61 protein-coding genes and 1 pseudogene (1 of these 62 running past the window's edge) are annotated in these 55,454 nt (G+C 66.8%); 41 read left to right on the top strand and 21 right to left on the bottom strand.

Annotated elements, in window-relative coordinates; all coding sequences use genetic code 11:
- A protein-coding gene (locus LQD00_RS19310) for a PQQ-dependent sugar dehydrogenase (protein WP_232718851.1) crosses the window boundary here: on the bottom strand, positions 1-548 show its 5' portion. The gene continues 541 nt to the left of window position 1, outside the view; only the first 548 of its 1,089 coding nucleotides appear in the window; it begins with the start codon at positions 546-548; the stop codon falls past the left edge of the window.
- Between the two features lie 266 nt (positions 549-814).
- On the opposite strand from LQD00_RS19310, the gene rpsH reads away from it, so the two are divergent.
- The 11 genes from rpsH (at position 815) to LQD00_RS19255 (ending at position 9,830) form a co-directional block, all read left to right on the top strand.
- Positions 815-1,213 (top strand): 30S ribosomal protein S8, encoded by a 399-nt coding sequence (rpsH, locus tag LQD00_RS19305; RefSeq protein WP_006360199.1) that lies wholly within the window; start codon positions 815-817, stop codon positions 1,211-1,213.
- A 13-nt stretch (positions 1,214-1,226) separates the two neighbouring features.
- Positions 1,227-1,763, top strand: a complete 537-nt coding sequence (gene rplF / locus LQD00_RS19300) for a 50S ribosomal protein L6 (RefSeq protein ID WP_232718849.1) — start codon at positions 1,227-1,229, stop codon at positions 1,761-1,763.
- Positions 1,764-1,766: 3 nt separating this feature from the next.
- Positions 1,767-2,171, top strand: a complete 405-nt coding sequence (gene rplR / locus LQD00_RS19295) for a 50S ribosomal protein L18 (protein WP_005197625.1) — start codon at positions 1,767-1,769, stop codon at positions 2,169-2,171.
- Between the two features lie 46 nt (positions 2,172-2,217).
- Positions 2,218-2,865: a 30S ribosomal protein S5 gene (gene rpsE / locus LQD00_RS19290; protein WP_005197623.1), complete on the top strand. Its 648-nt coding sequence runs from the start codon at positions 2,218-2,220 to the stop codon at positions 2,863-2,865.
- Positions 2,866-2,867: 2 nt separating this feature from the next.
- Positions 2,868-3,047, top strand: a complete 180-nt coding sequence (gene rpmD, locus LQD00_RS19285) for a 50S ribosomal protein L30 (RefSeq protein ID WP_005197622.1) — start codon at positions 2,868-2,870, stop codon at positions 3,045-3,047.
- Between the two features lie 2 nt (positions 3,048-3,049).
- Positions 3,050-3,490 carry a 50S ribosomal protein L15 gene (gene rplO / locus LQD00_RS19280; RefSeq protein ID WP_006867008.1) on the top strand — a complete coding sequence of 147 codons (441 nt, stop codon included), beginning with the start codon at positions 3,050-3,052 and terminating at the stop codon, positions 3,488-3,490.
- A 199-nt stretch (positions 3,491-3,689) separates the two neighbouring features.
- Positions 3,690-5,018, top strand: a complete 1,329-nt coding sequence (gene secY / locus LQD00_RS19275) for a preprotein translocase subunit SecY (protein WP_232718848.1) — start codon at positions 3,690-3,692, stop codon at positions 5,016-5,018.
- The gene (locus tag LQD00_RS19270; protein WP_232718847.1) at positions 5,015-5,569 is read left to right on the top strand and encodes an adenylate kinase; all 555 of its coding nucleotides are present in this window, start codon (positions 5,015-5,017) and stop codon (positions 5,567-5,569) included. Before secY ends, LQD00_RS19270 begins: the two co-directional genes overlap by 4 nt.
- Before the next feature lie 19 nt (positions 5,570-5,588).
- The gene (gene map / locus LQD00_RS19265) at positions 5,589-6,383 is read left to right on the top strand and encodes a type I methionyl aminopeptidase (protein ID WP_232718845.1); all 795 of its coding nucleotides are present in this window, start codon (positions 5,589-5,591) and stop codon (positions 6,381-6,383) included.
- 179 nt (positions 6,384-6,562) lie between these two features.
- On the top strand, positions 6,563-7,552 hold the full coding sequence (locus LQD00_RS19260; protein ID WP_232718837.1) for an aldo/keto reductase: 990 nt from the start codon (positions 6,563-6,565) through the stop codon (positions 7,550-7,552).
- 181 nt (positions 7,553-7,733) lie between these two features.
- Positions 7,734-9,830 carry a bifunctional lysylphosphatidylglycerol flippase/synthetase MprF gene (locus LQD00_RS19255; RefSeq protein ID WP_232718834.1) on the top strand — a complete coding sequence of 699 codons (2,097 nt, stop codon included), beginning with the start codon at positions 7,734-7,736 and terminating at the stop codon, positions 9,828-9,830.
- Here the strand turns inward: LQD00_RS19255 and kstD are convergent.
- The gene (kstD, locus tag LQD00_RS19250) at positions 9,799-11,496 is read right to left on the bottom strand and encodes a 3-oxosteroid 1-dehydrogenase (protein ID WP_232718833.1); all 1,698 of its coding nucleotides are present in this window, start codon (positions 11,494-11,496) and stop codon (positions 9,799-9,801) included. The genes LQD00_RS19255 and kstD overlap by 32 nt on opposite strands.
- Before the next feature lie 84 nt (positions 11,497-11,580).
- Here kstD and LQD00_RS19245 point away from each other — a divergent pair, with 84 nt between their 5' ends.
- Entirely contained in the window at positions 11,581-12,162 is a 582-nt protein-coding gene (locus LQD00_RS19245) for a TetR/AcrR family transcriptional regulator (RefSeq protein WP_232718832.1), read from the top strand.
- On the opposite strand, the gene fdhD is transcribed toward LQD00_RS19245, so the two are convergent.
- From fdhD to LQD00_RS19180, 13 genes are all read right to left on the bottom strand, one after another.
- Complete coding sequence (gene fdhD, locus LQD00_RS19240; RefSeq protein ID WP_232718831.1) at positions 12,152-13,012, bottom strand: formate dehydrogenase accessory sulfurtransferase FdhD; 861 nt, start codon at positions 13,010-13,012, stop codon at positions 12,152-12,154. The genes LQD00_RS19245 and fdhD overlap by 11 nt on opposite strands.
- Positions 13,013-13,043: 31 nt before the next feature.
- Positions 13,044-13,493, bottom strand: coding sequence for a D-aminoacyl-tRNA deacylase (dtd, locus tag LQD00_RS19235; protein ID WP_232718830.1), 450 nt, complete (start codon positions 13,491-13,493; stop codon positions 13,044-13,046).
- Entirely contained in the window at positions 13,454-14,719 is a 1,266-nt protein-coding gene (locus LQD00_RS19230) for an MFS transporter (RefSeq protein WP_232718829.1), read from the bottom strand. The genes dtd and LQD00_RS19230 overlap by 40 nt, the downstream gene beginning before the upstream one ends.
- On the bottom strand, positions 14,716-16,074 hold the full coding sequence (locus LQD00_RS19225; protein ID WP_232718828.1) for an LLM class flavin-dependent oxidoreductase: 1,359 nt from the start codon (positions 16,072-16,074) through the stop codon (positions 14,716-14,718). The genes LQD00_RS19230 and LQD00_RS19225 overlap by 4 nt, the downstream gene beginning before the upstream one ends.
- A gap of 53 nt (positions 16,075-16,127) precedes the next feature.
- Positions 16,128-16,904, bottom strand: coding sequence for an ABC transporter ATP-binding protein (locus LQD00_RS19220; RefSeq protein ID WP_232718827.1), 777 nt, complete (start codon positions 16,902-16,904; stop codon positions 16,128-16,130).
- Positions 16,880-17,761, bottom strand: a complete 882-nt coding sequence (locus tag LQD00_RS19215; RefSeq protein ID WP_232718826.1) for an ABC transporter permease — start codon at positions 17,759-17,761, stop codon at positions 16,880-16,882. The genes LQD00_RS19220 and LQD00_RS19215 overlap by 25 nt, the downstream gene beginning before the upstream one ends.
- On the bottom strand, positions 17,758-18,906 hold the full coding sequence (locus LQD00_RS19210; RefSeq protein WP_232718825.1) for an ABC transporter substrate-binding protein: 1,149 nt from the start codon (positions 18,904-18,906) through the stop codon (positions 17,758-17,760). The genes LQD00_RS19215 and LQD00_RS19210 overlap by 4 nt, the downstream gene beginning before the upstream one ends.
- A 142-nt stretch (positions 18,907-19,048) precedes the next feature.
- A complete protein-coding gene (locus LQD00_RS19205) occupies positions 19,049-19,561 on the bottom strand; it encodes a hypothetical protein (protein WP_232718824.1) in 513 nt (170 codons plus the stop codon).
- 179 nt (positions 19,562-19,740) lie between these two features.
- Complete coding sequence (locus LQD00_RS19200; protein WP_232718947.1) at positions 19,741-20,457, bottom strand: SIMPL domain-containing protein; 717 nt, start codon at positions 20,455-20,457, stop codon at positions 19,741-19,743.
- Between the two features lie 11 nt (positions 20,458-20,468).
- Positions 20,469-20,861, bottom strand: coding sequence for a phage holin family protein (locus tag LQD00_RS19195; protein WP_232718823.1), 393 nt, complete (start codon positions 20,859-20,861; stop codon positions 20,469-20,471).
- 217 nt (positions 20,862-21,078) lie between these two features.
- Positions 21,079-22,188, bottom strand: coding sequence for an alpha/beta hydrolase fold domain-containing protein (locus tag LQD00_RS19190; protein ID WP_232718822.1), 1,110 nt, complete (start codon positions 22,186-22,188; stop codon positions 21,079-21,081).
- Between the two features lie 29 nt (positions 22,189-22,217).
- Complete coding sequence (locus tag LQD00_RS19185) at positions 22,218-23,849, bottom strand: flavin-containing monooxygenase (RefSeq protein WP_232718944.1); 1,632 nt, start codon at positions 23,847-23,849, stop codon at positions 22,218-22,220.
- Between the two features lie 11 nt (positions 23,850-23,860).
- Positions 23,861-24,826 (bottom strand): NAD(P)H-dependent flavin oxidoreductase, encoded by a 966-nt coding sequence (locus tag LQD00_RS19180; protein WP_232718821.1) that lies wholly within the window; start codon positions 24,824-24,826, stop codon positions 23,861-23,863.
- Positions 24,827-25,016: 190 nt separating this feature from the next.
- Here LQD00_RS19180 and LQD00_RS19175 point away from each other — a divergent pair, with 190 nt between their 5' ends.
- The 13 genes from LQD00_RS19175 to truA all read left to right on the top strand — a co-directional run bounded on the left by LQD00_RS19175 (position 25,017) and on the right by truA (position 36,955).
- Positions 25,017-26,171, top strand: coding sequence for an acyl-CoA dehydrogenase family protein (locus LQD00_RS19175; RefSeq protein WP_232718820.1), 1,155 nt, complete (start codon positions 25,017-25,019; stop codon positions 26,169-26,171).
- A gap of 8 nt (positions 26,172-26,179) precedes the next feature.
- Positions 26,180-27,094 (top strand): acyl-CoA dehydrogenase family protein, encoded by a 915-nt coding sequence (locus tag LQD00_RS19170; RefSeq protein WP_232718819.1) that lies wholly within the window; start codon positions 26,180-26,182, stop codon positions 27,092-27,094.
- A 40-nt stretch (positions 27,095-27,134) separates the two neighbouring features.
- Positions 27,135-27,884, top strand: coding sequence for an enoyl-CoA hydratase/isomerase family protein (locus LQD00_RS19165; protein WP_232718818.1), 750 nt, complete (start codon positions 27,135-27,137; stop codon positions 27,882-27,884).
- On the top strand, positions 27,871-29,949 hold the full coding sequence (locus tag LQD00_RS19160) for an acetate--CoA ligase family protein (RefSeq protein WP_232718817.1): 2,079 nt from the start codon (positions 27,871-27,873) through the stop codon (positions 29,947-29,949). The genes LQD00_RS19165 and LQD00_RS19160 overlap by 14 nt, the downstream gene beginning before the upstream one ends.
- A gap of 69 nt (positions 29,950-30,018) precedes the next feature.
- Positions 30,019-30,624, top strand: a complete 606-nt coding sequence (locus tag LQD00_RS19155; RefSeq protein WP_232718816.1) for a TetR/AcrR family transcriptional regulator — start codon at positions 30,019-30,021, stop codon at positions 30,622-30,624.
- Between the two features lie 1,571 nt (positions 30,625-32,195).
- The gene (infA, locus tag LQD00_RS19145) at positions 32,196-32,417 is read left to right on the top strand and encodes a translation initiation factor IF-1 (protein ID WP_004023539.1); all 222 of its coding nucleotides are present in this window, start codon (positions 32,196-32,198) and stop codon (positions 32,415-32,417) included.
- 119 nt (positions 32,418-32,536) lie between these two features.
- Positions 32,537-32,650, top strand: coding sequence for a 50S ribosomal protein L36 (gene rpmJ / locus LQD00_RS19140; protein WP_005207978.1), 114 nt, complete (start codon positions 32,537-32,539; stop codon positions 32,648-32,650).
- Between the two features lie 212 nt (positions 32,651-32,862).
- On the top strand, positions 32,863-33,231 hold the full coding sequence (rpsM, locus tag LQD00_RS19135) for a 30S ribosomal protein S13 (RefSeq protein WP_161928744.1): 369 nt from the start codon (positions 32,863-32,865) through the stop codon (positions 33,229-33,231).
- Complete coding sequence (gene rpsK, locus LQD00_RS19130; protein WP_004023536.1) at positions 33,231-33,638, top strand: 30S ribosomal protein S11; 408 nt, start codon at positions 33,231-33,233, stop codon at positions 33,636-33,638. The genes rpsM and rpsK overlap by 1 nt, the downstream gene beginning before the upstream one ends.
- Before the next feature lie 24 nt (positions 33,639-33,662).
- Complete coding sequence (gene rpsD, locus LQD00_RS19125) at positions 33,663-34,268, top strand: 30S ribosomal protein S4 (RefSeq protein ID WP_232718815.1); 606 nt, start codon at positions 33,663-33,665, stop codon at positions 34,266-34,268.
- 89 nt (positions 34,269-34,357) lie between these two features.
- Positions 34,358-35,410, top strand: a complete 1,053-nt coding sequence (locus LQD00_RS19120) for a DNA-directed RNA polymerase subunit alpha (RefSeq protein WP_005197582.1) — start codon at positions 34,358-34,360, stop codon at positions 35,408-35,410.
- 83 nt (positions 35,411-35,493) lie between these two features.
- Positions 35,494-36,060: a 50S ribosomal protein L17 gene (gene rplQ, locus LQD00_RS19115; RefSeq protein WP_232718814.1), complete on the top strand. Its 567-nt coding sequence runs from the start codon at positions 35,494-35,496 to the stop codon at positions 36,058-36,060.
- A gap of 19 nt (positions 36,061-36,079) precedes the next feature.
- Positions 36,080-36,955, top strand: coding sequence for a tRNA pseudouridine(38-40) synthase TruA (gene truA, locus LQD00_RS19110; protein WP_232718943.1), 876 nt, complete (start codon positions 36,080-36,082; stop codon positions 36,953-36,955).
- Here the strand turns inward: truA and LQD00_RS19105 are convergent.
- The 3 genes from LQD00_RS19105 to LQD00_RS19095 form a co-directional block, all read right to left on the bottom strand.
- A complete protein-coding gene (locus LQD00_RS19105) occupies positions 36,952-37,575 on the bottom strand; it encodes a TM2 domain-containing protein (protein WP_232718813.1) in 624 nt (207 codons plus the stop codon). The two genes, truA and LQD00_RS19105, sit on opposite strands and share 4 nt — an antisense overlap.
- A 67-nt stretch (positions 37,576-37,642) precedes the next feature.
- On the bottom strand, positions 37,643-38,143 hold the full coding sequence (locus LQD00_RS19100) for a hypothetical protein (protein WP_232718812.1): 501 nt from the start codon (positions 38,141-38,143) through the stop codon (positions 37,643-37,645).
- Positions 38,144-38,191: 48 nt separating this feature from the next.
- Positions 38,192-39,262 (bottom strand): alpha/beta fold hydrolase, encoded by a 1,071-nt coding sequence (locus tag LQD00_RS19095; protein WP_232718811.1) that lies wholly within the window; start codon positions 39,260-39,262, stop codon positions 38,192-38,194.
- Between the two features lie 190 nt (positions 39,263-39,452).
- On the opposite strand from LQD00_RS19095, the gene LQD00_RS19090 reads away from it, so the two are divergent.
- Complete coding sequence (locus LQD00_RS19090) at positions 39,453-40,124, top strand: DedA family protein (protein WP_232718810.1); 672 nt, start codon at positions 39,453-39,455, stop codon at positions 40,122-40,124.
- Positions 40,125-40,133: 9 nt separating this feature from the next.
- Here LQD00_RS19090 and LQD00_RS19085 read toward each other — a convergent pair whose 3' ends face one another.
- The gene (locus LQD00_RS19085) at positions 40,134-41,687 is read right to left on the bottom strand and encodes a MinD/ParA family ATP-binding protein (RefSeq protein WP_232718809.1); all 1,554 of its coding nucleotides are present in this window, start codon (positions 41,685-41,687) and stop codon (positions 40,134-40,136) included.
- 430 nt (positions 41,688-42,117) lie between these two features.
- Between LQD00_RS19085 and LQD00_RS19080 the strand changes: the two genes are divergently transcribed.
- The 12 genes from LQD00_RS19080 (at position 42,118) to ahcY (ending at position 51,115) form a co-directional block, all read left to right on the top strand.
- Positions 42,118-42,501: a hypothetical protein gene (locus LQD00_RS19080; protein ID WP_232718808.1), complete on the top strand. Its 384-nt coding sequence runs from the start codon at positions 42,118-42,120 to the stop codon at positions 42,499-42,501.
- 8 nt (positions 42,502-42,509) lie between these two features.
- Positions 42,510-42,824, top strand: coding sequence for a YbaB/EbfC family nucleoid-associated protein (locus LQD00_RS19075; RefSeq protein ID WP_232718941.1), 315 nt, complete (start codon positions 42,510-42,512; stop codon positions 42,822-42,824).
- Positions 42,825-42,881: 57 nt separating this feature from the next.
- Positions 42,882-43,190, top strand: a complete 309-nt coding sequence (locus LQD00_RS19070; protein ID WP_006360169.1) for a type VII secretion target — start codon at positions 42,882-42,884, stop codon at positions 43,188-43,190.
- Positions 43,187-44,536, top strand: a complete 1,350-nt coding sequence (locus LQD00_RS19065; RefSeq protein WP_406567064.1) for a hypothetical protein — start codon at positions 43,187-43,189, stop codon at positions 44,534-44,536. Before LQD00_RS19070 ends, LQD00_RS19065 begins: the two co-directional genes overlap by 4 nt.
- On the top strand, positions 44,533-44,844 hold the full coding sequence (locus tag LQD00_RS19060; RefSeq protein WP_232718806.1) for a PE family protein: 312 nt from the start codon (positions 44,533-44,535) through the stop codon (positions 44,842-44,844). The genes LQD00_RS19065 and LQD00_RS19060 overlap by 4 nt, the downstream gene beginning before the upstream one ends.
- Before the next feature lie 87 nt (positions 44,845-44,931).
- Positions 44,932-45,996, top strand: coding sequence for a PPE domain-containing protein (locus LQD00_RS19055; RefSeq protein WP_232718805.1), 1,065 nt, complete (start codon positions 44,932-44,934; stop codon positions 45,994-45,996).
- Positions 45,993-46,799: an ESX secretion-associated protein EspG gene (locus LQD00_RS19050; protein WP_232718804.1), complete on the top strand. Its 807-nt coding sequence runs from the start codon at positions 45,993-45,995 to the stop codon at positions 46,797-46,799. The genes LQD00_RS19055 and LQD00_RS19050 overlap by 4 nt, the downstream gene beginning before the upstream one ends.
- Before the next feature lie 118 nt (positions 46,800-46,917).
- Positions 46,918-47,232 carry a WXG100 family type VII secretion target gene (locus LQD00_RS19045; RefSeq protein ID WP_006360164.1) on the top strand — a complete coding sequence of 105 codons (315 nt, stop codon included), beginning with the start codon at positions 46,918-46,920 and terminating at the stop codon, positions 47,230-47,232.
- A 29-nt stretch (positions 47,233-47,261) separates the two neighbouring features.
- A complete protein-coding gene (locus LQD00_RS19040; protein WP_005197550.1) occupies positions 47,262-47,558 on the top strand; it encodes a WXG100 family type VII secretion target in 297 nt (98 codons plus the stop codon).
- Positions 47,559-47,762: 204 nt separating this feature from the next.
- The gene (locus LQD00_RS19035; RefSeq protein ID WP_232718803.1) at positions 47,763-49,340 is read left to right on the top strand and encodes a sodium-dependent transporter; all 1,578 of its coding nucleotides are present in this window, start codon (positions 47,763-47,765) and stop codon (positions 49,338-49,340) included.
- Positions 49,340-49,519: a methionine/alanine import family NSS transporter small subunit gene (locus tag LQD00_RS19030; protein WP_143932550.1), complete on the top strand. Its 180-nt coding sequence runs from the start codon at positions 49,340-49,342 to the stop codon at positions 49,517-49,519. Before LQD00_RS19035 ends, LQD00_RS19030 begins: the two co-directional genes overlap by 1 nt.
- Before the next feature lie 120 nt (positions 49,520-49,639).
- A complete protein-coding gene (ahcY, locus tag LQD00_RS19025) occupies positions 49,640-51,115 on the top strand; it encodes an adenosylhomocysteinase (RefSeq protein ID WP_232718802.1) in 1,476 nt (491 codons plus the stop codon).
- 98 nt (positions 51,116-51,213) lie between these two features.
- On the opposite strand, the gene LQD00_RS19020 is transcribed toward ahcY, so the two are convergent.
- Together LQD00_RS19020 and LQD00_RS19015 are read right to left on the bottom strand one after the other, a co-directional pair.
- Positions 51,214-51,978, bottom strand: a complete 765-nt coding sequence (locus LQD00_RS19020) for a hypothetical protein (protein ID WP_232718801.1) — start codon at positions 51,976-51,978, stop codon at positions 51,214-51,216.
- Between the two features lie 129 nt (positions 51,979-52,107).
- On the bottom strand, positions 52,108-52,740 hold the full coding sequence (locus LQD00_RS19015; RefSeq protein ID WP_232718800.1) for a dTMP kinase: 633 nt from the start codon (positions 52,738-52,740) through the stop codon (positions 52,108-52,110).
- Between the two features lie 98 nt (positions 52,741-52,838).
- Between LQD00_RS19015 and mtrA the strand changes: the two genes are divergently transcribed.
- The 3 genes and pseudogenes from mtrA to LQD00_RS19000 all read left to right on the top strand — a co-directional run.
- Positions 52,839-53,516, top strand: a complete 678-nt coding sequence (gene mtrA, locus LQD00_RS19010) for an MtrAB system response regulator MtrA (protein WP_004023513.1) — start codon at positions 52,839-52,841, stop codon at positions 53,514-53,516.
- A complete protein-coding gene (gene mtrB / locus LQD00_RS19005) occupies positions 53,513-55,183 on the top strand; it encodes an MtrAB system histidine kinase MtrB (protein ID WP_232718799.1) in 1,671 nt (556 codons plus the stop codon). The genes mtrA and mtrB overlap by 4 nt, the downstream gene beginning before the upstream one ends.
- A pseudogene (locus tag LQD00_RS19000) lies at positions 55,180-55,454 on the top strand (hypothetical protein); the annotation flags it as partial. The gene mtrB and the pseudogene LQD00_RS19000, both read left to right, overlap by 4 nt.

Here is a 55,454-nt window from a genome sequence, read left to right as displayed (position 1 = left end):
GCGACAGCGGGTTCGGCTGCATCGCCGACCGCGACGAAGAGGCTGCCGTCGGCATCGAAGACGAGCGCACCGCCGTGGTGGTTGTAGGCGGCGTCGAGGCCGCGCAGGAGCGTGCGCGGACCGGTGAGTCGCCGGCCGTCGAAGTCCAGCCGGACGAGCCGGTTGTCGGAGTCGGTGGTGTAGTAGACGAACACCGCGTCCTCGGCGCCCGGGGCGATCGCGATGCCCTGCAGCCCACCCTCGCCGCGAGGCGCGGCGTCGCCGATCTCGCCGACGGTCCGGACCTCGCCCGACCCGGACACCCGCACGATCGTGGCGTCGTCGCGTTGGGTGACCAACGCATCGCCGCCGCGGAGGAATCCCATTGCCCACGGCACGTTCAGTCCCGAGGCGATCACCTCGACGGCTGTCCTCCCCGTGTCCTCGGTGTCTCTCTGCCCGTCGCGCGACGGTGAGGGGCGGACGACGTCGGCGCCCGAGCAGCCGGAGGTGAGTACGGCGCCGGTGAACCCGAGCAGCCCGGCGGTGAGAAGCTGGCGGCGATCCATACCCTCGATGGTGCCCGATCTCGGTGGCGCTCCCGGGCCCGATTTGGGTCTGGCCAGCAGATTCCCTACACTAGACCGGTTGCCTGTGCACCTCAGGTGCCCGGGACACAACTGAATAGTCTCCGGTGCCGGCGAAAAGCCAAGGGCACCGGCGACGAGAACCTTGAAGAAACTATCCACTTCGTGGAAGGCCCACCGCAGGTCAGAGGGATTTCCTCTCATCGGCGCTGTATGGGAACCGCCACGAGAAAGGTTGACGGTCAACCATGACCATGACTGACCCGATCGCAGACTTCTTGACGCGTCTGCGCAACGCCAATTCGGCGTACCACGACGAGGTGAAACTCCCGTCGTCGAAGATCAAGGTGAACATCGCCGAGATCCTCAAGCGTGAGGGCTACATCACCGACTACCGCATCGAGGATGCGGAGGTCGGCAAGAGCCTCATCGTCTCCCTGAAGTACGGCCCGAGCCGTGAGCGCTCCATCGCTGGACTGCGCCGCGTGTCGAAGCCGGGCCTCCGGATCTATGCAAAGTCCACCAACCTGCCCAAGGTGCTGGGCGGCCTCGGCGTGGCCATCATCTCCACGTCGTCGGGTCTGCTCACCGACCGCCAGGCAGCCAACCAGGGCGTGGGCGGCGAAGTCCTCGCCTACGTCTGGTAGGGGAGGGAACGACATGTCGCGTATCGGAAAGAACCCCATCGAGATCCCCGCGGGCGTCGACGTCACCGTCGACGGACAGCGTGTGACCGTCAAGGGCCCCAAGGGCGAGCTCGCGCTCACCGTTTCGGAGCCCATCGAGGTCGCCAAGGAAGACAACACCATCGTTGTCACCCGCCCCAACGACGAGCGTCGCAGCCGCGCGCTTCACGGCCTGAGCCGTTCGCTGATCAACAACCTGGTCATCGGCGTCACGCAGGGCTACACCACGAAGATGGAGATCTTCGGTGTCGGCTACCGCGTACAGGCGAAGGGTAAGGACCTCGAGTTCGCCCTCGGTTACAGCCACCCCGTGCCGATCGAGGCCCCCGAAGGCATCACCTTCGCCGTGGAGTCCCCGACCAAGTTCTCGGTCACGGGTATCGACAAGCAGCAAGTCGGCCAGATCTCGGCGAACATCCGCCGCCTGCGTCGTCCGGACCCCTACAAGGGCAAGGGCATTCGTTACGAGGGTGAGCAGATCCGTCGCAAGGTCGGAAAGACGGGTAAGTAAGCCATGAGTGACACAGCTACCAAGACCAGCCGTAAGCCCCTCGGCAAGGACGTGTCGACGCGTCGTCGCAAGGCGACCGTCAACCGGCACTTCCGTCTCCGCAAGAAGGTCAGCGGAACCCCGGCTCGCCCGCGTCTCGCGGTCAAGCGCAGCTCGCGCCACATCCACGTGCAGCTCATCGACGACCTGGCCGGCAAGACGCTGGCCGCCGCGTCGTCGATCGAGGCCGACGTGCGTGCAGCAGGCGGCGACAAGTCGGCCCAGGCCCGCAAGGTCGGCGAGCTCATCGCCGCCCGCGCCAAGGCTGCCGGTGTCGACGCCGTCGTGTTCGACCGTGGTGGCAAGGACTACCACGGCCGTATCGCCGCGCTCGCCGATGCCGCCCGTGAGGGAGGCCTGAGCTTCTGATGACCATCTTCACCAGCTACACCCACATGACCGGAGGGAACCTCTGATGCCCGGACGTCAGCGTGACGGCGGAAACGGACCCGCCGGTAACGACAACAACCAGAACAACGCAGGTGGCGGCAACGACCGTCGCGGCGGTGGCCGCGGAGACCGTCGCGATCGCGGCGGCCGCGACCAGGACCGCAACCAGCTCGAGCGCGTGGTGACCATCAACCGCGTCTCGAAGGTGGTCAAGGGTGGACGTCGTTTCTCGTTCACCGCTCTCGTGGTCGTCGGCGACGGCCAGGGCATGGTCGGCGTCGGCTACGGCAAGGCCAAGGAAGTTCCGGCCGCGATCCAGAAGGGTGTCGAAGAGGCTCGCAAGAACTTCTTCCGCGTCCCGCTGATCGGCGGCACCGTGACCCACCCGGTTCAGGGTGAGGCCGCTGCCGGTGTCGTCATGCTGCGCCCGGCCAGCCCCGGTACCGGTGTCATCGCCGGTGGCGCGGTGCGTGCCGTGCTCGAGTGCGCAGGCGTCCACGACGTCCTGGCCAAGAGCCTCGGCTCGGACAACGCGATCAACGTCGTCCACGCCACCGTGGCGGCACTCAAGATGCTGCAGCGTCCTGAAGAGGTCGCGGCCCGCCGTGGTCTGCCGATCGAGGACGTCGCTCCGGCCGGTATGCTGCGCGCTCGCGCAGGACAGGGAGTCTGATCATGGCAGAGCTGAAGATCACTCAGGTCAAGGGCACCATCGGTACCAAGAAGAACCAGCGTGACAGCCTGCGGACCCTCGGACTGAAGGGCATCCGCCAGACCGTCACCCGCGAGGACACGCCGATCAACCGCGGCCTCATCAACGCGGTTCGTCACCTCGTGACAGTCGAAGAGGTTTAAGCATGACCATCAAACTCCATCACCTTCGCCCCGCACCGGGGTCGAAGACCGACAAGACCCGCGTGGGTCGCGGTGAGGGGTCCAAGGGTAAGACCGCGGGCCGCGGCACCAAGGGCACCAAGGCACGTAAGAACGTGCCTGCCGGCTTCGAGGGTGGCCAGATGCCGATCCACATGCGGCTGCCGAAGCTCAAGGGCTTCACCAACCGCAACCGGATCGAGTACCAGGTCGTCAACGTCGGCGACATCGCGCGTCTCTTCCCGCAGGGCGGCACCATCGGCGTCGACGAGCTCGTCGCAGCCGGCGCGGTGCGCAAGAACAAGCTGGTGAAGGTGCTCGGCGACGGAGAGCTCTCCGTCAAGGTCGACATCACCGCCGACAAGTTCACCGCCTCCGCCAAGGAGAAGATCGCCGCTGCCGGAGGCAGCGTCACCGAACTCTGACGGAACCGACCGCCGGTCGGGCGGCAGCAACGCTGCCGTCCGACCGGCGGTTTCGGCGTCACTGTTAGAGTTTCAGACGTTGTCTGCCGCATCCGCAAGATCGCCGCATCCCGAACATTGTCGATTGCCGAGCACACGGGGATCGGGTCGTGACCGACCCGGAACTGCACCCTCGCGTGGTCGTTCCTAGGAGGAGTTAGTGCTTTCCCCCCTCTTCGCGGCCATACGGACGCCGGACCTGAGGAAGAAGATCCTCTTCGTTCTCGGCATCATCATCCTGTATCGCCTCGGCGCGACCGTGCCGTCGCCCGGTGTGGACTACCAGGCCGTGCAGGCATGTCTGGACGAGGTCTCGGCCGGTGAGTCGAGCTCGGTCTACTCCCTGATCAACCTGTTCTCCGGCGGCGCGCTGCTGCAGCTGTCGGTGTTCGCGATCGGCATCATGCCGTACATCACGGCGTCGATCATCGTCCAGCTGCTCACGGTGGTCATCCCACGGTTCGAGCAGCTGCGCAAGGAAGGCCAGGCCGGCCAGGCCAAGATGACGCAGTACACGCGTTATCTCGCCGTGGCCCTGGCGCTCCTCCAGTCGACCGGCATCGTCGCCCTCGCCGACCGCGGTCAGCTCCTCCCGCAGTCCTGTGCGAGCAGTGGTGAGGTGCTCAACGACTCCAGCATCTTCGGTCTGATGATCATCGTGCTCGTCATGACCGCCGGCGCCTGTGTGGTCATGTGGTTCGGCGAGCTCATCACCGAGCGCGGCATCGGCAACGGCATGTCGCTGCTGATCTTCGCCGGTATCGCAGCTCGCATCCCGGCCGAGGGTCGCACCATCCTCAACACCCGCGGCGGACTCGTCTTCGCCCTGGTGTGTGTCGCCGCGCTGATCATCGTCGCGGGCGTCGTCTTCATCGAGCAGGGCCAGCGCCGCATCCCGGTGCAGTACGCCAAGCGCATGGTCGGCCGCAAGATGTACGGCGGCTCGTCGACCTACCTGCCGCTGAAGGTCAACCAGGCCGGCGTCATCCCGGTCATCTTCGCCTCGTCGCTGCTGTACCTGCCGCAGCTGATCGTCGAACTGACGCGCAGCACCGACGGCACGCAGTCGACGTGGCAGGAGTACGTCACCAAGTACCTGACCGATCCCAGCAACGGGGTCTACATCGCGGTCTACTTCCTGATGATCATCTTCTTCACGTACTTCTACGTGGCGGTGACGTTCAATCCGGAAGAACGTGCCGATGAGATGAAGAAGTACGGTGGCTTCATCCCGGGCATTCGGCCGGGCGCCCCGACCGCGGAGTACCTGGGCTACGTTCTCAGCCGCATCACTCTGCCCGGTTCGATCTACCTCGGTATCATCGCGGTCCTGCCGAACCTGTTCCTCGAGATCGGTAACAGCGGCAACGTCCAGAACCTGCCGTTCGGCGGCACGGCCGTACTGATCATGGTCGGTGTGGGCCTGGACACGATGAAACAGATCAACAGTCAGTTGATGCAACGAAAGTACGAAGGATTCCTCAAGTGAGACTCGTTATTCTCGGCCCGCCCGGAGCAGGCAAAGGCACCCAGGCGGAACTGCTGAGCGAAGCCCTCGGCATCCCGCACATCTCGACCGGTGACCTGTTCCGCGCCAACATCTCCCAGGGCACCCCGGTCGGTATCGAGGCCAAGAAGTACCTCGACGCCGGCAACCTGGTCCCCTCCGAGATCACCGTCGACATGGTTCGTGCCCGTGTGGGCGAGCCGGATGCGGCCAAGGGCTTCATCCTCGACGGCTTCCCGCGTTCGACCGAGCAGGCCGATGCCCTCAAGGACATCCTGGCCAATCTCGACGCCTCGCTTGACGCCGTGCTGTCCTTCGTCGTCGACACCGACGTCGTCGTGGAACGCATGATGGCCCGTGGTCGTGCCGACGACACCGAAGAGGTCATCCGCAACCGGATGGACGTCTACACCAAGGAGACGTCCCCGCTCCTCGCCTACTACGGCGACGAGGTCAAGACCATCGACGCGGTGGGCGACATCCAGGATGTCCACCAGCGCGTGCTGAGCGCCCTCGGCGCCGGCGTCAACTGACACCCGACTGCGTCCGCTGATGGGTTTTCGTAAACGCAAGCGCGTTCCGTTCCGCTCCGCCGGTGAACTGGATGCGATGGCAGCAGCGGGCGCAGTCGTCGGATCGGCCCTCGTGGCCGTCCGTGACGCCGCGAAGGTGGGGGTCAGCACCCTCGAGCTCGACGAGGTCGCGGAGACCGTGATCCGCGAGGCCGGGGCCGTTCCCTCCTTCAAGGGTTACAACGGTTTCCCCGGATCGATCTGCAGCTCGGTCAACGACGTCGTCGTCCACGGAATCCCGTCGGCGGATGTCGTTCTGGCCGAGGGTGATCTCGTGTCGATCGACTGCGGCGCGATCCTCGACGGCTGGCACGGCGACTCGGCCTGGACCTTCGGGGTCGGGGAGCTGTCGCAGGCCGACGCCGAACTGTCCGAGGCCACCCGTCTCTCGATGGAGGCCGGTATCGCGGCCATGGTCGACGGCGCACGCCTCACCGACATCTCCCACGCGATCGAACTCGGTACCCGCGCCGCCGAGAAGAAGTTCAACCGCCCGTTCGGCATCGTCGACGGCTACGGCGGTCACGGTATCGGCCGTGAGATGCACATGGATCCCTTCCTCGCGAACGAGGGCGCGCCCGGCAAGGGCCCGCTACTGGTGATCGGGTCGACCCTCGCGATCGAACCGATGCTGACCCTCGGCACCGTGGACACCACTGTTCTCGAGGACGACTGGACGGTCGTCACCGACGACGGCTCCCGCGCCGCGCACTGGGAACACACCGTCGCGGTCACCGCCGACGGCCCGCGCATCCTCACCCCGCGACCCCGCTAGTCGCGCCGGCTGATCTGCGCGACCGTCTGCGAGTCTGCCGCGTTGTGGAGTTCCGCTTATCGTTCATACAGCGAGCAACGATTGATCGCCGATCCGCTCACCCGTTGAATGGTCATGACCGTGTAGGCGTGACCGGGCGCGGTGGATGACGGGTGTCGAGCAGAGAAGAGTGGGACGAGATGACGACTGTGGAACTCGGCGACGGGCTGCGGGTTTCGGCCCTCGGATTCGGTGGCATGTCGCTGACCGACGTCTACGGCGCGGTGTCGGATGACGACGCCCTGCGCACCCTCACGCATGCGGTCGACAGCGGTGTGACGTTCATCGACACCGCCAACGTCTACGGCAACGGGCGCAGTGAGACGACGATCGGGAAGCTGCTCAAGACCCGCCGCGACGACGTCCAGCTCGCCACCAAGTTCGGCATCGTCGGTCAGGGCGGTGTCGGGCAGCGCGGGGTCCGCGGTGACCGAGAGTACGTTCGCGAGCAGGTCGAACTCAGCCTGGCACGTCTCGGCACCGATCGCATCGACCTGTACTACCAACACCGCGTCGACCCCGTGGTCCCGATCGAGGAGACCATCGGCGCGGTCAAGGAGCTGGTCGAAGAGGGCAAGGTCCTGCACATCGGTCTGTCCGAGGCGACCGGTGACGAGATCCGCCGCGCGGTCAGTGTGCACCCGATCGCCGCCATCCAGTCCGAGTGGAGCGTCGTCTCCCGAGACGTCGAACGCTTCGTGGTACCCGCGGCCCGCGAGCACGGCGTCGGTTTCGTCTCCTACTCGACGCTGGGCCGTAAGTGGCTGGCCGGGCTCCTCGACCACAGCGATCTGGTCGAAGGCGATGTGCGCCTGAGCATCTCGCGTTACACGCCCACCAACCTGGCGTACAACAAGCCGATCCTCGAGGAGTTCTTGCAGATCGCCGACGAGGTCGGTGTGTCCGGTGCGCAACTGGCGCTGGCCTGGTTCTACACCAAGGGTCGCGAGTTCGATCTCCCCGTCGTCTCGATCCCGGGTTCCCGGTTCGCCGAGCGTGTCTCGGAGAACCTGGCGGGCGTCGACGTCGAACTGACCGCGCAGCAGGTCGAGCGACTGGATACGCTGGCCGCCAGGGTTCGCGGTCATCGGTCGGCTCAACCGCAGTTGGTGTCGTCGGCTCGCGAGTGACCTGCGACCGCGCCACTGCGCGTCGCGGCCACTGCCGACGGCCCGCGGACTCTCACCCCGCGCCCGGAGTGAGTGTCCGTCCGACACGGAATCTGTGTCGAAATCTGTTCCCGACGGGTGCATTCGTGCCGGTTCCCGTTGTTGACCGTGTGCTGGGCCACCGGCCGTCGTACCGTTGACCATGCACTTCGACGTGTCGTGGTCCGCCGCTGTCCGCCGGTTGCCGTTCACCGCCGCGCTCACCATCGCGCTGGCGGTCGTGGGCGTCGCGACCGGCTCGCTGTGGGGTCGTGCGAACGACAAGTCCTGGTACCACGAGGTGGCCTTCGGTCTGCCCGCTCTGCGTGAGGGCAAGTGGTGGACACCGATCAGCTCCGCCTTCGTCGAACCCGGGCCCTGGTTGTACGCGCTCGCGTTCGTGATCGTCATCGTCGGAATGGGTTGGGCCGAATGGCAACTCGGAACCGTGAAGGCGATCCTGGTCGGGCTCGGCGGTCACCTCGTCGCGTGCTTCCTGACCGTCGGCCTGTTGTGGCTGCTGTCCACCGAGGTCACGTCGTGGCAGTGGGCGGAGGAGTTGTCCGAGTCACGGGGTACCGGGGTCGGCGCACTGGTCGTGTCGGCGGTCGCGGTGGCCTCGGCGACGGTCCGGTCGCCGTGGCGACTCCGGGTCCGGGTGCTGATGGGTGCCGTCGTCGCGATCGCGTTCCTGTTCCAGGGGACCCTCGCGTCCGTCGAATACGTTCTCGCAGCGCTGATCATGCTCGTGGTCGGGGAGAAGTTCTTCGCCACCAAGGAACGCGGGTACATGCCGCGCACCCGGCGCGAGGTCCGCATGCTGGGCTGTGCGGCGCTGCTCGTGATCGCGGCGGCGAACCTGATGGTCTTCCTGTTCCCCGGGGACGGCCCGCTGGGTCCGACCGATGCCGGCGACGACTCCGTGTTCACCATGCTCATCGGCTTGGTGATCAACGTTCTCATCGCTGATCAGTTGCGCCGCGGTAAGCGGTGGGCCTGGTGGGTCGCAGTCGTCCTCGGCGCGCTGAACGTCGTGCTCACGGTGCTCACCGTGGTCCTGGTGATTTTCACCGACGTCTCCACCGAGGGGGCGGTGACTCTGGGAACGACGCTGCTGTGGGCGGTGTTGCTGGCCATCCTGATACCCGGCCGCTTCGCCTTCGCCGTCCCGTGGCGGGTGCGGCACGTGGGTGCACCTGGTGATGACCCCGACGTCGATCCGGTGGACCGCGTGAAGGCCCTTCTCCGTCAGCACGGCGGCGGCACGATGTCGTGGATGACGACCTGGCCCGGGAACTCCTACCAGTTCACCTCGTCGGACGGTGACCCCACCGGCGAGTCGGTGGTGACCTACCAGAACCATGTCGGAACCTTTCTGGCGCTGGCGGATCCGGTGTGCGCCCCGGACCGTCGTCGGGATGCGGTGAACGCCTTCATCGAACTGGCCGAGCGTTCGGGAGCGACGCCGTGCTGGTTCTCGATCGGGTCGTCGACGTCGGAGATCGTCACCGAACGCGGTTGGCTCAGCGTGCAGATCGCCGAGGACACGATCGTCGACCTGCCCGGGCTGGAGTTCAAGGGCAAGCCGTGGCAGCACGTGCGGTCCGCGCTGAACAAGGCCGGCAAGCAGGACATCACGATGCGCATGGTGACCCTGGCCGACGAATCCTTCGCGGTACGGACCCAGGTCCGTGCCATCTCCGAGGAATGGGTGGGGGACAAGGGCTTACCCGAGATGGGCTTCACGCTCGGCAGCGTGGAGGAAGCGATGGACCCGGCGGTGCGCGTCGCGCTCGCCGTCGATCCCGACGGGAACGTCCACGGTGTGCTGTCGTGGCTGCCGGTGTACGCCGCCGGCGGGGAGGTTGCGGGCTGGACGCTGGACATCATGCGTCGGCGCACCGACGGTTTCGGCCCCGTGGTCGAGTACCTCATCGCCTCGTCGGCGGTGGCCTTCAAGGACGAGGGCGCACAATTCATCTCGCTGTCGGGCGCACCGCTCGCGCGCACCGAGGACTTCGATCCCGAGCCGCTCGACAAACTGCTCGACGCCCTCGGTGCGGCTCTGGAGCCCTACTACGGCTTCCGGTCGTTGCACACGTTCAAGAAGAAGTTCAACCCGCGCTACGAACCGGTGTATCTCGCCTTCCGCGATGAATCCGATCTTCCCCGAATCGGTTTGGCGGTCTCGCGCGCATATCTCCCGGATGCCACCGCGGGTCAGTTGCTCAAACTCGCGGCGTCGGGCAAGGAGGCGTGACGTCGCCTGCTTGGGAGCGGTCCTGCTGATCCGTGGCGTGCAGCGCCGCGAGGTAACCGAAGACGAGCGCCGGTCCGATGGTGGCGCCCGGGCCCGCATAGGTGTGGCCCATCAGCGCGGCGGAGGCGTTGCCGACGGCGTATAGGCCGGGGATGGGGGCACCGTCCGGGGTGAGTGCGCGGGAATGCTCGTCGGTCACGATCCCACCTTTGGTGCCCAGGTCGGCCGGGACGATGCGCGCCGCGTAGAACGGCGGGCGGGTTATCTCACCCAGGCTCGGATTGGGGCGGTTGGTGGGGTCGGCGTAGTAGCGGTCGTAGGCCGACTCGCCACGATGGAACTCCGCGTCGTGACCGGTGCGGGCGGCGTGGTTGAAGGTCGAGATGGTCTCGCTCAGTGCGGCGGCAGGCACACCGATCGTGTCCGCCAGCTCGCCGACCGACCGGGCAGTGGTCAACGCACCCGAGTCGAACCACGAGGACGGCAGTGGGGCACGGGCGGGCTTCCCCGCGAACATGTACCGGTTGCGGTAGGTCTGGTCGAATATCAGCCAGCAGGGGAGGTTCTCGGCCGGGCCGTCGCCGCGTCCGTGGAGGCCGCCGAACATGCGATGGGTGGCCTCGACGTACGGCAGGGACTCGTTCATGAAGCGGCGTCCGTGTGCGTTGACGATGATGCTGCGCGGCAGAGAACGTTCGGCGAGTGCGAACCAGGGTCCCTTCGGCAACGGAATCGACGGAGCCCACCACGCATCGTCCATCAGGGCCGTCGCCGCGCCTACAGCCACCGCTGCGCGGATGCCGTCACCGGTGTTGGAGGGAACCCCCAGGGAGAGCGACGCGCCTGCCGGCGCCCGGTGGTGTTCGCTCCGCATCGATTCGTTGTGGTCGAAACCGCCACTGGCCACGACGACCCCACGGCGCGCTATGAACGACGTTCCGTCGGCGCACCGGACGCCGGTGACGCGGTCTCCGGCGCGGGTCACCTCGATGACCTCCATGTCGAGATGAACGGAAATCCCCGCTTCCCGTACGCCGACCATCAGCGAGGCGGCCAGCGCGCCGCCGAGTCCGACGATCTGAGCTCCCCGGGCCCTGGCCAGGGCGGTGCGGCCGGCGACCCTGAGCGCCCGCATCGGTCCTTGCCAGTGCCGGAGTCCGGTGCTCAGCCAACGGTAATCGGACTGCTGCACAACGACGTTCATCGGTGTTCGGGTGTAGAACGGCTGCATGGTGGCGTGATCGTGACCGAGGCGCCGGAGGTCGAACGGCCGCGGCTCGCAGGACCGGCCTCGGGCCAGGCCCCCGGGCTGTTCCGGTAGGTAGTCGCTGTAGCCGCGAACCCACTGCAGATCGAGTGCGGAGTGTTCGGTCAGGAACCGCAGTGCCTCATCTCCCCGGTCGATGTAGACGTCGATGCGCGGGTCGTCGGAACCGACGATGGCGTGGAGGTAGGTGCGTGCCGACTCGGCGTCGTCGGCGGCCAGGTGGGCGCGCAGGACATCGTTACCTGGAATCCACACCCCGCCTCCGGATCTCGCCGTGGACCCGCCCCAGTGTGAGGACTTCTCCAGCAGCACCACGTCGAACCCCCGGGCGGCCGCGGTGATCGCAGAGGCCATCCCGCCCGCGCCGGACCCGACCACGATCACATCCACTTCGTTCATCGCCGCTCCTCTGATAGTAACTGTCTATGTGACAGTTACTATCACTTTTGGGGCTGGTCCCACAAGGTGGCACGATGGCTCGGTATGGGACCGTCTCTTCGCGAGAAGCAGCGCACGCAGGTGCGCCGTGACATCGATGCCGCGGCGCTGCGGCTCTTCGTCGAACGTGGCTACGACCGGGTGACGACCGACGAGATCGCGGCGGCCGCCGGCGTCTCGCCGAGCACCTACTACCGCTATGTCCCGACCAAGGAGGACCTGCTGCTGCGTCCCCTGCGTGCCAGCAGTGCGGCCATCGTCGCGGGCTTCGCCGCCCAACCCGACGGGCTCACGATCGTCGACGCACTGATCGCGGCGGTCCGTACGCAGACCGCCGATGTCGACGATGAGGAGATGCGGCAGTGGCAGTCGGTGGTTCTCGCCGTACCCGGCGTCGCGGCGAAGATGACGCTCATCGACGACGCCGACAAGGCGCGGCTCATCGAGATGGCCGCGGCGCGTATGGATCTCGACCCCGAAGCGGACTTCCGGCCGGGTGTCACAGTGTGCACGGTGCTCGCGGTGGTCGAGTACGCCTACCGTCGCTGGATGTCGGCAGAGGATCCCGACGCCTCGCTGCTCGGTGTCATCGACGCCGCGATCGCGGCATCGGCGTTCAGCCGCTGACGGCCTGGGAGCGATCAGCCGTCGCGCCGACGACCCGATCCGGCCGCGTGTAGACGACCATCGACTCGCCGCGGGAGAACCCGATCAGGGTGATGCCGAGGTCGTCAGCGAGGTCGGCGGCCAGGGAAGAGGGTGCGGACACCGCGCTCAGCATCGGGACGCCCGCCATCGCCGCTTTCTGTACCAGCTCGAAGCTGGCTCGACCCGAGACCTGAAGGACGTTGCCGCACAACGGAAGTCGGTCGGCGAGGACCGCCCAGCCGATGACCTTGTCGACGGCGTTGTGCCGGCCCACGTCCTCGCGGACGACGAGCAGTTCGCCGTCGGCGTCGAACAGGGCCGCCGCGTGGAGTCCGCCGGTCTTGTCGAAGACGTCCTGTTCGGCGCGGAGACGGTCGGGGAGATCCAGCAGGGTGTCGACGTCGACGGTCAGGGTGTCGGCGGCCGGATCGTGGGCCGAGCGGGTGTGGACGGCCTCGATGCTGTCCTTGCCGCACACACCACACGCACTCGTCATGGTGTTGCGGCGGACGACGCCGGCCGAGGGCGGCGGAACGTGGCCGGCCAGCGAGACGTCGACGACGTTGTAGGTGTTGGCGCCGGTGGAGTCGGTGCCCGCGCAGTAGCGTGCAGTGGAGTAGTCGCTGCCTACGGTGATGACGCCCTCGGAGACGAGGTATCCGGCGACGAGTTCGAAATCGTTGCCCGGGGTGCGCATGGTGACGCTCAGCTGCTGACCGCCGACGCGGATCTCGAGGGGCTCCTCGACGGCCAGGGTGTCGGCGCGTTGCGTCGGGGCCGCATCGCGTCGGATGCGGGTGACACGGCGTCGTGCGGTTATTCGTCCCACGGATTCGACCCTAGTCCTTCGACGCTAGTCATCAGACATCGAGGATCAGCGTCACAGGTCCGTCGTTGACCAGGCTCACCTGCATGTTCGCTCCGAACCGTCCGGTGGCGACCGTGGCACCAGCAGCGCGCAGAGCGTCGACGACCGCATCGACGAGCGGCTCTGCCACCGGGCCCGGGGCGGCGGCGTTCCACGACGGCCGGCGTCCCTTGGCGGTGTTGGCGTACAGGGTGAACTGGCTGATGACCAGGATCGGCGCATCGATGTCGGCGGCTGCCTTCTCGGGGCCTTCCTCGCCGTTGAAGATCCGCAGGCGCCAGATCTTGTCTGCGAGCTTCGCGGCGTGATCGGGAGTGTCGTCGTGGGTGGCGCCGACGAGAGCGACGAGACCGGATCCGCCGTCCGGGATGTCGAGCTCGCCGACGACCTCGCCGTCGACGCTCACGCGGGCTTGACTGACTCGCTGGATGACGGCTCGCACCGATCCAGGATGCCAGGCGGGCGTGGTCCATCCGCGGTGAGGTGGGACGGTTCTCGGCCGGGCGGAGAGTATCTGCCGGGAGCGAGGTTACGACCGAAGAATCCGGCGCCGACGAGCCCCACCACACCCATCGCGATCGCGGCCACGGGGAGACCGGCGACGCCCGCGATCCCGCCCACCGCGCCCGGCGCGCCGGCCACCCCGGCGTCGTGCAGCAGGCGCCACAACGACAGGAACTGTGGACGGGCGTCGGCGGGGGAGATGTCGGCGCCCACGGTCATCACCAGTCCGTTGGTGAGTCCGTTGCCGACACCCATGCCGAGCGCGACGAACCACAGGGCGGCGGGTGTGTGGACCAGCGGCAGCGCCAGCAGGGACGTCCCGAACAATGCGGTGGAGAGTATCGCCATCCCACGTCGACCCCAGCGGTCGAGGGCGACACCCGACGGGTACGACAACACCACGTCGACGGCCCCGGCCACACCGAACAGCAGGGCGGTCGTCGACGCATCCATCCCGACCCGTTCGGCCCACAGCGGCAACAACACCATCCGCGTGGCCCGCAGTGATCCGAGGGCGAAAGCGCCCGGCCCCAACCGCATCAGCGGATCACGATGACGGCGGGCGGTCGCCCAGATCGGTGCCGACGGCGTTCCCGGGGTGCGGCTCTCGGCGTCGGCCATCGTCGACATCAGCACCCCGGCGGCACCGACCGCGATCAACTGGATGACGAACACCCCGACCATGCCGGACGCAGTGGTCAGCATGGCGGCGCCCGCGAACGGCCCGACGAAGAAGCCCAGCCGATGCATGCCCGCCATTGCCGATATCGCCCGGGCCCGTCGTGCCGGATCGACCGCCGCGGTGAGATACGACTGTCTCGCCAGACCCCAGACAGCCTGTGCGAGACCGAGTGACGTCACCCCGGCGGTGAGGGTCAGCAGGGATGCGTCGACGACGCACAGTGCGGCGCCGACGAGTCCGACGACCGCGCCGATCAGCATCGACCGCTGTTCACCCACCTGCGACACGAGACGGCCGGCAGGCAGGTCTGCCATCAGTACACCGAGCCCGCCGGCTGCGACCACGAGCGCGGCGAGCGTGAGCGACGCACCGTGCGCGAGCGCGGCGAGGGGGACGACCGGTGCGGTCGCCCCCGTCGCCAGGCCCAGCAGCGACGTCGGGATGTAGACGTGGAGGACGAGTTGGCTTGTGGTGGCGCTCAACTCGCGTATTGTGCGGCGTCGGCCTCGGCGGTGAACCGGCTGGCCGGTCGCGGCAGACCGAAGTGGTCACGCAATGTGGTGCCCGAGTACTCGGTGCGGAACAGGCCGCCGCGCTGCAGGATCGGTACGACGGTCTCCACGAAGTCGGTCAGTCCGCCCGGGTAGTAGGGCGGCATGATGTTGAATCCGTCTGCGGCGCCGGTGGTGAACCAGTGCTCGATGGTGTCGGCGACCTGCTCGGGGGTGCCGGCGAACACCCGGTGACCGCGCGCGCCGGCGAGCCGGTGGAGCAGAGTGCGCAGCGTCGGCTTCTCCCGTTCGACGATGCCCGCGACCACCTGCTTGCGGCTGCGCTTGTTGCTGGTGACGTCCCCGGCGTCGCCGAAGAGTTCTTGGGGGACGGGGGCGTCGAGGTCATGACCGGACAGGTCGACGCCGATGATGCCGCGCAACTGCTTGATCCCGTAGGCGGGGACGGTGAGTTCGTTGAACTCCTGCTCGAGTGCGCGCGCCTGCGCCTCGGTGCCGCCGATGAACGGGCTGAGGCCCGGCAGGATCACCACGTGGTCGGGGTTGCGGCCGAGCTTCGCCGCACCCGCCTTGATGTCGGAGTAGAACGCGCGCCCGTGCTCGACGAGCTGGTGGGCGGTGAAGATCGCCTCGGCGTGACGGGCGGCGAAGGCCCGGCCGTCGTCGGATGCGCCGGCCTGCACCAGCACGGGATGTCCCTGAGGAGACCGTGGAGCGCTGAAAGCGCCTCGGACACTGAGGTGTTCCCCGACGAACTCAGCCCGATGGATCTTGTCGGTGTCGGCGTAGATGCCCGCCTCACGATCCACGACGACGGCGTCGTCCTCCCACGAATCCCACAGCCGGGTGGCGGCCTCGACGAACTCCGCGGCGCGGCGGTAACGATCAGCCGGATCGGGATGGGCGGCGAGGCCGAAGTTCTCGGCGGCGACCTCGGAGGAGGTGGTGACGATGTTCCACCCCGCGCGACCCTTCGACAGGAAGTCCAGACTCGAGAACAATCGCGCGAGGTTGTAGGGCTCGTAATAGGTCGTCGACGCCGTCGCGATGAGGCCGATGCGTTCGGTGGCCGCGGCGATCGCGGTCAGCAGGGTGATGGGTTCGAGGCGCCCGGCAGCGCTGTACGCGGCCTCGGTGCGCAGGGCGGGACCGTCGGCGAAGAACACCGCGTCGAACTTCGCGGCCTCCGCCTCCCGCGCGATCTGCTGGTAGTAATCCGCGTCGAACAGACGCTCCGGCTGCGTCCGGGGATGACGCCACGCGGCCTCGTGATGCCCAACGGGGTAGATGAAGGCATTGAGGTGGAGCTGACGATCGGTGGTCACAACTGATCCTTTTCGTGTCGGTGTTCGTGAGATGCGTTGTTGTGCGTAGGGTCTCAGGTCGCGTCGGCGTCGACGCCGAGTGCGCGCAGAAGTGCCTCACGGTGGCTGACGAAATCGGGGTCGCGCAGCGAGCGCTGCGGTCCGAGGGCGGTCAGGTCACGATCGGCGACGAACCGTCCCTCGTCGAGGACGAGGACGCGATCGGCCAGCGTGATGGCCTCGTCCACGTCGTGTGTGACCAGCAGGACGCCGGGCCGGTACTTCGCGCACAGGTCGCGCAGCAGGCCGTGCATCCGGATGCGGGTCAGCGCGTCCAGAGCTCCGAAGGGTTCGTCCGCGAGGAGCAGCTGCGGTTGGCGCACCAGCGATCTGGCGAGCGCCACGCGTTGTTGCTCGCCGCCGGACAGCTCGGTGGGCCAGGCGTTCTCGCGGCCGGCGAGCCCGACGTCGGAGAGTGTCCGCCGACCGGCGGCGGTTGCCCCGCGTCCGCCGAGCCCCAGGGTGACATTGGGGAGTACCCGTGCCCACGGGAGGAGCCGGGAGTCCTGGAAGACCACCGAGGTAGAGGGCGCGACATAGAGGTCGCCGGCGCCGGTGACGCCGTTGTCGAGACCCGCGATGGCCCGCAGAAGTGTGGACTTTCCGCTGCCGCTGCGGCCCAGGAGGGCGACGAATTCGCCGGCCCGGATCGTCAGGTCGATGTTGTCGAGTACGGTCCGTTCGCCGAAGCTGCGTGAGACGCCCCGGACGACAAGGACTTCGGGTGCGGATTCAGGTGCATCGGCGGAGGTCTCCGCCCGATCGATCAGCTGCCCAGTGACTTTCGCCATGACAGTGCCCTCCTCTCGACGGTGCGGACGACGGTGTCGCCGACGAGACCGAAGACGGCGTAGACCACGAGCCCCACCACGACGATCTCCAGCTGTCCGTAGAGACGGGCCTGGTTCATCAGGTAGCCGATGCCCTCGGTCGCGTTGACCTGTTCGACGACGACGAGCGCGAGCCACGAGATCGTCACGGCCAGTCGCAATCCGGTGAAGAACCCGGGTACCGCACCCGGGAGGGCGACGCGTCGGATGAACGCGGTCCGGGACAAGCCGACGGTCTGCGCGAGTTCGACGTGGCGGATGTCCACGCCGCGCAGCTGGGCGTGGGTGTTGATGTAGACGGGGATCATCACGCTGGTCGAGATGATGATGATCTTCATGGCGTCGCCGATGCCGAACCACATGATGGCGAGCGGGATGATCGCGAGTGTCGGGATCGCTCGTTTGATCTGGATCGGGCCGTCGACGATCGATTCGCCGATGCGGCTCAGCCCCGAGATCAGGGCCAGGACGACGCCCACCCCGACGCCGATGACCAGCGAGATGGCGGCGAGCCGCAGGGAAGCGAGGATGTTGGTCGGCAGGCGGCCGTCCGACCAGAGTTCGACCGTGGTCGACCAGATGGTCGACGGCGCGGGAAGTGTTCGCGGGTCGATGAATCCGGTCGCCGACCCGATCACCCAGACCGCCACGAGGATTGCGGGACCGATGAGCCAGCCGAACGGGATCGGTCGTCCGGGCCCGAGGCGACGCGTCTTTCCGGTGCGGTGTTCGAGATGGGCGGTCTGCGGGGCCGGGTCGATCGTCGTGGTCGGTCCGACCGCGGTGCCGGCGTCCGTCTCCGGTGCGATCGTCGTCATTGCTTCACCTGCTCGGAGGCGCGGTCGACGCCTGCTGCGGCCGCGGCCTCTTCGATCACCGGGGCGAAGCGAAGGTCGAAGAGATCGGCGGCGGACACGGGTTTCGGCAGCTCGCCGGCCTTCTCGATGACGTCGATGGTGTTCTGCTGCGTCGAGATCAGCGTGTCGTCGAGTGCCGGGATGCCGGTGGTGCCGGTGGATTCGAGGATTCGCCAGCCGTCGTCGTCGGTCACCTTCTGGTCGCCGACGTAGTAGGCCTTCACCCATTCCGCGGGGTGCGTGTTGATCCAGTGGAAGGAGTTGACGAGGACACCGACGAAGTGGCGTAGCGCGGCGGCCTTGGCCGGGTCGGTGAGCGACTCTCCCCGGGCATAGAAGTAGGAGAGTCCCTCCGACGTCCGTCCGACGGCCGCGGGGTCGAGGAACGACGCCCCGTCGCGCGAGTAGTCGCGGAGGTAGCGGGTGAGACGTGGCTCGTTGAGCGGTGCGACGTCGACCTCGTCGGCCCCGAGTGCCTCGGAGAACTCGACGAGCTGCAGCCGCACCAGGGTCACGTCATCGGTGGTCAGCCCGGCGTTCTGCAGAGCCCGGAGAACAGCCACCTGCTGAGCGGTGCCCTCGGCATAGGCGATTCGCTTACCCCGCAGGTCGGCTCCGGTGCGCAGGGTCGGGGCAGCCTTGGGGCTGGTCGCGAAACGGTACGAGTCCGGCTGGACCTTTCGCGCCAGGATGATCGGAACCTGTTGCCCGGTGAGATGTGCGTGGATCGGCGGGACGTCACCGACCGGTGCGACGTCGGCGGTGCCCGCGCGGAAGGCCTCCAGCACCGCGGGTCCGCCGGTGAAGTTGGCGAATTCGACCTTGTACGGCAGGTTTTCGCCGTTGCCGCTCGCGGCGAGGAGGTTCTGGACCAGGTTCTGCTGGTCGGCCACCACCAGGGTGGTGCCCGCCGGGATGTCGGTGGGGAGCGTCTTGCTCAGGTCGACCTCGGAGTCCGACGGACTGCACGCCGACGCGAGGACGACGGCGGCGAGAGTCGCGGCCGTGGCGAAGACCTTGGTGTACAGAAAGCGTCGTCGTCGGCGCCGCGTTCCGTGCGTACCGGCTGGAGGCGGGATGTCGTGAGAGGGCAGCGATGAGGACACGAGTGGGCTCGATTCGTCGATGATGTGCGCGATGTCCTCACGCTGTCATCGACGACCGGTCAACCCAATGGTTATGCGCGCGGTGGAGATTAGTTCCGTTGGCGCAGAACGACTATCGCTCTACACGATCAGAAAGGCGAAACTACTTGATCTCGATCTCCCCGTCGAAGGCGTACGGGGTGGCCGCGGGCTTGCATCCCTTGAACGAATCGGTCGGCGCCGGGCCGTTCACCCCGACCTTGTTGTCGTCCTCGCCTGGGCCCTTCCGGACGGTGATCTGCACGGCGAGGGCCTCGCTGAGTCCCGCGGGGATGAGGTTGGGATCGGTGGCCGCGATCGGGTAGACCAGCGACGCCGTGTTCCCGTCGGTGTGGATGCACGTGATCGGCCCCTTGACCTTGAAGGGCAGGGGATTGTCGTCGTCGCCGGCCAGGAGTGTTGCGACATAGGTGCCGGTGGTCTTGCCCTTGTCGTCGGTGACGCCGTCGGCCGTGATCTCGAGGACCTCGAGGTCCGGGGCGATCTCGAGTTCGCCGGAGATCTTCAGCGACTTGGTTTCGGCTGCGTCGGCCGGCGCGGCGACGCCGATGGACGCGAATACTGCGGCGGCCGCCAGCCCCGAGGCGGCGAGAGTGCGTGTTCGGAATGCGGTCATGACAAGCTCTCCTTCTTCTCGACCCCGTACTGATCACCCCAACCCGCCTCACCGTAAGAGCGTGTTTCGGCGACGATGGGGAGTTGTCACCCAGTCGTTGCCGTTCTGTGCCGAAAATTCTCCGCGCACCGGGCAATTCGGGCGTCTGGTGGCCCCGGTGCGAGCGAGGTGAGTGTCGCTCAGTTGAGCGCGAACGTCACCGTGACCGTGAAGGTCAGCTCCTGTTGTCCGGGCTCGATGGGGACGGGTGCGGCGGCGACGTCGCGCTCGAAGGTGCCGGGGGAGGCGGGCTGTTCCTGACCGCTCGTCGTCTCCTTGATGGTCAGCACCTTGCCGAGTGAGTCGTCGGCGAGGGAGGCGTACTGCTCGGCGCGGCCGCGGGCGTCGTCGAACGCCGCCGCGCGCGCCTGCTCGAGGAGTTCCGAATCGTCGTCGATCGCGAATGCGACGTTGCTGATCCGGGTGTTGTCCCCGCCTGCGGTCGCCGCGGCGCTCAGGACCGCGGAGGCCTTGGAGAGGTCGCGGATGGTGACGCGGATCGAGTTGGTCGCCACGTAGCCGCTGATCTGGCTGGAACCGCCGGGGACCGGACTGGAGTACTGCGGACTCACCGACACCTGCTGGGTGGCGACGTCCTTGCGGTCCACGCCGGCGTCGACCACCGCGTCGGTGACCGCGCGGATCTTCTCGCTCGTCTCGTTCAGTGCGGTGGTCACGTCGCCGGCCGTCGACTCGACGCCGATGTCGGCTCGCAGGGTGTCCGGGGCGCCGCTGACCTGACCGGACCCGACGACGGTGACCGAGCGTTGCTGGTCGACGGCGCCGTCGCTGCCGCACGCGGTCAGTGCCAGCACGGCCGCGAGGGCCCCCACGAATCCGACTCGACGGATGTCCATGCTCATCGTCCTCATTTCTCGATCGGGTCCCGCATCAGCAGCGCGAGCAGCCAGCCGACTACCGACACGACGATGGCGCCGAAGATCGCCGACCAGAAGAAGTCGTCGACCTCGAGGCCCCAGTGAGTGGTGTTCCGGGTGATCCACGCGGTGATCTCGAGCATCAGCGCATTGATGACGATGTGGATGAGCCCCAGCGTCAAGATGTAGAAGGGGATCGAGATGATCTGCACGATCGGCTTCACGAAGGCGTTCAGGAGGCCGAAGATGACGGCCACGACCAGCGCGACCCCGACCTTCTCGGCGGTCGTCGACCCTCCCACGAACTCGATTCCCGGGACGATCAGCGTCGCCACCCACAACGCCACCGCGGTGAACACGGTGCGGACCAGAAATGCCAGCATGCGCAACAGTGTGCCAGCCGCAGTCGCCGAAGGCGGTTTCCGGCACGTACTCCGGCATGGATCGTCAGTCGAACGTGAGACCGCCGCCTGCGTCGACCGATACAACAGCCGTTCCGATACAGGTGGACACAGAGCACATCGTATGGTCGACCCCGAGTCGACCGGTACCCGCGTACCACTCGACGTCGGAGGGAGAGGTAGCAGTGGGCCAGACCATCTATCGGGCGCGGCCCACCGCCAGGCTGTCCGCGAACCGTTTGATGTCGCCGATGGCAACTTCGTGTGCGTTGCGAGCCGACTTCGGGAAGATGGTCTCGGCCGCATGGGTGATGCCGAGGTTGACCCGGCCGTAGGCGGGTACCCCGGCCGTCAGGAGCTTTCGGTAGTACGCTGTGCCCTCGTCGCGCAGGGGATCCAGTTCGTTCACCGAGATGACATGCGGGGGCAATCCGCGAAGGTCGTCGGTGGAGGCGAAATATGGCCAGCACAAGGGATTCTCGGCGTTATCAGAACCGGGATCGTAGGTGGCGGCCAGGACGTCGAGTCGTGTGCACGAGGCAAAATATCCGTCGTTCTCGATCATCGACGGGAGTTCGCGGAGTTTTCGCTCGTCATCCCAGGAGTAGCCGCCACTGATGAAGGGAACCATCGCGTAGACGCCGTCGACCCTGTCGATGATGCCGTCCCGCTTGGCTTTCAGTGCGGTGGCGAGGGCGAGGTTGCCGCCCCCGGACTCGCCCTGTAACACGATCGCCGAGATGTCGAGTCGCCCACGCTCGTCATGCAGCCAGGAGAGTGCACTGACACAGTCGTTCAATCCGGCCGGAAACGGATTCGGGCCGCCGCGTCCACCGGCATTGCGGAAGTCCACGGCGATCGCGACCACGCCGGCGCGGGCCAGTGCGGTGCACCAGCGTCGGTGTACCACGTTGTCGACCGACAGCATGGTCATACCGCCGCCGTGGAGGTACGCGACCCCGGGCAGCGTCTCGGTGACATCGGCAGGGCGGTAGATGTGCAAGGAGATGTCGTTGCCGTCGACGCCGGTGATCGTGCGGATCGTGTGGTCGATGCCCGAGTCGTCATCGGGTGGCGCTTCGTGGAGGGCGGCGTAGAACGCTTCGAAGCCTTCCTCGGTGGCTGCCACCGCAGCCAGGCGGTCGGCGGGGGAGCTGTTGCGGTCCACCGGTGCCGGTCCGCTGTTCCCGGCGAACCCGTAGGCCGATAATGTCGCCAGGAGCACTGGATCTGTCCGCGGATCGGAAGACAGATCGGTGTCCGGGTCAGCCAGTCTGCCCGTCGGACGGGCCATCGGCGCGGCAGTCATCTCTTCACCTTCCGGAGTCGGGTGCACCCTCACGACAGCACGAAACCTTGGTACCCGTTCGCCTCGATATCGCGCAGACGTTTGCCGTATTCGACCACCCCGGCGGGATAGATACCGAAGCTATGTCCCTTCCCCTCGGTCGGGGTCCAGAACCAGGATGCCTTGGTCTCCGTGTACAGAGTCATACCGACGACCTGCGCCACATGATCGGACCACGCGTCGCACGCGTCTTGGGTGGCCTCGATGGTGGTGTAACCGTTCGCCCGCATATGTCGCAGCAGAGTGTCGAGGAAGAGGGCCTGATGCTCAATACACCGGGGTATGTTGCCGCCCATGGCTTGTGGTCCGCCGAGCATCAACAGGTTGGGAAAGCCGTGGGTGCCCAAACCGGCGAGGGTGTTCGGCCCGTTGTGCCAGGCCTCGGTAAGCCTGAGCCCGTCTCGTCCCCGGATGTCTATCTTGTCGAAGGCGCCGGTGACCGAGTTGAAACCGGTCGCGAAGATGATGACGTCGAACTCGAAATCCTGCTCGGTGGTGCGTATTCCACGCTCGGTGATCTCGACCATCGGCGTGGCAGTCGTGTCGACGAGTTCCACGTTGTCCTGGTTGTAGACATCGTAGTAGCCGGTTTCATAGGGCGGCCGGCGCTGGCCGAATCCGTGATCGGCCGGGATCAGCTTCTCCGCCACTGCCGGATCCTTGACGCGTTCGCGGATCTTGTTCGCGAGGAAGCCCGAGAACTCGGCGTTCAGCTCCTTTGTCCGGATCACTTCGATGAAGTTGGTGTACAACCGTGCGAAACCTCGACGGCGAAACAGCATCTCGTACCACTCGTGACGTTCTTCGGCGGTGTAGTCGTTCGCCGAGGCCATGATCGATCCGTGGACGAATCCGCCACGCGTAGAACGCGTCTTGGCCCAGATCGCGTCGTACTCGCCCTTGATCTCTGCCATTTCCAGCGGGGTGATCGGTTCGTTGTTCAGGGGTGGGCACCAATTCGGGCTGCGCTGGAACACCGTGAGCGAGCCGACGGTCGGCCCGACGGCGCTGATCGTTTGCACACCGCTCGATCCCGTGCCGACCACGGCAACCCGCTTGCCGTCGAGTTCGGGCCCGTCCGCAGGCCAGCGTGCGGTATGCACGGAGATGCCTCGAAATCGCTCGCGTCCTGGGATATTCGGATACTTGGGGTCGGAGAGGATGCCGATGCCGGTCATCAGGAACCGTGTCCGGTACCGATCGCCGGCGGTGGTGGTGACGAGCCAGGTGTCGTCTGTACAGTCGAAGTGCGCGGATTCCACGGTGGTCTGCATCCGCATGTACGGCCGCAGTCCGAGCGTGTCGACGACGTAGTTGAAGTAGCGCTCGTTCTCGGGCTGGCCACAGAAGTGTTCGGACCAGTCCCATCCTTCGCGGAGTTCGCGGGAGAAGAAGTACCCGTAGCTGTAACTCTCCGAGTCGAGCCGGGCGCCGGGGTACCTGTTCCAGTGCCAGGTACCGCCGACGCCGGTTGCGGCATCTACCGCGATGGCATCGAAACCGGCGGCACGCAGGCGGTGCAGCGCCTCGATGCCTGATACGCCGCAGCCTATGATGAAGGCGTCGACGAGCGTTTCCGGAGACGTGACCGTGTGACTGTCCGTTGCTTCTGATCGAGTCATGTTGACGTCCTTCATTTCTGGGATATCTGCGGCCGCTGACAAGCCTCGGCGTATTCCGCCCGTAGTTGCTGCACGATGTCGTGCGTTGATGGGGTGCCGTCGATGAATTCGATACTCTGGCCGGCGCTCCAGATGTTGCGCCACGGGGTGATGCCCTCCGGAAGATGATCGCTGTTGAGTGTGCCTCGCGGTTCCGGCAAAGCGTCGGGGTCGAGTCCGGCTTCGATGAGTGAGGTGGCCATCCAGTTCGCGGGTACACCGGAAATACCGTTGGTGTAGCGGAGATCGCTCGACGAATCGGATATGAGCAGTTGTTTGTATCGGTCGGCGGCGAGCGATTCCTGGGCGGCGATGAAACGGGTACCGACGTAGGCCAAGTCCGCGCCCAGGATCTCCGCGGCGCGGATAGCGGAACCATGTCCGACCGCGCCTGCCAGGACGATGGTGCCGTCGAAGATCTGACGCAGCCGGGGGATGAGGACCAGGTGGCTGAGCGTGCCGGAATGTCCTCCGCCGCCCGCGCCGATCGCGATCAGGCCGTCCACCCCGGCCTTGATCGCCTTCTCCGCGTAGTAGAACGACGTGACGTCATGGTAGACGACGCCACCCCGATCATGGACGCGCTCGGCGATTCTGGCCGGATTCCCGATCGCGCTGATGATGATCTCGACACCGTGCCTCTGGCAGACGTCGAGGTTCGTGGCCAGTTCGTCGTCATCCATCCGTGCGGCAAGGTTCACCGCGATGGGCCCGACCCGCGCGGTCGGGTCCTCGGACAACCGTTCGTCGATCGCTTCCCGAATGCTGCGCAGCCACGAGTCGAACTCCTCGAGGGTTCGGGCGTTCTGGCGGGGCAGGGCGCCGACGACCCCGTTCAGGCAGGCTTCACGCACCAGGTCGGGTCCGCTGACCAGAAACATCGGCGAACAGATCACCGGAAGGGTGAGCCGATCGCGGACGGGAGTGTCAAGAGCCATGAGCGTCCTTCGCTTCGACGTTCCGACCTTTCCTTGACGACTAGTCAACCGGTCGGCTACTTTTGGACACTACTACGGCGAGAGTCTTCTTGGCTAGTGTTTTTACGACAGACAGTCTGGATTTATCACGTTGCGCGTGAACATCTTTCGCTCATCGGCGCGCGCGGCATCCTGCATCGAAGGAGAACCCATGGAGTTCGGTTGGACTGATGCCGAAGAAGAGTTCCGCGCTCGGATTCAGCATGCCTTTGCGACACACGCCCGTCCGGGATGGACCCATCACGACCGGGACATGCCGACCGCCAAGGATCGTGATGACTCGATTGCCTTCTGCCAGGCCCTGGCGAAGGAGCAGTTGCTGACCCCGCATTGGCCGGAGGAGTACGGCGGACGTTCGGCCTCCGGTTGGGAGCAGGCGATCCTGGGCGAGGAGGCCTGGGGCAGCGGTGAGCCCCGCGGCCCGCAGTACATGAACGTCAACTGGATCGGGCCCGCGATCATCTACGCGGGCACCCAGGAGCAGAAGGATTATCACCTGTCCCGCATCGGACAGGGAAACGTCTTGTGGTGTCAGGGTTTCTCCGAGCCGGATGCCGGATCGGATCTCGCCTCGTTGCGTACCGCAGCGGTCCGCGACGGCGACGAGTACGTGGTGAACGGCCAGAAGTGCTGGACGTCGTACGCCCACGAGGCCGAGTACATCTTCCTGCTGTGCCGGACCGATCCGAAGGCCGAGCGGCACGCGGGTATCTCGATCCTGTTGGTGCCCATGAACACTCCCGGTATCGAGGTCCGGGAGATCCCCTCGCCGTATGCGGCCCACCTGGTGCACGAGGTGTTCTTCACCGATGTGCGGGTTCCGGTGAGCTGCCGCCTGGGGCCGGAGAACGAGGGTTGGACGACCATCATGACCGTGCTGGCGAATGAGCGCGCGGGCTGGGTCACTCACGAGAACACCTTCCGCCGCCTGGACACCCTGCTCGATCAGCCCGACATCGATGCCGCCGATCCGGACACCGCGGCGACCGCGGGCCGCGCCTACGCGATGGCCGAGGCGACCAAGATGCTCAACTTCCTCGCCATCGATGAACGAGAGAACACCGAACCCGGCAAGCGCCGCACCATCGCGCCGGTCGGTCAGGCTGCGCTCGGACTGCTCGAACCCGCCGTCGGTTGGGCCATTCACGAGATATCCGGCATGGAGGCGCTCGACGTGGACTCGATCGCCGGCCGCTCGATGGTCAGCATGACCGCCAGCCCGATCGCCGCGGGCGCCATCGAGATCCAGTTCAACCTGATCGCCAAACAGACTCTGCAACTGCCCAAGGAAGGACGCCCGGCGTGAAACTCTCCATGAGTCAAGAACAGTCCGACATCGTCGAGGCCGCGGTCAACGCGGTCCGGCGGGCGATCGTTGATCTGCCCGAGGACGATCAGGGCCGTGCAGCCCTGACCGCACTTCGTGATGGTGGATTCCTCGACCTGGCCTCGACGGCTGGTGCACTCGAGGCGATGCTGGTCGCCGAGGCCATCTCCCGGGAGGGCGTGCTGGCCCCGGTTGGTGCCCGACTCCTGGTCGGCGATGCGTGCGGGCTGGGCGACGACGTCCTGGTCGTCGGATTGATCGAGGGACGATCATCGTTGGTTCGGTACGGCGCCGACGCGGATGTGTTCATCGGCGTCGACGGCGACAATGCGTTTGTGGCACAACGCGAACAGGCCACGGTCACCCCACTGTCCGAGGGCGTGGGAACACCGGTGGCCCGCGTGCGGATCAACGATTCGACGCCACTGCCGGCCGAGCAGTCAGCCGCGGTGGCCCGCCGGTGGCGAATCGCGATGGCGGCAGAGGCGGCAGGTGCGATGGCCGGTGCGATCGCGCTGACCGTCCCGTATGTCTCGCAGCGCATGGCATTCGGCCGCGCGCTCGGATCGTTCCAGGCGGTGCAGCATCGGCTGGCCCGGGCGGAGGTCTTCGCGCAGGGCACGAGCTGGCTCACCCGGCATGCGGCCTGGGCTGACGGCGACGACTACCTGGCCGCAGCCGCCGCGACCTACGCCTGCATGGCGGCGATTCAGGTGTACGAGAACACACATCAGGTGACCGGCGGTATCGGTATCACCACCGAACACGGACTCGTCCGGCATACTCGCCGCCTGGTCGGCCTGCAGCGCGAACTCGGAGGGGCCAACGCGCACGCGCGGAGGGTCACCGCGGCCCGGCAGGCGGCCCGGACGCCCTCTGCGGCTTCCGGCCATGTTGCCTGACGCGGCCGAGGATCTCGTCCTGTGCCATCAGGACGGACATGTGCGCACCCTGACGCTCAATCGTCCGGAACGGATGAACGCCACCACACCGGCGATGCGCCGACGCTTCTTCGCTCTCCTTCAGGAGGCCGAAGAGGATTCCGGAGTACGTGCCGTCGTGGTCGCCGGCACCGGGCGGGGGTTCTGGCCGGGCGAAGACTATGCGGAACTGGCCCGCGTCGATTCCGCTGCCGTCGCCCGGCTGAAAGCGGGGCCTTCCTACGACTTTCCGATGACGATGACGACGCCGATCGTCGCCGCGGTGAACGGTGCCGTTGCCGGTGTGGGCCTGTCGTTCGCTCTGCAGGCCGATATCCGCGTCGCCGCCCGCGGCGCGAAATGGGCAGTGCCCTTTGCCTCCCTCGGACTTGTCGCCGAAGCCGGCCTGTCGTGGCTGCTGCAACGGCATGTATCTCGCGGTGCGGCTCTCGAACTCCTGTTGACAGCCGAGCCGTTCAGTAGCGAGGACGCATACCGGATGGGCATCGTCCAGCACCTTGTGGATGCTGATGAGGTTCTGCCCACCGCCCAGCGGATCGCCGACCGGATAGCGCGCAACGCGCCGTTCTCGATCCGGAACATCCGTGAGCAGGTACTGCTCGATGCGACGCGTCCATGGCGCGAGGCCTATGACGACGGCTCACGCCGCGCGGTGATCAGCCTCGGCCGCGACGACTTCCGGAAGGCCGCCGCCGCAGCAAGGGACAAGCGCCAGTTCACTTTCGAAGGAGATGACGGTGACGATCACTGACGGAAGTCTCGACGCACTCTTCGCGCCCGCGAGCGTTGGTGTGATCGGCGCATCCGACGATTCGGCGCGTATCGGTGGTCGGGTGCTCGCGCGTTTTCTGGAACACTTCTCCGGCCCGGTCCATGCGGTGAACGCGAACCGTGATGTGGTGCAGGGCCATCCGTGTCATCGGTCGATAGCGGACATGCCCGATGTTCCCGACCTCGTGGTGATCGCGCTGCCCGCGCATCTCGTCCCCGATGCCGCCGAGGAACTCGGCAAGCGGGGATGTCGTGTCGCGATTGTCTTCTCGTCTGGATTCGCCGAGTCGGGCGCGGAAGGCAAGCAGCTGCAGGATCGGCTCGGAGAGATCGCCGAACGCTCGGGGATGCGTATCATCGGACCCAACTGTGTCGGAGCCATCAGTGTCCCGTCCGGTGTGCTGGCGACCTTCGCCGATCTCCAGGCCACGGTGTTGCCATCGGCGGGATCCGGGGTGGGGATCGTCAGTCAGAGCGGAGCTCTCGGCTCGGTGTTCTTCCACGCCGCTGATGCGATCGGATTGCCCGTGTCGTACCTGTGTACCACCGGCAACGAGGCCGATGTCAGTGCTGCCGAGGTTATTTCGACCCTGATCGAACGCCCGGACGTGCATGCCGTCATGGTCTATCTGGAGGCTCTCAGTGATCCTGAGGTTCTCTACGCGGCAGGTCGCCGCGCTCTGGCACTGGGCAAGCCGATCGTCGTCCTCAAGGTCGGCGTGTCTGCGTCCGGAGCCCGGGCAGCAGCAAGTCACAGCGGGTCACTGGCTGCGCCGGACCGCTTTGCGCAGGCCCTCCTGGATCGGGCGGGGCTCATCCGAGCGCACTCGCCCACCGAGCTCGTGAACGTGACGGCTGCGCTGGCGGGAGGGCGATTCCCTGCCGGTGACCGGGTTGCGGTGATGACACTGTCCGGCGGAGTGGGCATCATGATCGCCGATGCGCTCGAGCAAGGTGGTTTGACGCTGCCGCCGACCGGCGACGCGACGGCGCGACAGATCGAGAAGCTGATCCCGGAATATGGATCTGCGCACAACCCGATCGACTACACCGCCAATGCCGTCAACGATCCGGCGGGATTCGGCGAGATTCTCGATGCGGTCGTCAGCGACGACGACTTCGACATGGTCATCATCAGTGGACTGGCGATGGGGAACTTCGATGACAATGTCGCCGCCATCAAGCGGGCTCGCGATTCGGTGTCCAAACCCGTCATCGTGTCGGTGTCGGGCGCCAACTCGGTCCGTGTCAACAGGCATGGTGTACCGTGCATCCCGGATTCGGTCCAGGCCGCGAATGCGCTTGTCGCCCTGAAGCTGTATGCCGATCATCGGTCGCGCCCGGAGAGTGAGGCGCCTCTGCTGAGCGCGGGTGCGTCGCCGGGATCTGCGAACCGCACTCTGGGCGCTGACGAGACGCGAAAGTTGTTGAGTCGCTTCGGGATTCCGGTGGTGCGCGAGGTCGGGGCGGAAGGTGAGGAAGCTGCGGTGCGCGCCGCAGAGGCTGTCGGTTACCCGGTGGCGGTGAAGCTCGATCCTGCAGTCGCGGAACACAAGACCGAGATCGGTGGCATTCGGTTGGATGTGCGGACCGCCGACGAGGTCCGATCGGCGGTGGCAGCCATGCAGAACGCGGCCGGCTGTGCAGGTGATGTGCCGGTGGTGGTCCAGCAGATGGTCGGGCGCGGTCTGGAACTGACCGTGGGAGCCGTCCGCGACGGTGCGTTGGGTCCGGCGGTCCTGGTCGGGTTGGGCGGAGTACTCGTCGAGGTCGTGGACGAGATCGAGATGTCCCTGGTGCCGGTGAACGCGGCGGATGCGCAGCGGATGGTACGTGTGCTCTGCGCCGGCCGCTTGGCTGCCGGCACACGTGGGCTGGACGAGGCTGCCGTCCTGGACGTCGCCGCGGTGGTGACATCGATCAGTTCCTTGATGGCGCAGTGCCCCGAGGTGGTCGAGATCGACGTGAATCCCTTGATCCTCAGCAGTGCCGGACTCGTCGCCGTGGACGGACTGATCCGGGTGGCCGACTCTGCGGTGCGTTGAGGTCTATTACAATGTGGAATCGGCCGAGATGGGGACAAGACGGAGCGTTCAAATGTGCGTGGTGACAGCGTGACGCCACCGAAGACGCAGCGTACCAAAGTAACTGTCACGGATATCGAAGCAGCCTTCGCGCGCAGCTTTCTCGTCAACGGCTACCGCGGCACCAGCGTCGATGCGGTGGCGAAAGAACTCGGTGTTCCGAAAGGAAGTATCTTCTACCACATCGGCACCAAGGAGGCCGTGTTCTTCCGTGTGCAGATGGCCGGTATGCGTGAGTTCACGAACCGTTTGCGGGACATCGCCAACACCAGCGAACCCGCGGAGATCCGTCTCCGGGAAGCGATCCGAGACAGCGTGCGCCGCGTCGATCCAACGGCAGGACCGCTTTTCGCCATGAGCCGCGACAACCACCATCTACCTCCCGAGCATGCCGCGGAGTTGGAGGCGGTCCGACGCGAGTATCAGGCGCTGTTCACCGGGATCGTCGAGGATGGGGTCGAGGCCGGAACATTCCGGCGACAAGAACATCTCAAGGTCGTGATCTTCGGCATTCTTCGCTTCATCGGACTCGTGCGGGACTGGTATCGGGCCGATGGCGAGCTGTCGCTCAACGAACTGGCGGACGTTTACTGGGCGTTCATCTGCCGCGGCCTCGGACATGAGGTCGAAGGCTGAGGGACCGCGCGGAATCGCGTTGCCTCGGGGTCCGCGTTTGTCGATGCGGTACGAAGGACTTCGGACATCTCTCCATGCCGCCGGATTGGCGAGCCAACTTGTTCGAGGACGGCAGTGTGGATCTGGTGGCCGAACGCGACGATGGCCGGCATGACGCTTCACGCTGACGGGCGTCCGCAGCGCTGATCACATGCGGTGAATCGCATCAGCGGGCGTGGGAGACCATGGAGTTGAGAAGCCGGCGATGTCGGTCGATCAGTGGTGGATGGCCGTGTTCACCTACTGCTGAACCCTGCCGGGATTCGGATACACCGCGTTTCCCGTCGATGTGCATTCGCGACGACTATTGGGCTGGCGGGTGATGACTGACAACACGACACCGGTGAAGATCAGCGTCCTTGAGACAGCGTTGTTGACCCGACGTCAATCTGTTCGCACTTCACCGCAACAGGATTGGTGCACCGTGGTGACGCAGCGCTCCGCCAAATGTCCAGCCCCACAGCACGATCCGCGATGTGTCGACATCGCCGAGTGTTCGAGCGAACGCGATGGACGCGGGCCGGTCGCCCGAGTTTGCCGCGTTTGACGGCTGTCGGTGACGCTTCCCGAACCATCGGTCGAGACGCGCCAGTTGTTCGGCAGGGGCGCGCTCACCCGGTAGCCGGTCGCCGGCAGGCAACCGGCCCGGCAAAACCCCGTCCACGATCTGATCGAAGGCGCTCTCTGCCACCCTGCATGTGGAGGTTTCTCGAATCCGCCGAACACCACGCCAAATAGGTCAGTTGTCAGGTGGCGACACCGGTTCTGGACGCTTCGCCGCCGAGCACGGTGGGAATGCGCCCATCTGAAGGTCACACCTGACTGGTGCATCATCTCCACGGCCTAGGGCCATTACGCCAATGTGGAGCCATGTGGAGATGGAGCCGCAAGCCTGCACGGTGATCAACCGCGGACCCGAGGACGGTGGCCAACGCCGCGAGCACTCGGTCCAGATCGGTGCGCCAGACATTGCGCCGTCGACGACACCTGCGGTCAGCACCTTGTTCGATAGCCCCGGGCTGCTGCCGCGGTCTCGACCGAGCCGTCGACGACGTCGACCAAGCTACGGTCGAGCCGAGTCCACGGCTACCGGGCTGAACGTACAGATACCGACGTGCTTCTTCGTTCGCACGACAGGCGTGATCGGCCGCGATACGTTGAGTGCCGGCATGCCGTAACCGTGCCCCGTCCGGTGCCGGGAACGGTGTCGCGAGCCAGGTCGCAGACAAGCTCGATCGTCGCACGGTCGGCCTGATCGAGTTAGTCCAGACTGTCGTTAAAAGTGCCCACGCCATGCGCTCCTTCTCGCCGTTGGGGACGCATTTGGACTGTTCTCGCAGTTCGCGTAACATGGAACGTCGGTACGTCTCGCGTGCCGGCATCCGCGTGTCCCCACGCAGGTCCGGCCGCGTCGCACCGGGCGCAGGTCCTCGCGGACCGGTGCCCACACCCTAACGGACAAACACTGATTCAACCGGGCCGACGACGCCGCACCATCCGGGTGTCGCGAGAAGGCCAGGATCGCGGAGGACATGGCGAAGAAAGACGGGGCCATCGAGGTCGAGGGTCGAGTGATCGAACCCCTGCCCAATGCGATGTTTCGCATTGAGCTGGAGAACGGACACAAGGTTCTCGCCCACATCAGCGGCAAGATGCGGCAGCACTACATCCGCATCCTGCCCGAGGATCGGGTCGTCGTGGAACTCTCGCCCTACGACCTTGCTCGTGGGCGGATCGTGTACCGCTACAAATAAGACTTTCCCGGCACTCCCGGGAGAAGACTTCCCGGACATCCGTCTGGGAGGAGACCGACACCCACGTGTACGGCCGCGTTTCGGCGTGCGCGCGGGCGAGCCGAGCAGGAGAGATTGACGTGAAGGTTCAGCCGAGCGTCAAGCCGATCTGCGAGAAGTGCAAAGTGATCCGCCGCAACGGCCGGGTCATGGTGATCTGCGAGAACCTGCGTCACAAGCAGCGTCAGGGCTGATCACGCGCACCCCTCCGGGTCGCTTGAGTCAGAACAACTGAAAACCGACAACTGAAGAACAGAAGACCTCTCAGCACCAGCGGCGACAGACGAGTCACCGCCTACCTCCGGATCAGAGGCCGGAGCCCGCGAGGTGTGGACACACGGTTCACACACAGCTCACGGGACGGACTGGGAGAAGACCTCTGGAAACCGAAAAGGAAATCCGCCACATGGCACGTGTTGCTGGTGTGGATCTCCCCCGCGAAAAGCGGCTGGAGATCGCACTGACCTACATCTACGGAGTTGGGCGTACCACCTCCAAGGAGATCCTGGCTGCCACCGGTCTGTCCGCAGACCTCCGCGCCAAGGATCTCACCGACGCAGACGTCGCAAAGCTGCGTGAGTACATCGAGGCCTCGGTGAAGGTCGAGGGTGACCTGCGACGCGAGGTGCAGGCCGATATCCGTCGCAAGATCGAGATCGGCTGCTACCAGGGTCTGCGCCACCGCCGTGGACTGCCCGTCCGTGGACAGCGCACCAAGACCAATGCCCGCACTCGTAAGGGCCCGAAGAAGACCATCGCCGGGAAGAAGAAGTAATGCCTCCGAAGTCACGTAGCGCAGGCCCCAAGAAGGGCACCCGCCGTCGCGATAAGAAGAACGTCCCGCACGGCCACGCACACATCAAGTCGACGTTCAACAACACCATCGTGTCGATCAGCGACCCCAGCGGAAACATCATCAGCTGGGCGTCGTCGGGCCACGTCGGTTTCAAGGGCTCGCGCAAGAGCACCCCGTTCGCGGCTCAGCTCGCGGCCGAGAACGCTGCGCGCAAGGCCCAGGAGCACGGCGTCAAGAAGGTCGACGTTTTCGTCAAGGGACCGGGTTCGGGTCGCGAGACCGCGATCCGCTCCCTGCAGGCAGCCGGCCTCGAGGTCGGCACCATTTCCGATGTCACCCCGCAGCCGCACAACGGTTGCCGTCCGCCCAAGCGGCGTCGGGTCTAGTCGGGAAAGGGAGGAACAGAGAAAATGGCTCGTTATACCGGCCCCGCAACAAAGAAGTCTCGTCGCCTTCGCGTCGACCTGATCGGTGGTGACGCTGCATTCGAGCGTCGCCCCTACCCGCCCGGCCAGCACGGCCGCTCGCGGATCAAGGAGAGCGAATACCTGCTCCAGCTGCAGGAGAAGCAGAAGGCGCGCTTCACCTACGGAGTGATGGAGAAGCAGTTCCGTCGCTACTTCGAGGAAGCCAACCGTCGCACCGGCAAGACCGGTGACGAACTGCTGAAGCTCCTCGAGACCCGTCTCGACAACGTCGTGTACCGCTCCGGCATCGCGCGGACCCGTCGTCAGGCTCGCCAGCTGGTCAGCCACGGCCACTTCACCGTCAACGGTGTGAAGGTCGACGTCCCCAGCTACCGCGTCAGCCAGTACGACATCATCGACGTCCGTCCGAAGTCGCTGCAGACCGTCCCGTTCCAGATCGCCAAGGAGCTCGTCGGCGATCGTCCGGTCCCGGGTTGGCTCCAGGTCGTGCCCTCGACCCTGCGCATCCTCGTGCACTCCGTGCCCGAGCGCGCTCAGATCGAGGTCCCGCTGTCCGAACAGCTCATCGTCGAGTTCTACTCCAAGTAGTCCTTCGAGCAAGACCAGCCCGACAGCTACCTGCTGTTCGGTTCACTTTCTAGGTCGTCATATAGCGGGCGGCCAAAGGAGAAAACGAAATGCTCATCTCACAGCGACCCACCCTCACCGAGGAAGTCATCGCCGAGAACCGGTCGAAGTTCGTCATCGAACCGCTCGAGCCGGGCTTCGGTTACACCCTCGGTAACTCGCTGCGTCGTACCCTGCTCAGCTCGATCCCGGGTGCTGCCATCACCAGCATCCGCATCGACGGTGTCCTCCACGAGTTCACCACCGTCCCCGGGGTCAAGGAAGACGTCACCGACATCATCCTGAACCTCAAGGGCCTCGTGGTCTCCTCGGACGAGGACGAGCCGGTCACCATGTACGTGCGCAAGCAGGGTCCGGGCACCGTCACCGGCGCCGACATCGTGCCCCCGGCCGGTGTCACCGTGCACAACCCCGATCTGCACATCGCCACCCTGAACGACAAGGGCAAGCTCGAGATCGAGCTCGTCGTCGAGCGGGGCCGCGGCTACGTGCCGGCCGTGCAGAACAAGGCGTCGGGTGCCGAGATCGGCCGTATCCCGGTCGACTCGATCTACTCGCCGGTGCTCAAGGTGACCTACAAGGTCGAGGCCACCCGTGTCGAGCAGCGCACCGACTTCGATCGGCTCGTGCTCGACGTGGAGACCAAGAACTCGATCAGCGCGCGTGACGCGCTGGCGTCGGCGGGCAAGACCCTGGTGGAGCTCTTCGGGCTCGCCCGGGAGCTCAACGTCGAGGCCGAGGGCATCGAGATCGGACCGTCTCCGGCGGAGGCCGACCACATCGCGTCGTTCAGCCTGCCGATCGAGGATCTGGAGCTGACCGTCCGTTCGTACAACTGCCTCAAGCGCGAGGGTGTTCACACCGTCGGCGAGCTGGTTGCCCGGACCGAGTCGGATCTGCTCGACATCCGCAACTTCGGCCAGAAGTCGATCGACGAGGTCAAGGTCAAGCTGCATGCGCTCGGCCTGTCCCTGAAGGACAGCCCGGCCAGCTTCGATCCGTCGCAGGTCGCCGGATACGACCCCGCCACCGGTACGTGGTCGGAAGACGCGTCGTTCGACGCCGATTCCGGTGAGGATTTCGCCGAAACCGAACAGCTCTAGTCGCGTCGCCGCGGCAAGCTGTCACGCTCGCCCAAACCCTGACTTCCCGCTCGAGTGATCGGGAGTCCTCCTAGGAGAAGACAATGCCCAAGCCCACCAAGGGTGCCCGCCTCGGCGGGTCGGCCAGCCACCAGAAAGCGATGCTGGCGAACCTCGCCACCTCGCTCTTCGAGCATGGCCGCATCACCACCACCGAAGCGAAGGCCAAGCGCCTGCGCCCGTACGCGGAGAAGATCATCACCCACGCCAAGGCCGGCAAGCTGGCCAACCGCCGTGAGGTGCTGAAGGACATCCGCAACAAGGACGTCGTGCACACGCTGTTCGACGAGATCGGCCCGTTCTTCGCCGATCGCAACGGTGGCTACACCCGCATCATCAAGACGCTGCCGCGCAAGGGCGACAACGCCCCCATGGCCGTGATCGAGCTGGTGCGCGAGACCACCGCGTCGAGCGAGGCTTCTCGCGCGACCCGTGTCGCCGCATCGAAGAAGGCCGCTGAGGAGAACGTGGTGGAGGCCGTCGAGGCCGACGCCACCGAGGCCGAGGTCGCCAACGCCGACGCTGTCGCCGAGTCCGTCGACGACGAGTCGACCGCTGCCACCGCCGTCGAGGCGGAAGAAGCGACCGACGCAGACGACGACAAGAAGTAGTCGACTGAGTCGAGAATTGCTGACCGAACCCGTCGGCCCGGATTCCGGTGCCGGCGGGTTCTGTCGTCTGCGCTTCGACCTCGGTTACGACGGCACCGATTTCGCCGGGTGGGCACGGCAGATCGGGCAGCGCAGTGTGTGCGAGGAACTCGAGACCCGGTTGTCGACGATCCTGCGGGTGCCGGTCCGGCTGACGGTGGCAGGCCGGACCGACGCCGGGGTCCACGCGACGGGGCAGGTCGCACACGCCGTCGTACCGAGGTCTGCGCTGGAGACCCGATCGATCTCCGGGAACCCGTCGACGCTGGTCGGTCGGCTGGCAAAGATGTGCCCGGACGACATCCGGGTGAAAGAGGTCCGGGTGGTCCCGGACGCATTCGATGCGCGATTCTCCGCGCTACGCCGCCACTACCGTTACCGGCTCGACGACTCGCGGTGGGGACCGGAACCGGTGATGGCCCGCACGACCGCGACGTGGCGCCGCCCGCTCGACGTCGACGCGATGAACGCCGCATCGTCGGAACTGTTGGGATTGAACGACTTCGCCGCGTTCTGTCGCCGGCGAGAGGGCGCGACGACGATCCGCGACCTGCAGCGTTTCTCGTGGACCCGTGACGCGGACGGGGTGCTCGTCGGCGAGGTCAGCGCGGACGCGTTCTGCTGGTCGATGGTGCGGTCGCTGGTGGGTGCGGTAGCCAGCGTCGGTGACGGCCGGCGGAGCGTCGACTGGTGCCGTGCGCTGCTCGCGGAGAAGGCGCGCAGTCCACAGGTTCCGGTGGCCGAGGCCAGGGGACTGTGCCTGGTCGGCGTCGACTATCCCGCCGACGACGAGCTGGCCGCGCGCAACACGGTGACCCGCGACGTGCGCGGGTCCACCGGTTGCTGCGGCGGCTAGTTCCCGAGTTTGAGGCCGTTCTTGTCACGGACACTTCCGGTGAGCATCATGATGCCGTCGACGAGCGCCCAGATCGCGACACCGAAGATCAGCACGAAGCCGATCAGGAAGATCGCGGTGATGTAGCCGATGATCGTCAGGCCGAGCTGGATGCCGCCGATGGTGTTGTCGCCGATGTAGAAACGGCCGACGCCGAGCGTACCCAGGAAGATCTGCAACAGACCCGCCACGATCTTCGACTTGTCCGACAGCGGTTCACCGGTCGCAGGGTCGCGACCGTACGGCGCAGTCGGGTCCGGCGCTCCCGGATACCCGTAGCCGGCCGGTGCCCCGTACTGAGGTGCTCCGTACTGAGGTGCTCCGTACGGGGGCGCGCCGTATTGGGGTGAGCCGTACTGGCCGGCCCCGTACTGCTGTCCGGCCCCGTACTGCGGCGGGGTGCCGTACTGCTGGTTGCCATATTCCTGCGACGCGCCGTCGGCTGTCCCGTAGGACGGCGGTGCGTAGCCCGCGTTCGGGTCGGTGCCGTGGGCCGGGGTGTCCGCCTGCGAGGTGTCTCCGGGCGGGGGTCTCTTGACGAAGTCGTACGGCTTGTCGCCGGGGTTGTCCGGGCTTGTCATCGGTCGGTCCTCCTCGGTGGGTCCTGCGTGGTGTCGTCGGGGCAGTGCGGTCGTGTCGGGGTAGCGGTCAGGCCATCGCGGCGAGGGTGCGGGCATAGTTGACGCGCCCCGAGACGTCACCCATGGTGACCGGCGAGAACGCCGGGATGTTGGTGACGTGTAGGAAGCCGCCCCCGCCGCGCACGGTCACCTGGATGTATCCGGTGGTTCTGCGTTCCTTCATCAGTAGGAACAGCAGGCTGAGAAAGCACACCATGAAGAACCCGACGATGGCCAGTACCAGACCCGTCTGTGACATCCGTTCGGTCGACACGGACATGTCGGTGACGATCCACTGGGTGCCGGCGATGGGGCAGGTCCCCGAGGGTGTGATGACGTGATTCTGGGTGCACGTGATGTCACCGATGACGACGAGGGGTTGCTCGGGGGCCGGTACGGCCCCGTACTGATACGGTGCCGGATTCGGTTGTGGCGCACCGTACCCGGGAACGGCAAAACCCGGGCTCGAGTCGTATTCGGAAGGTTGGCCGAACGGCGTCGTGCCGTCGCCCTCGCCTGGGTGGGTCATGGACTCATCGTGGCACAGACCTGTGACGCAGGACGGCGGTGCGCGCACTCAGGTCGCGTTGCGCTCGTCCTCGAAGGCCCCCATGACGATCTCGAGGGTGTCCTCGTCGTCGATGAAGTCCTGCGGGTGCGGGCCCTCGGACAGCAGATGCCGCCAGTTCAGCGGGTCGAACACGATGGGGTCGTGCCGCGACAGGAAGTCGATGATCACCCGGCAGAATCGCTCCGGGTCGTCGCGGAACGGGAAATGCCCCGCGCCGGAGAAGGTTTCGAGCTCTGAGTGCGGAATCGCGGAGTGCGCGAGCTCGGCGTGGTGATAGGGGATGACGATGTCCTCGTCGCCCCAGATCAGAAGGACCGGGAGTCGTTCGGTGAGATAGCAGCGATCGAGCATGGTGACCGACTGTCCGCGCCAGTCGACGACGGCCCGCAGCGTCCGCAGGAACGCCGCATAGGCGGTCGGGTCGGCGAGGTCGCCGAGGACGCGCATGAGGTCTTCATGGTCGGCGAGAAGGCGTTTCGGAGTAGCGGTCACCGGTGCGAACGGGAGCACCGGGGCGGCGGCGACCGCCTTGGCCGCGACGCGCAGTCCGGGCACGACACCCGGGATCCGCAGCGCGGACAGGGCCTGGTGCACGACGGGAAGCGAGATCAGACGCAGGGCCGGATTGACCTCCCGTGTCACACCGCCGGCCGCGACGAGCACGAGGCGTTCGACGAAACGCGGGAACTGGTAGCAGAACTGCATGGCCACGCCACCGCCGAGAGAGTGGCCGACGACGGTGACCTTGGTGTGTCCCAGGACGACCAGCAGGTCGCGCATGCCGTTGGCGAATGCGGGAACCGAGTAGTCGGCGCGCGGCTTGTCGGAGCGGCCGTGACCGAGGAGATCCGGCGCGATGACCGTGTAGTGCTGCGCCAGGATGGGGATGACCTCGTCCCACGTCGACGAGTTGTCGCCGATCCCGTGGATGAGCAGGAGCGCCGGACCGCTGCCGGCGATCCGGTAGGCGCGGCGGTAACCGTGAATTGTGTGGTATTCGATTCGGACGTCGGTGTCCGAGACGGGCCGCAGGGCCGGCGGCGGTGGCTTCGACGGACCGGGGGTCTTCGACGGCATTGTGGTTCCCCCTTCTGCTCGAGGTGTGCTGCTCACGGTCGAGTAAACCCCACCTGAAGGGACTTCGCGCGTCGGCGGTCGGTTGGGACGGATGACCATTTCGGGCGGTTGTCGGTCTGCCCCAGCGGCCGGTGGGTTCGTTCGCCCGGATCACCGCTCTCACCTGCGCGAACCGTTAGTGTGGGGCCTGATGAATCCGTTCGACGTGGAGTCCTTCGTGGCCACCGGTGGCCTGATCGGTCTGTGCGTGCTCGTGTTCGTCGAGACCGGGTTGCTGTTCGGCGTGATCTTCCCCGGGGACTCGCTGCTGTTCACCGCGGGTGTGTTCGCCGCACAGCCGGACCCGTTCGCAGCGGTCTGGCTGGTGGTCCCATTGGTGGCGCTCGCAGCGATCGCCGGGGACCAGTGCGGCTACCTCATCGGCCGGCGGCTCGGACGCAGCGTCGTCGAGGGGCGGATGATGCAGCGCATCGGGCCCCAGTACGTGACGAGGACCAACGCCTTCTTCGACCGTTTCGGGCCGCTGACGGTCTTCTTCGGCAGGTTCATCGGCATCGTCCGAACACTGGTGCCCCTCACCGCGGGTTTCAGTGGGATGCCCTATCGCGCGTTCACGTTCTTCAGCGTGCTGGGCAGCTTCGCGTGGGCGGGCGGGATCATCGTGGCCGGCTACCTGCTCGGCAACGTGCCGATCGTCCGCGACAACATCGAGATCCTGATCGTCGCCTCGGTGCTCACGGTGGTGGTGCCGATGACCGTCCACGCCGCGCGACGATGGCGGGCGACGAGACGCCGGCAGGGTGAGGCCGCAGCGGTGGACGCGACCGCGCCGGCGGACCAGGCACCACCGGAGGCGCGCTGATCCGTCGGCCTACCCGAGGTACGGCTCTTCGCGCGGCAGCGTGGTGCCCGAGAAGTCGTCGGCGATGGTCGCCGCGAGTTCGACGAACGACCGCTTGGCGGCCTTCGACATCAGTTCGAGGTCGACGTCGGCGCCCTCGGCGAGATGGTCGTCGAACGGGATCTTGTGGACCGCACGGCACCTGGTGAGGAAGTGCTGACCGAGCTGATCGGTGTCGATGGTCGACGACCCCGGACGCGACGAACTCAGCACGACGACGGCCCGCGACACGAGGTGACCGAAGCCGTGGGCCTCGAGCCAGTCCAGGGTGGCGCCGGCGCTGCGCGCGCCGTCGAGAGCGGGCGAGCTGACCAGGATGATCGTGTTCGCGAGGTCGAGGACACCGTTCATCGCCGAGTGGCTCAGGCCGGTGCCGCAGTCGGTGATGATGATGTTGTAGAACCGCTGGAGGATGGTGACGACCCCGCGGTACTCGTCCTCGTTGAACGCCTCCGCCATCGCCGGATCGCGTTCGGACGCAAGGACTTCCAGGCGGCTCGGGGCCTGTGACGTGTGGGCCCGGACGTCGGAGTAGCGGTAGACGTTCTGGTCGGCGAGCAGGTCGCGGACCGTCGAACGTGTCTGCTGCGGGATGCGCTGGGCGAGGGTACCGAGGTCGGGGTTGGCGTCGACGGCGATCACCCGGTCGCCGCGCAGGGACGCGAACGTCGAGCCGAGACCGACGGTCGTCGTGGTCTTGCCGACACCGCCCTTCAACGACAGGACCGCGATGCGGTAGTCGCCGCGTACCGGTCGGTTCACGCGCTCGAGCAGCTGCTGATAGGCGATGTCGCCCTGCGACTCACCGGGATTGATGGCACCGGCCGACAAGGTGTGGACGGCGCGTCGCCAGCCGCGGCTCGGTGCGCGACGGGCCTTGCGGATCAGTGCGACCTCGTCCAGCGACGGGCCGCCCAGTGGCGGGCCGTAGCCGCCGGGCGCCTGCTGAGGCGTATACGCGGGTGCGGGGCCGGTGCCCGGGCCGAACTGTGCCGGCGGCATCGGTCCGCTCCCGACCGGCGGGCCGGCGGGATGTGCGGGACCGGGAGCCCCGGGCTGCGGGAACGGTGGCGGTTGGTGAGCCGCCGGCGGGGGCGCCTGGTCGAACGGGGGCACGGGTCCCGGCTCGAAGGACGGACCGGCGGGCGGTGCCGGGAAGTCCGGTCTCGGCGTCGGAGGTGGGCCGGGGAAACGGGCGGACTCCGGCGGCGGCGGCGTGTGGCGACCGGTGGGGTCGTGCGACCACGTCTCGCTACCGGGGCCGACCTGATCGGCCGCCGCCTCCTGCGGACGGTTCGGTGCATCGGGGCGTGGTGCATCGAGGCGTGGGGACGGAACGGGATTCGACGGCGCGGGACCGGGGGCCGCCGAGTCCGTCTGCCGGCCGTCGTTCTCTGGAGTCCGAGGTGCCGACGGTGACTGCGGAGCCGGAGTCGGCTCCTGAGGCGGCGGCGCGAACTGCAGCCATGGGGGTGGTGCCGGTGCGTCGGCGCCGTTGGGCGTCGTCGAGTTCTCGTACGTCATCGGGGAATCCTCTGGTCTTGCGGCCGGGCCGACCTGGCGAGCCGTGGTCTGTGCGCGAGCGTGATCGGCGGCAGCATGCGAGGATCGATGAGGCATCGATCCTCGGTGCGATCTGCTTGCACTCTGACCGACTCCGGCAGCGTCGACGAGAGTCTACCGAAGGGTATGAGAGGATTCCGGACGAGATCCACAGTTCATCTCACACTCTCGCTTCCACATACCGAATTCGGTATGTGGTGGCGTTGATCGAGTTGTGGCAGGATCAGGCACTTGAACCTCAGGTGCGAGGCGGGGCGGCACCGTGGTCGTGGTCAGTCGACGACCCGGTGGACCGGCATCTGGGGGAGGCGGTTTCATCGAACGGGAATTCGATGGAACCGGGAGGAACCCCGTCTGCGTCTAAATCGGCGTGAAGGGGGGTTCGGCATCCATGAGCTACACCGAAGAGACGGCAGCGCATTCCGATGATGCGCGCGACGACGATCCGTGGGCCGTCGTCCATCAGTTCTCGCAAGCGCGTTCGCGGTCGGGTGGTCTCGCCGTCCGGACCACGGCCCAGGGCCTGCCGGTGGCCGTGCACATCGCCTCCACCGAACTCGACAAGCACCCGGAACTGCTGGCCGCCGACATCCTGCGCCTCTGCAGGCAGTCCGCGATGTCGGCCGGAATCCGGTTGCGGGAGAACCTGCTCGCGGCCGGGGTGGATCGCGATCTCGTCAACGAGATGAAACTGCCACAACCCGAGGACCTGGCCGCGGCCGAAGAGCGCGACGACGAGGAAGCCGACGCCATGACGTCGTGGTTGCGCCGATGAGCTGGGCAATGGACGAACTCGAGGCACGTGCCGCCCGTCAGCTCGACGGCCTGCGGTCCTTCCAGGAGAGCCTCGAGGCGATCACGGTGACGGTCACCTCGGCCGACGGCCTGGTGACGGTCGAGGTGGACGCCAAGGGCGCGCTGGTCGATCTCCGGTTGGCGCACGGCGCGAACGAACTGGGCGCCGGCCGGCTCGGTGAACAGATCGTGGCGACGTCGGCCCTTGCCGCACAACGGGTCTACGCACGGGTGGCGGCGGTGACCGAGGACTTCAACGAATCATTCGGCGACATGCTCGGCGCGCGCCCGGCGGGTGAATGACGTGAACCGGCCGACAGACGGTCAATCGACAGGACTTGCACTCACGAGGGGGTTGCGATGACGAACGTGAAAGTGACATCCGAAGCGCTCGAAGGCTTCGCGGCGACGAATGCGGCAATGGCCTCGGCCATCGGAACGGCCGGGTCGATCGACGCCGCGGCCAACACGGCCGCGATGGTCCCGGTGTTCGGCCTCATCGGCCAGGAGTTCCTCGCGTCCTTCATCTTCGCGCAGGCCAACCACCTGATGTCCGTCGGGCAGCTCGCCGCGGTACACGCCGCGACCGCCGCCTCCACGGTCGCGGGTCTCGCCGAGTACGAGGGCACCGATGCCGCGACCGCCGCGGCGATCCGTTCGGTGCTGTGAGTCCGGTCCCTCCGATGCCAGGCCCGTTGCCCGGCGTCCCGGATGTGCCTGCACTCAGCCACATGACCGTCCAGGAGATGATCGACGCCAGTCCGCTGGGGCCGATCCTCGATCGCACGGTCGCCGATGCCCTCGGGGGCCTCGGGCTTCCGCCGCTGCCGGTCCTTCCGCCGTTGCCGCCGATGCCCGGGTTGCCGCCGATCCAGCCGCCCAACCTCGACATGTTCATCAAGCCGATCACCGATCTGCTGGGTGGCTTCGGCACCGGTGACCTGAGCGGCGCCGGCTTCGACCCGACGATCATCTTCGACGGCCTCACCAAGGTGCTCGAGACGTCGATGACGATGGGGCAGAGCGCACTCAAGCTCGCCGATCAGCTGTGGGCGGGTCAGGGTGCGGTCGGAGCGGCGACCAAGACCGCCGAGGCCGGTACCAACAGCACCGCGCTCGCCGCGCAGGGGTCCGGGATCTCGATCGACACCAAGACAGCAGCCGCGATCGTCGCCAAGGGGCTGGCCGTGGTCCAGGGCATCGTCGCGGCGACGGTCGCCAAGATCTCGGCCCTGGTGCCCGTCATCATGAGCCCGGCGATCGCGGTCGGTCTCAGTACCGCAGCCGTCGTCGCCGGGGCCGGGCTCGAACTGGCCACCGCGGCGGTCGCCGTGACCCGTGCCGAATTGCTCGCCCCCACAACGGCGATGACCGCCAATGGTGCGCCGGTCGCGATCACCGGTGCACCGACCGCGGGTGCGGGGCAGTCGCCGTTCACCCTGGCGAGCTCGGTCCTCGACGTCGTCTCCCCGGCGGTGTCGACGGCCGCCGAACTGCCGTCCACCCTCATGCAGCCGATCAGCAAGATGCTCGGCGTCAACCCGGACACGGCGATCGTCGCCCCCGCCGGGAGCCCGCTCGCCAAGGCCAAGGGTGCCGGCGGAGGCGGTGGCGGCGGTGGCGGAGGTGGTGGCGGCGGCGTCGGCGGGATCGGAAGCATGATGACGCCCTTGAGTGCTTCCCGGCCAACCGTGCCGACCGGTTTCGGCGTCGGCGAACCGGCCATGGGATCGTCTGCGGCTCCGCGTGTCTCGACCACACCCGCAGCGATGCCGATGGGCGGTGCCCCGATGGGTGCAGCCGGCGCCGGCGCCCGCGGGGCGGGCGCCTCCGAAGGCCAGCACAGCGTGCCCGATTACCTGGTGACCGAGGACAACGGGCGTGCGGTGGTCGGTGACGACCCCGAGGTCGCGCCGGCGGTCATCGGCCACGACGAGGCGGCCGAGGCCGATCCGGGTCCCGATATCGAACTACGGCTGGGCGTGCCCGGCCTGACACGAAACGAGGAAGCATGAGCAACGCACAACTCCGCGTCGAACCCGCTGAGCTGATGTCGGCGGCAGTCGATCTCGACAAGATCGCGGACCGACTCGAGATTGCGCTCACCGGTGCGGGGCCGAAGCTCACCGTCGACGCCCAGGGGCGCGACGAGGTGTCGACCGCAACCGCGGCCAGCTTCACGACGGTGGCTCGGGACTTCGAGAAGGACTCGGCCACGGGTGTTCTCGAGCTCCGCAAGATCGCTGCCCTGCTACGGGCACAGGCCTCCGGTTTCATCGAGGGCGAGGCCGAGGCGGCCGCTGCCTTCAAGCTCCAGGTGTAAGCCGACAGAACGGGACCGTTGCTGCCGCTGCGGCAGACCGATCTCGGACCTCGCATCAGACTCGTCGCCCAGCAGAGGGGAGGGACCATGACCAGTACGACCGGAGCCGGCTTCACCGGCGTCAACTGGGACTCACGTACCAGTGAACAACTGGCCGCCGACCTCGGCGCCGGGCCGGGTCCCGCGCCGCTGGTGGAAGCGGGAGCCGCGTGGGCAGCACTCGCGACCGAGATCGGCGAAGCCGGGATCGAATACGCGGCGGTCCTCGGACGGCTGGGCGTGCACTGGCAGTCCGCCCACACCAGTGCAGCGTTCGAGAAGCTGACGAAGCTCGCGCCGTGGTTCGCCGAGACCGCCACCGAGGCGGCCGAGAACGCCGTGCGTGCTGAGGCGCAGGCCGCGGCCACCACCGTCGCGCGCCTCAACATGCCCAACCTCGCCGAAGTCGAGGTTGTGGAGAAGTTCCACGAGATCGCCACCACCACAACAGCTGTCGTCCCGATCATCGCGGGCGCCGCGGCCGAGGCCGAACGTGCGATGGCCCAGCAGCGGATGCGTGCCGCCCGCGTCATGCAGACGTACGAGAACGCGACTGAGCCCGTGGGCAAACCGTGGCCGTCCTCCCGTCGAGCGCCCGACCTGGTGTCCGGCGCGGCGCTCGCGTCTGAGGAGGCCGCCGCGGCCCGTGCCGCCGCCCCACCCACGGTCACGCCTCCGATGACACCGGCGATGCCGCCGATGATGGGTGGGATGCCCGGGGTGTATGCACCGCCCGCCGAAAAGCTCCGGTACGCGCCGACTGTCGTGGCGAGTGCGGGATCGTCGGCCGCCACATCGGTGACGGCGCACCCGAGTTCGACCACCACATCGGGCCCCGGCGTGCCGCCGCCGATCGCACCCGGGACGGCCGCGGCCGCCGATCGTGGCGCCACGATCCGCAGTGTCGCCGTCGAATCCGAGCCGGCACCTGCCGACGACGACCCGGCCCGAGCGTCGGACAGCCTCGACACCCCGTTGACCTGGGCTGACATCGAGACCTCCGATCGTCCTGCAGTCCACTACGTCTCGGCGTCGGATGCCGAATCGCCGAAGGTCGATCCGCGGTACCTGTCGGAGACGCTGTTGCTCGGGAACCCGGGGGACCGCTCATGATGACGACGCCCCACGACGCCCCCGTCGCGCTCGACGCGGCCGTGCTTCGGCGACTCGGCGATCGCTTCGGCGTACAGACCTGGCCGGTGGTCCTCGACATGCCCGTCGGTGCTGCTGACGAGGACGCCCAGCGTATGGCCGACCGGAAGACCGATGCGGCCGTCGCCGCCCTCGACCTGGTGGACCACGACGAGCCCGTCCCGTGGCTGGCCACCGTGCTCCGCGTCCTGTCGCGGCCCGAACGCGAGATCGAGATGCGTAGCTTCGCCGAGACCGGCGTGCGACGACTCTGCCTGGCTCGCAGTGGATACGAGCACGTCCTGGCCGAGCGCGTGGGTGATCGACTCGACCTGGCCGTCGTCGAGATCGCCGACCTCGACGCCGTGGCCGACATCCTGCGCTCCAGGTTCGACGAGGCCACCGCGTGCGAGTTCACGTCGTTCTCGGTTCCCACCGACGAACTCGTCGACAGTCTGGGACGTAGCGGCTCGGCCACCGAGACCACCGACGCGTTGTACACGCTCGGCGCCCCGCTGTCCGATGCCGTCGTCATCTCCTCGGCATTCGCGTCCTGTCGGGTGCGCACCGAGATCGTCGCCTCTGCGAACGAGGACGGACGATTCTCTCAATCTTCTGGGGCCCTGGCCGTTTTCGACACCGCCAGGGGGCGGATCGTGTCGAGCCCCAGCAAGTCTCCGGACGGTCGGGTGTGGACCACCCTCTCACCGGGTTCGGGTCATCGGATCGCGCAGGCCGTGCGCCTGCTGATCGAGACCCTCCCGGGCGGGACGTGGTTGACATGATCGGGGTCGGGGGATCTCGCGGTCCATACCGCCGTGGGAAACAACTGTCAGCGGTATCTGTGTCACGGATACCAACGGGGGCATCGCCAAACGGTGCCGTTACACAGGAGGAGAACTCATGCTGAATCTGCCCGGAGCAGGCGGCGCCGGAGTGAAGGTAGATGTCGCGGAGGGCCAGGCCACCGCTGCGGCGGTCGGCGGGATCGTCGCGGACATGAAGGAGACGATCGGGGTGATCCAGAAGCACGCTGCGAACACCACCCCGACGTGGCAGGGCAAGGCGGGCGCGGCATTCGACGGCACGCACACCGACTGGAACAAAGAAGCCAACACGCTCAACCAGCTTCTCGATCAGATCAAGGCGCAGATGACCAACGGCTTCGCCGGTTACGAAGACCAGGACTCGGCTGCCGCCGGGCACTTCGGCGTCTGACCTTCCCACCCTCTTCGAAAGGCATTCTGATGACCATCAATTACGACTTCGCGGCGCTGGGCGACCTCAGTAGTGGGCTCGGTCGCGCCTTCCAGCAGCTCGACGACCAGAACACGCAGCTGAAGAACCAGGTCGCCGCACTCGACGGCAACTGGAACTCGGCGCAGGCGAAGGCCGCGTACCTCGAGGCGCAGGCGAACTTCGACCGTGCCTTCGCTCAGTCGCGCGAGCGTCTCATGGCACTGCAGAACGGCGTCACCAACGCCAGTCGCACCATGTCCGACACCGATTCCTCCATCGCGAGCGGGTTCCGTTCGCTCGCTTGAGTGGGTCGACTCGACGGGGACTCCGCGGTCACACGCGGGGTCCCCGTCGTCGTCTGTCCGAATGACGCGGTTGTCTGCCGGGGAGCGTTTCGACAGGCCGACGACAACCTCCGCGGGCGAGGGAATGATTGCGATAGCGTCAGCACCTGATAGTCCCCGGGGCGCCCGTACCCGGCGGACTCAGCGCTCGATGAGGAGGTAGCAGTGACGTCTGCGAAAGCCGCCGGAGAGAGCCGGGAGACCTTCACCCGGAACTCCGGATTCATCTTCGCCGCGATCGGATCCGCGGTGGGGCTCGGCAACATCTGGCGCTTCCCCGGCGTCGCCTACGAGAGCGGTGGTGGGGCCTTCCTCATTCCTTACCTCGTGGCTCTGCTGACCGCCGGAATCCCGGTGCTGTTCCTCGACTATGCGGTCGGGCATCGCTTCCGAGGAACCGCGCCGCTGTCGTTCCGGCGGATCAAGAAGCCGGTCGAGGCGCTCGGTTGGTTCCAGACCGGCCTGCTGTTCGTCATCGGCGTCTACTACGCAGCGGTCATCGCGTGGGCGCTCAGTTACTTCTTCTTCTCCTTCAACCAGAGCTGGGGCGATGATCCGGCCGGCTTCTTCACCGGCGAGTACCTGAAGGTCGGTGATCCGGGTGTCTCCACGACGATCGTCGGCGGAGTCGCGCTGCCTCTGATCGTCGTGTGGCTCGCGGTCCTCGCTGTGCTGCTGCTCGGTGTCGCGAACGGCATCGAGAAGGTCAACATCGTTTTCATCCCGCTGCTGTTCATCGGGTTCGCCGGACTGGTGATCCGCGCGGTCACGCTGCCCGGTGCCGTCGACGGCCTCAACGCTCTGTTCACCCCGAAGTGGGCGGCGCTGAAAGACCTCGACGTATGGATCGCGGCGTACAGCCAGATCTTCTTCTCGCTCTCGATCGCGTTCGGCATCATGATCGCCTACGCCTCGTTCCAGCGGCGTAAGGCCAACATGACCAGTTCCGGTCTCGTGGTGGCGTTCGCCAACTCCTCGTTCGAGATCCTCGCCGGCATCGGCGTGTTCTCCGCCCTCGGTTTCCTCGCCTACCAGCAGCAGATCGCGGTGTCGGACCTGGAAGGCCTCACCGGACCGATCCTGTCGTTCGTGACGTTCCCGGCGGTGATCTCGGAGATGCCCGGCGCGGCGTTCTTCGGCGCACTGTTCTTCGGCTCGCTGGTGGTCGCCGGCTTCACCTCGCTGATCTCGCTGATGATCGGCGTCTCCGCGGGCATCCAGGAGAAGTGGGGACTCTCGCGGACCAAGGCAGCGGTCGGTGTGTCGGTGGTGTGCGGTCTCATCTCGGTCGGGCTGTTCTCCACCACTTCGGGGCTCATCGCCCTCGACACCGTCGACATGTTCGCCAACAACGTCGGGGTGGTCTCCTCGGCCATCCTGATGACCATCATCATGGTCTGGGTGCTGCGCCGCGGCGACATGTTGCGTCACCATCTCAATGCGGTGTCGACGTTCAAGGTGGGCAGGATCTGGCTGGCCCTCGTCGGCGTGGTAGCACCGATCTTCCTGACGATCATGCTCGTCCAGAAGGTGTGGTCGGTGATCGACGAAGGCTACGAGGGATACCCGACCTGGTACATCACCGTCTTCGGCTGGGGCACCATCGCGCTGCTCGTCGTCGCTGCCGTAGGCCTGTCCCTGCCGTCGTGGAAGGGGCGCGACAACCCCGACTTCCTGCCATGGCCACCGCTACCCGAAGGTGTTCGGGGCGCCGGCCCCAAGCCCAGCAAGGAGACCGTCTGATGAGTGGGATCGCCATCGTCATGCTCCTCATCTCCATCGGGATCGTGTGGGGAGGGTTGGTCGCGAGTGTCATCTACCTGAACCGCCGCCCCGAGGTCGAGGGCCTCCTCGAGGACCCCGACCTCGTCCGCGACGACGAGGACCGAGCGTCGCAGCCGCACCCGACCCGCGACACCTGACCGGCGGCCGGAGCAGGGCCCGACACCTGACCATGGGCTCGGCGGGCGTGGTCCGATAGCCTGGATCGAACGCACAATCGCTGCACACGCAGCGCACGAAGCGAACGACAAGGGGATCAGATGACGACTGCTCAGGACGAGCTGAAGGCCGACAGCCGCAACGGGATCGACTACAAGGTGGCCGATTTGTCCCTGGCGGACTTCGGCCGCAAGGAGATCGAGCTCGCCGAGCACGAGATGCCCGGACTCATGGAACTGCGTCGTGAGAACGCAGATGTGCTGCCGCTCAAGGGTGCTCGCATTTCCGGATCGCTGCACATGACCGTTCAGACCGCGGTGCTGATCGAGACTCTCGTCGCGCTCGGCGCCGAGGTCCGCTGGGCGTCGTGCAACATCTTCTCGACCCAGGATCACGCGGCTGCGGCCGTCGTCGTGGGTCCGCACGGCACCCCGGACGAGCCCAAGGGCGTCCCGGTCTTCGCCTGGAAGGGCGAGACCCTCGAGGAGTACTGGTGGGCCGCCGAGCAGATGCTCACCTGGCCCGAGGCGGACAAGCCGGCCAACATGATCCTCGACGACGGCGGCGACGCCACCATGCTGGTTCTGCGCGGTGCCGAGTTCGAGAAGGCCGGCGTCGTGCCGCCCACCGAGGACGACCACCCGGCCGAGTACAAGGTCTTCCTCGAGCTGCTCCGCAAGCGCTTCGAGACCGACAAGAACAAGTGGACCACCATCGCCGAGTCGGTCCAGGGCGTGACCGAGGAGACCACCACCGGCGTGCTGCGGCTGTACCAGTTCGCCGCTGCCGGTGAGCTGGCGTTCCCCGCGATCAACGTCAACGACTCGGTCACCAAGTCCAAGTTCGACAACAAGTACGGCACCCGCCACTCGCTGATCGACGGGATCAACCGCGGCACCGACGTTCTCATCGGTGGCAAGAAGGTTCTGATCTGCGGTTACGGCGACGTCGGCAAGGGCTGTGCGGAGTCGCTGGCCGGTCAGGGTGCACGCGTCCAGGTCACCGAGATCGACCCGATCAACGCGCTGCAGGCCCTCATGGACGGCTACGACGTGGTCACCGTCGAGGAGGCGATCGGCAACGCCGACATCGTGATCACCTCGACCGGCAACCTGGGCATCATCACCCTCGACCACATGCGTCAGATGAAGCACCAGGCGATCCTGGGCAACATCGGCCACTTCGACAACGAGATCGACATGGCCGGCCTCGAGCGTTCGGGCGCCAAGCGCATCACGGTCAAGCCGCAGGTCGACCAGTGGATCTTCGAGAACGGCAAGTCGATCATCGTGCTGAGCGAGGGTCGTCTGCTCAACCTCGGCAACGCGACCGGCCACCCGTCGTTCGTGATGAGCAACAGCTTCTCGAACCAGGTCATCGCCCAGATCGAGCTGTGGACCAAGAACGACGAGTACGACAACGAGGTCTACCGCCTGCCCAAGCATCTCGACGAGAAGGTCGCGCGTATCCACGTCGAGGCGCTCGGCGGCAAGCTGACCAAACTCACCAAGGAGCAGGCCGAGTACATCGGCGTCGACGTCGAAGGCCCGTACAAGCCGGAGCACTACCGCTACTGAGGTAGCAGGCTGACGCAAACCCACCCTTTCTCGGCAGATCCACCACCCTCAGCGGTGGTGGAAATGTCGAAAAAGGGTGGGTTTGCGTCGTTTTGGGGTCAGGCTCCGATGTCGGGTTCGGCGTCGGGGCAGTAGATCCACGAGCCGCGTTCCTTCAGGAACCGCTCCTTCGACTTCTCGGATTCGGTTCGGCGGCTGCCCTTTTCGAGGTGGGACACGACCTCGGACTGGGCGACGTTGCCGTCGAAGACCGTGTCGAGGAAACCGTCGAGCACGATCAGGCCGTCCTCGGTGGGCGGTGGACCGGTGATGCGCTCCCGCGATTGGCTGCAGACCGCGGCCTTCATGCGGACGACGTCGCGCGCGTTGCGTGCCGCCACGTAGTTCTGCAGGGCCGCGCGGATCTGGGAAAGCGCTGCGTAGTCGGCGGATTCGGGGGCGGGGCTCGACGATCTGCCCGGGGAGGTGCTCGACGAGGTGCTCGAACCGGTTGCGACCGTGGACTCCTCCGGCCCGGACGACATCACGACCAGGGTGACCACGAGCGCGACCAGGACGACGATCGCCACGCCGCCGGTGATCCAGGCGATGATCGCGCCGGTGTTCCGCTTGGGCGGTGGGGGACCGTAGGGCCCGCCGGGGGGACCTCCGTAGCCGCCGCCGGGTGCGTACGGTCCGGGCCCCTGGACGCCGTGCGGCGGCGGGGCTCCGTACGGGCCGTAGGCGGGTCGCGGTTGTGACGCGGGCGGGAACTGTCCTGGGAACGGCCGCTGTCCACCGGGGCCGGGCCCGTGGTGGTATCCGGGCCGACCGGGCCCGATCGGCGGCGGTGGGCCACCGGGTGGTGGCGGCTGATAGGTCATTCGACCCCCTCCCCAGTCATTGATCCAGGCTAGCGAAGAGCCCTGGCAACGGCAGAGCCCGGTCGCGGGGGTGGCGTACATCCGCATGACGCCCGGCGGGGGACTCGCGGTCCACGCGCCGGTCGGAGATCAGCGGGTCAGGAGGTCGGCCAGCGCCGCGATGTCCTCGCCGTCGTACCGGTGCCACGGGGACGTCCACCGGGCCTCGGCGAGTTGGCGGTAGACGGCGTCGACGCGGCGCTGCAGGTCGCTGTCGCGTTCGTAGGCGTCGCGTGCCCGGCTCGCGTCGGCGGCGGCCCGACTCTCGGCCCGCTGCATGGCCACCTCGGCGGGAACGCCGAGCAGGACGTGCCGGTCGGGGACGGGCATGCCGAATCGTCCGTACTCGAGGTCGGCGACCCACCGCACGACCTCGCCGTCGGCGTCCTGTCCGAGGCGCCCGGCGTTGTAGGCGGCGTTCGACGCCACGTAGCGGTCGAGGATGACGATGTCGTTGGATTCGGTCGCGGCAGCGATGTCTGCTGCGGCGCCGGCCCGGTCGAGGGCGAACAGCAGCGCCATGGCGTACACGCTGTCCCGGAGGTCACCATGCGCACCGTGCAATGCCTCCGAGGCGATGTCGGCGGTCGCCGACTGCCCGTAGCGCGGGAAGGTGAACGTCGCGACCTGTAGACCCGACGCCGTCCAGCGCTCGACCAGACCGGTCACCAACGTGTTCTTGCCGGCGCCGTCGAGCCCCTCTACCGCAATCAACTGACCCACGCGCAGGAGTCTATGGCGTGGGACGAATCGGGCCAGAACGTCCACCTCCGGCGCGTCATTCACCACGCTTTCATCACGATGGTGTCACCATTGGACACATGAAGCCACGCATCCTCGTCGTCGACGACGACGCCGCTCTCGCCGAGATGCTGACGATCGTGTTGCGCGGCGAGGGTTTCGAACCCTTTGTGGTCGGTGACGGTACGCAGGCACTCACCGCCGTGCGCGAGATCCGCCCCGACCTGGTGCTGCTCGACCTGATGCTCCCGGGCATGAACGGCATCGACGTGTGCCGTGTCCTGCGTGCCGACTCCGGCGTCCCGATCGTCATGCTGACCGCGAAGTCCGACACCGTCGACGTCGTGCTGGGTCTCGAATCCGGCGCCGACGACTACATGGTCAAGCCGTTCAAGCCGAAGGAACTCGTCGCCCGCGTCCGCGCCCGTCTGCGTCGTACCGACGAGGAGCCGGCCGAACTGCTGTCGATCGGTCCGGTGGAGATCGACGTGCCCGCACACAAGGTCACCCGCGACGGCGTCCCGATCTCGCTGACACCGCTCGAGTTCGACCTGTTGGTCGCGCTCGCCCGCAAGCCGCGACAGGTCTTCACCCGCGACGTCCTCCTCGAGCAGGTGTGGGGCTACCGCCACCCGGCGGACACTAGACTCGTGAACGTGCATGTCCAGCGGTTGCGCGCGAAGGTCGAAACCGACCCGGAGAACCCTGAGGTCGTCCTGACTGTGAGGGGGGTCGGCTACAAGGCCGGCCCGCCGTGATCGGTCGATCTCGACGACGGGTCAACAGCACTTTCGGGCGCTTCACCCGTGCTGCCGGCGCTGTCGGACGTGCCTTCGGGCACATCTGGCGGCGCTCGTTGCAGTTACGGGTCGTGGCGTCGACGTTGTTGCTGTCGGTCGTCGTTCTGCTCATCCTCGGTTTCGTGCTGGTCTCCCAGATCACCGACCGCCTCCTCGATGTGAAGCTGGCCGCGGCCACCGAGGAGATCGACCGCGCCCGCATCTCGGTCGAACGTGACCTCTCCAGCGGCGCAGGCAACATGTCGGTGCAGAACCGGCTTCGTCAGACGCGATCGCTGCTCACCGACCGTGATGCCGACACCGGTCAGACGTCCGGCACGGTCGGCGCCTTCGACACCGTGCTCATGGTCCCCGGTGCTGCCGAGAGCAGCGCGTCCAGCGGCGTCGGCCCGACCGCCGAGGTGCCGTCGAACCTGCGGGACATGGTCCGCGGCGGCCAGGTGGCCTACCAGTACACCCAGGTTCCCGACGGTTCCGGCGGACAGGCGCCCGCCCTGATCGTGGGCACCCCGACCAACGCCTCGGTGCCGGGACTCGAGCTGTATCTGGTGTTCCCTCTGACCGCGGAACAGAACACCGTCGATCTCGTCCGCGGCACCCTTCTGACCGGCAGCATCGTCCTGTTGGGTCTGCTGGCCGCGATCGCCTGGCTGGTTTCCAGGCAGGTGGTCATTCCGGTGCGGTCGGCCTCCCGGATCGCCGTGCGGTTCGCCGACGGCCGCCTCAAGGAGCGCATGCCGGTGCGCGGCGAGGACGACATGGCCCGTCTGGCGATGTCGTTCAACGACATGGCCGAGAGCCTGTCCAAGCAGATCACCCACCTCGAGGAGTTCGGCGGCCTGCAGCGCCAGTTCACCTCCGACGTCAGCCACGAGCTGCGGACGCCGCTGACCACCGTGCGGATGGCGTCGGACGTGCTCTACGAGGGCCGCGACGAACTCGACCCTGTCCGCAAGCGTTCGGTCGAGCTGCTCGACAAGGAACTCGACCGGTTCGAGACCCTGCTCAACGAACTGTTGGAGATCTCCCGCCATGACGCCGGCATGGCCGAGCTGGCGGCGGAACGGATGGACATGGCCATCCCGATCGACGGTGCGCTGGCCACCGTCCGACACCTCGCCGAGGAGACGGGGACCGAGCTCGTCCTCGACCTGCCCGCCGAACCGGTGCTCGCCGAGATCGACCCGCGCCGCGTCGAGCGGATTCTGCGCAACCTGCTCGCCAACGCGATCGACCACGGGGAACGGAGGCCGGTGACGCTGACGATGCGGTCCGACGGCGATGCCGTCGCCATCACGGTCCGCGACCAGGGCATCGGGCTACGGCCGGGGGAGGAGAAGCTGGTGTTCAACCGGTTCTGGCGTTCGGATCCGTCGCGGTTCCGGCGCTCCGGCGGCACCGGTCTCGGCCTGGCCATCAGCATCGAGGACGCCCGCCTGCATCAGGGCCGACTCGAGGCGTGGGGCGAACCCGGCAAGGGCGCCTGCTTCCGGCTGACGCTGCCCCTCGTCCGCGGCCACAAGGTGCTCGGTTCGCCGCTGCCGCTGAAGTCGGTCGGCTCGGCGCCCCGGGCCGCCGCCAAGACGAGCGGCCGCACACCGGGTGTGGAGGCTGGTACCGAATGAGCGTCGTACGTCATCCGGAACACCCGCGGCGGAGTGTTCTGGGGTTCCTGATCGCCGTCGCGACCGCGACCGTGGCGATGGTCGTGGTGTCGGCGTGCGGGTCGATCCCGAACGACTCGTCCCCGCAGCCCATCAAGTCGTTCCAGCGGGAGGGCGCCACCAACGCGGCCCCGGTGCCCCAGTCCGACATGGATCCCGAAGCCCTTGTCCGCGCGTTCCTCAAGTCGACGGTCGATCCCATTCGCACGGAGTCCTCGTTGCGCTGGTCGAC

Origin of the sequence: Gordonia metallireducens (genome assembly GCF_021245825.1) — a bacterium.
Taxonomy (GTDB): Bacteria; Actinomycetota; Actinomycetes; order Mycobacteriales; family Mycobacteriaceae; genus Gordonia; species Gordonia namibiensis.
The sequence above is the reverse complement of the archived record's forward strand: the minus strand, read 5'-3'. Positions and strand labels throughout refer to the sequence as shown.

Bases quoted from the DNA above. Each gene is read 5' to 3' on its own strand.
- rpsH (WP_006360199.1), top strand. From the start codon at position 815: ATGACCATGACTGACCCGATCGCAGACTTCTTGACGCGTCTGCGCAAC.
- rplF (WP_232718849.1), top strand. From the start codon at position 1,227: ATGTCGCGTATCGGAAAGAACCCCATCGAGATCCCCGCGGGCGTCGAC.
- rplR (WP_005197625.1), top strand. From the start codon at position 1,767: ATGAGTGACACAGCTACCAAGACCAGCCGTAAGCCCCTCGGCAAGGAC.
- rpsE (WP_005197623.1), top strand. From the start codon at position 2,218: ATGCCCGGACGTCAGCGTGACGGCGGAAACGGACCCGCCGGTAACGAC.
- rpmD (WP_005197622.1), top strand. From the start codon at position 2,868: ATGGCAGAGCTGAAGATCACTCAGGTCAAGGGCACCATCGGTACCAAG.
- rplO (WP_006867008.1), top strand. From the start codon at position 3,050: ATGACCATCAAACTCCATCACCTTCGCCCCGCACCGGGGTCGAAGACC.
- map (WP_232718845.1), top strand. From the start codon at position 5,589: ATGGGTTTTCGTAAACGCAAGCGCGTTCCGTTCCGCTCCGCCGGTGAA.
- LQD00_RS19260 (WP_232718837.1), top strand. From the start codon at position 6,563: ATGACGACTGTGGAACTCGGCGACGGGCTGCGGGTTTCGGCCCTCGGA.
- LQD00_RS19255 (WP_232718834.1), top strand. From the start codon at position 7,734: ATGCACTTCGACGTGTCGTGGTCCGCCGCTGTCCGCCGGTTGCCGTTC.
- kstD (WP_232718833.1), bottom strand. From the start codon at position 11,496: ATGAACGAAGTGGATGTGATCGTGGTCGGGTCCGGCGCGGGCGGGATG.
- LQD00_RS19245 (WP_232718832.1), top strand. From the start codon at position 11,581: ATGGGACCGTCTCTTCGCGAGAAGCAGCGCACGCAGGTGCGCCGTGAC.
- LQD00_RS19220 (WP_232718827.1), bottom strand. From the start codon at position 16,904: ATGGCGAAAGTCACTGGGCAGCTGATCGATCGGGCGGAGACCTCCGCC.
- LQD00_RS19215 (WP_232718826.1), bottom strand. From the start codon at position 17,761: ATGACGACGATCGCACCGGAGACGGACGCCGGCACCGCGGTCGGACCG.
- LQD00_RS19205 (WP_232718824.1), bottom strand. From the start codon at position 19,561: ATGACCGCATTCCGAACACGCACTCTCGCCGCCTCGGGGCTGGCGGCC.
- LQD00_RS19200 (WP_232718947.1), bottom strand. From the start codon at position 20,457: ATGGACATCCGTCGAGTCGGATTCGTGGGGGCCCTCGCGGCCGTGCTG.
- LQD00_RS19195 (WP_232718823.1), bottom strand. From the start codon at position 20,861: ATGCTGGCATTTCTGGTCCGCACCGTGTTCACCGCGGTGGCGTTGTGG.
- LQD00_RS19190 (WP_232718822.1), bottom strand. From the start codon at position 22,188: ATGACTGCCGCGCCGATGGCCCGTCCGACGGGCAGACTGGCTGACCCG.
- LQD00_RS19185 (WP_232718944.1), bottom strand. From the start codon at position 23,849: ATGACTCGATCAGAAGCAACGGACAGTCACACGGTCACGTCTCCGGAA.
- LQD00_RS19180 (WP_232718821.1), bottom strand. From the start codon at position 24,826: ATGGCTCTTGACACTCCCGTCCGCGATCGGCTCACCCTTCCGGTGATC.
- LQD00_RS19175 (WP_232718820.1), top strand. From the start codon at position 25,017: ATGGAGTTCGGTTGGACTGATGCCGAAGAAGAGTTCCGCGCTCGGATT.
- LQD00_RS19170 (WP_232718819.1), top strand. From the start codon at position 26,180: ATGAGTCAAGAACAGTCCGACATCGTCGAGGCCGCGGTCAACGCGGTC.
- infA (WP_004023539.1), top strand. From the start codon at position 32,196: ATGGCGAAGAAAGACGGGGCCATCGAGGTCGAGGGTCGAGTGATCGAA.
- rpsM (WP_161928744.1), top strand. From the start codon at position 32,863: ATGGCACGTGTTGCTGGTGTGGATCTCCCCCGCGAAAAGCGGCTGGAG.
- rpsK (WP_004023536.1), top strand. From the start codon at position 33,231: ATGCCTCCGAAGTCACGTAGCGCAGGCCCCAAGAAGGGCACCCGCCGT.
- rpsD (WP_232718815.1), top strand. From the start codon at position 33,663: ATGGCTCGTTATACCGGCCCCGCAACAAAGAAGTCTCGTCGCCTTCGC.
- LQD00_RS19120 (WP_005197582.1), top strand. From the start codon at position 34,358: ATGCTCATCTCACAGCGACCCACCCTCACCGAGGAAGTCATCGCCGAG.
- rplQ (WP_232718814.1), top strand. From the start codon at position 35,494: ATGCCCAAGCCCACCAAGGGTGCCCGCCTCGGCGGGTCGGCCAGCCAC.
- LQD00_RS19105 (WP_232718813.1), bottom strand. From the start codon at position 37,575: ATGACAAGCCCGGACAACCCCGGCGACAAGCCGTACGACTTCGTCAAG.
- LQD00_RS19100 (WP_232718812.1), bottom strand. From the start codon at position 38,143: ATGACCCACCCAGGCGAGGGCGACGGCACGACGCCGTTCGGCCAACCT.
- LQD00_RS19095 (WP_232718811.1), bottom strand. From the start codon at position 39,262: ATGCCGTCGAAGACCCCCGGTCCGTCGAAGCCACCGCCGCCGGCCCTG.
- LQD00_RS19090 (WP_232718810.1), top strand. From the start codon at position 39,453: ATGAATCCGTTCGACGTGGAGTCCTTCGTGGCCACCGGTGGCCTGATC.
- LQD00_RS19085 (WP_232718809.1), bottom strand. From the start codon at position 41,687: ATGACGTACGAGAACTCGACGACGCCCAACGGCGCCGACGCACCGGCA.
- LQD00_RS19080 (WP_232718808.1), top strand. From the start codon at position 42,118: ATGAGCTACACCGAAGAGACGGCAGCGCATTCCGATGATGCGCGCGAC.
- LQD00_RS19075 (WP_232718941.1), top strand. From the start codon at position 42,510: ATGGACGAACTCGAGGCACGTGCCGCCCGTCAGCTCGACGGCCTGCGG.
- LQD00_RS19070 (WP_006360169.1), top strand. From the start codon at position 42,882: ATGACGAACGTGAAAGTGACATCCGAAGCGCTCGAAGGCTTCGCGGCG.
- LQD00_RS19060 (WP_232718806.1), top strand. From the start codon at position 44,533: ATGAGCAACGCACAACTCCGCGTCGAACCCGCTGAGCTGATGTCGGCG.
- LQD00_RS19055 (WP_232718805.1), top strand. From the start codon at position 44,932: ATGACCAGTACGACCGGAGCCGGCTTCACCGGCGTCAACTGGGACTCA.
- LQD00_RS19050 (WP_232718804.1), top strand. From the start codon at position 45,993: ATGATGACGACGCCCCACGACGCCCCCGTCGCGCTCGACGCGGCCGTG.
- LQD00_RS19045 (WP_006360164.1), top strand. From the start codon at position 46,918: ATGCTGAATCTGCCCGGAGCAGGCGGCGCCGGAGTGAAGGTAGATGTC.
- LQD00_RS19040 (WP_005197550.1), top strand. From the start codon at position 47,262: ATGACCATCAATTACGACTTCGCGGCGCTGGGCGACCTCAGTAGTGGG.
- LQD00_RS19030 (WP_143932550.1), top strand. From the start codon at position 49,340: ATGAGTGGGATCGCCATCGTCATGCTCCTCATCTCCATCGGGATCGTG.
- ahcY (WP_232718802.1), top strand. From the start codon at position 49,640: ATGACGACTGCTCAGGACGAGCTGAAGGCCGACAGCCGCAACGGGATC.
- LQD00_RS19020 (WP_232718801.1), bottom strand. From the start codon at position 51,978: ATGACCTATCAGCCGCCACCACCCGGTGGCCCACCGCCGCCGATCGGG.
- mtrA (WP_004023513.1), top strand. From the start codon at position 52,839: ATGAAGCCACGCATCCTCGTCGTCGACGACGACGCCGCTCTCGCCGAG.